Source organism: Methylobacterium longum, from assembly GCF_022179385.1.
Lineage (GTDB): Bacteria > Pseudomonadota > Alphaproteobacteria > Rhizobiales > Beijerinckiaceae > Methylobacterium > Methylobacterium longum.
On record NZ_BPQS01000031.1, the window covers coordinates 1 to 56,609 of the forward strand.

49 protein-coding genes and 9 pseudogenes (1 of these 58 running past the window's edge) are annotated in these 56,609 nt (G+C 66.0%); 36 read left to right on the forward strand and 22 right to left on the reverse strand.

Translation table 11 applies throughout. From position 1 onward, the window contains the following. Positions 1-433: 433 nt before the first annotated feature. A pseudogene (locus tag MFF58_RS32495) lies at positions 434-1,069 on the forward strand (DedA family protein); the annotation flags it as partial. A 463-nt stretch (positions 1,070-1,532) separates the two neighbouring features. Here MFF58_RS32495 and MFF58_RS21550 read toward each other — a convergent pair. Beyond that, positions 1,533-2,029: pseudogene (locus MFF58_RS21550) on the reverse strand (IS630 family transposase); the annotation flags it as partial. 59 nt (positions 2,030-2,088) lie between these two features. On the opposite strand from MFF58_RS21550, the gene MFF58_RS21555 reads away from it, so the two are divergent. Both MFF58_RS21555 and MFF58_RS21560 read left to right on the forward strand, forming a co-directional pair. Then, the gene (locus MFF58_RS21555; protein ID WP_238291017.1) at positions 2,089-3,309 is read left to right on the forward strand and encodes an IS256 family transposase; all 1,221 of its coding nucleotides are present in this window, start codon (positions 2,089-2,091) and stop codon (positions 3,307-3,309) included. A gap of 150 nt (positions 3,310-3,459) precedes the next feature. Next, positions 3,460-4,479, forward strand: coding sequence for an IS110 family RNA-guided transposase (locus MFF58_RS21560; RefSeq protein ID WP_238291077.1), 1,020 nt, complete (start codon positions 3,460-3,462; stop codon positions 4,477-4,479). A gap of 371 nt (positions 4,480-4,850) precedes the next feature. Here the strand turns inward: MFF58_RS21560 and MFF58_RS21565 are convergent, their stop codons facing one another. Both MFF58_RS21565 and MFF58_RS21570 read right to left on the reverse strand, forming a co-directional pair. Then, positions 4,851-5,879: an IS110 family RNA-guided transposase gene (locus MFF58_RS21565; protein WP_238291019.1), complete on the reverse strand. Its 1,029-nt coding sequence runs from the start codon at positions 5,877-5,879 to the stop codon at positions 4,851-4,853. Positions 5,880-6,102: 223 nt separating this feature from the next. Further along, positions 6,103-6,450, reverse strand: a pseudogene (locus MFF58_RS21570) (transposase); the annotation flags it as partial. A gap of 195 nt (positions 6,451-6,645) precedes the next feature. Here MFF58_RS21570 and MFF58_RS21575 point away from each other — a divergent pair. Continuing rightward, positions 6,646-6,852, forward strand: coding sequence for a hypothetical protein (locus MFF58_RS21575; protein ID WP_238291020.1), 207 nt, complete (start codon positions 6,646-6,648; stop codon positions 6,850-6,852). Positions 6,853-7,347: 495 nt separating this feature from the next. Here the strand turns inward: MFF58_RS21575 and MFF58_RS21580 are convergent, their stop codons facing one another. Further along, entirely contained in the window at positions 7,348-8,325 is a 978-nt protein-coding gene (locus MFF58_RS21580; RefSeq protein WP_238291021.1) for an aKG-HExxH-type peptide beta-hydroxylase, read from the reverse strand. Between the two features lie 292 nt (positions 8,326-8,617). On the opposite strand from MFF58_RS21580, the gene MFF58_RS21585 reads away from it, so the two are divergent. From MFF58_RS21585 to MFF58_RS21600, 4 genes are all read left to right on the forward strand, one after another. Continuing rightward, positions 8,618-9,124 (forward strand): toxin-activating lysine-acyltransferase, encoded by a 507-nt coding sequence (locus MFF58_RS21585; protein WP_494337836.1) that lies wholly within the window; start codon positions 8,618-8,620, stop codon positions 9,122-9,124. 18 nt (positions 9,125-9,142) lie between these two features. Next, positions 9,143-10,900 (forward strand): Hint domain-containing protein, encoded by a 1,758-nt coding sequence (locus MFF58_RS21590; RefSeq protein WP_238291023.1) that lies wholly within the window; start codon positions 9,143-9,145, stop codon positions 10,898-10,900. A 3-nt stretch (positions 10,901-10,903) separates the two neighbouring features. Next, on the forward strand, positions 10,904-11,266 hold the full coding sequence (locus MFF58_RS21595; RefSeq protein WP_238291024.1) for a hypothetical protein: 363 nt from the start codon (positions 10,904-10,906) through the stop codon (positions 11,264-11,266). Positions 11,267-11,383: 117 nt separating this feature from the next. Continuing rightward, on the forward strand, positions 11,384-11,965 hold the full coding sequence (locus MFF58_RS21600) for an FUSC family protein (protein ID WP_238291025.1): 582 nt from the start codon (positions 11,384-11,386) through the stop codon (positions 11,963-11,965). 32 nt (positions 11,966-11,997) lie between these two features. Here MFF58_RS21600 and MFF58_RS21605 read toward each other — a convergent pair whose 3' ends face one another. Then, positions 11,998-12,252, reverse strand: coding sequence for a hypothetical protein (locus tag MFF58_RS21605; RefSeq protein WP_238291026.1), 255 nt, complete (start codon positions 12,250-12,252; stop codon positions 11,998-12,000). A 330-nt stretch (positions 12,253-12,582) separates the two neighbouring features. Here MFF58_RS21605 and MFF58_RS21610 point away from each other — a divergent pair, with 330 nt between their 5' ends. Then, positions 12,583-12,984, forward strand: coding sequence for a transposase (locus tag MFF58_RS21610; protein ID WP_238291027.1), 402 nt, complete (start codon positions 12,583-12,585; stop codon positions 12,982-12,984). A gap of 212 nt (positions 12,985-13,196) precedes the next feature. Beyond that, positions 13,197-13,778, forward strand: coding sequence for a hypothetical protein (locus tag MFF58_RS21615; RefSeq protein WP_238291029.1), 582 nt, complete (start codon positions 13,197-13,199; stop codon positions 13,776-13,778). 203 nt (positions 13,779-13,981) lie between these two features. Here the strand turns inward: MFF58_RS21615 and MFF58_RS21620 are convergent. Together MFF58_RS21620 and MFF58_RS21625 are read right to left on the reverse strand one after the other, a co-directional pair. Continuing rightward, positions 13,982-14,736 (reverse strand): IS5 family transposase gene (locus MFF58_RS21620; protein ID WP_238291031.1). Its coding sequence is split into 2 segments (ribosomal slippage): positions 13,982-14,406 and positions 14,406-14,736, totalling 756 coding nucleotides; the frame shifts between segments, so codons are not numbered across the junction. Between the two features lie 76 nt (positions 14,737-14,812). After that, entirely contained in the window at positions 14,813-15,655 is an 843-nt protein-coding gene (locus MFF58_RS21625; protein ID WP_238291033.1) for a glycosyltransferase family 2 protein, read from the reverse strand. Positions 15,656-15,789: 134 nt separating this feature from the next. Between MFF58_RS21625 and MFF58_RS32625 the strand changes: the two genes are divergently transcribed. From MFF58_RS32625 to MFF58_RS21655, 7 genes and pseudogenes are all read left to right on the forward strand, one after another. Next, positions 15,790-15,969, forward strand: coding sequence for a transposase (locus MFF58_RS32625; protein WP_353959836.1), 180 nt, complete (start codon positions 15,790-15,792; stop codon positions 15,967-15,969). Between the two features lie 203 nt (positions 15,970-16,172). Continuing rightward, the gene (gene tnpB / locus MFF58_RS21630; protein ID WP_353959835.1) at positions 16,173-16,406 is read left to right on the forward strand and encodes an IS66 family insertion sequence element accessory protein TnpB; all 234 of its coding nucleotides are present in this window, start codon (positions 16,173-16,175) and stop codon (positions 16,404-16,406) included. A 171-nt stretch (positions 16,407-16,577) separates the two neighbouring features. After that, positions 16,578-18,135 (forward strand): IS66 family transposase gene (gene tnpC / locus MFF58_RS21635; RefSeq protein ID WP_238291035.1). Its coding sequence is split into 2 segments (ribosomal slippage): positions 16,578-17,921 and positions 17,923-18,135, totalling 1,557 coding nucleotides; the frame shifts between segments, so codons are not numbered across the junction. A 64-nt stretch (positions 18,136-18,199) separates the two neighbouring features. Then, the gene (locus tag MFF58_RS21640; RefSeq protein WP_238291037.1) at positions 18,200-19,624 is read left to right on the forward strand and encodes a class I SAM-dependent methyltransferase; all 1,425 of its coding nucleotides are present in this window, start codon (positions 18,200-18,202) and stop codon (positions 19,622-19,624) included. 99 nt (positions 19,625-19,723) lie between these two features. Further along, entirely contained in the window at positions 19,724-20,830 is a 1,107-nt protein-coding gene (locus MFF58_RS21645; RefSeq protein ID WP_238291039.1) for an IS630 family transposase, read from the forward strand. 87 nt (positions 20,831-20,917) lie between these two features. Then, the gene (locus MFF58_RS21650) at positions 20,918-21,814 is read left to right on the forward strand and encodes a class I SAM-dependent methyltransferase (RefSeq protein WP_353959837.1); all 897 of its coding nucleotides are present in this window, start codon (positions 20,918-20,920) and stop codon (positions 21,812-21,814) included. Positions 21,815-21,968: 154 nt separating this feature from the next. Next, positions 21,969-22,085: pseudogene (locus MFF58_RS21655) on the forward strand (IS5/IS1182 family transposase); the annotation flags it as partial. Here the strand turns inward: MFF58_RS21655 and MFF58_RS21660 are convergent. Further along, positions 22,083-23,072: pseudogene (locus MFF58_RS21660) on the reverse strand (IS481 family transposase); the annotation flags it as partial. The pseudogenes MFF58_RS21655 and MFF58_RS21660 overlap by 3 nt on opposite strands. Positions 23,073-23,584: 512 nt before the next feature. Between MFF58_RS21660 and MFF58_RS21665 the strand changes: the two are divergent. Then, positions 23,585-24,691, forward strand: coding sequence for a methyltransferase domain-containing protein (locus tag MFF58_RS21665; RefSeq protein ID WP_238291041.1), 1,107 nt, complete (start codon positions 23,585-23,587; stop codon positions 24,689-24,691). A 155-nt stretch (positions 24,692-24,846) separates the two neighbouring features. On the opposite strand, the gene MFF58_RS21670 is transcribed toward MFF58_RS21665, so the two are convergent. After that, positions 24,847-26,091, reverse strand: a complete 1,245-nt coding sequence (locus tag MFF58_RS21670) for a KpsE/RkpR family capsule polysaccharide export protein (protein ID WP_238291042.1) — start codon at positions 26,089-26,091, stop codon at positions 24,847-24,849. Between the two features lie 248 nt (positions 26,092-26,339). On the opposite strand from MFF58_RS21670, the gene MFF58_RS21675 reads away from it, so the two are divergent. From MFF58_RS21675 to MFF58_RS21685, 3 genes are all read left to right on the forward strand, one after another. Further along, entirely contained in the window at positions 26,340-26,993 is a 654-nt protein-coding gene (locus MFF58_RS21675; protein WP_238291043.1) for an ABC transporter ATP-binding protein, read from the forward strand. Between the two features lie 233 nt (positions 26,994-27,226). Beyond that, a complete protein-coding gene (locus MFF58_RS21680; protein ID WP_238291044.1) occupies positions 27,227-28,639 on the forward strand; it encodes a phosphomannomutase in 1,413 nt (470 codons plus the stop codon). Positions 28,640-28,944: 305 nt separating this feature from the next. Then, a complete protein-coding gene (locus MFF58_RS21685; protein ID WP_238291045.1) occupies positions 28,945-29,661 on the forward strand; it encodes an FkbM family methyltransferase in 717 nt (238 codons plus the stop codon). A 402-nt stretch (positions 29,662-30,063) separates the two neighbouring features. On the opposite strand, the gene MFF58_RS21690 is transcribed toward MFF58_RS21685, so the two are convergent. The 4 genes and pseudogenes from MFF58_RS21690 to MFF58_RS21715 form a co-directional block, all read right to left on the reverse strand. Beyond that, positions 30,064-31,536, reverse strand: coding sequence for a glycosyltransferase (locus MFF58_RS21690; protein ID WP_238291046.1), 1,473 nt, complete (start codon positions 31,534-31,536; stop codon positions 30,064-30,066). A 121-nt stretch (positions 31,537-31,657) separates the two neighbouring features. After that, positions 31,658-32,452, reverse strand: a complete 795-nt coding sequence (locus MFF58_RS21695; protein WP_238291047.1) for a glycosyltransferase — start codon at positions 32,450-32,452, stop codon at positions 31,658-31,660. Positions 32,453-33,495: 1,043 nt separating this feature from the next. Beyond that, positions 33,496-33,762 (reverse strand): hypothetical protein, encoded by a 267-nt coding sequence (locus MFF58_RS21705; protein WP_238291049.1) that lies wholly within the window; start codon positions 33,760-33,762, stop codon positions 33,496-33,498. 936 nt (positions 33,763-34,698) lie between these two features. Continuing rightward, positions 34,699-35,594, reverse strand: a pseudogene (locus MFF58_RS21715) (IS256 family transposase); the annotation flags it as partial. Between the two features lie 537 nt (positions 35,595-36,131). Between MFF58_RS21715 and MFF58_RS21720 the strand changes: the two are divergent. Continuing rightward, positions 36,132-36,494, forward strand: a pseudogene (locus tag MFF58_RS21720) (transposase domain-containing protein); the annotation flags it as partial. Positions 36,495-36,710: 216 nt separating this feature from the next. On the opposite strand, the pseudogene tnpA reads toward MFF58_RS21720, so the two are convergent. Continuing rightward, positions 36,711-37,121: pseudogene (gene tnpA, locus MFF58_RS21725) on the reverse strand (IS200/IS605 family transposase). A 36-nt stretch (positions 37,122-37,157) separates the two neighbouring features. On the opposite strand from tnpA, the gene MFF58_RS21730 reads away from it, so the two are divergent. Continuing rightward, on the forward strand, positions 37,158-38,387 hold the full coding sequence (locus MFF58_RS21730; protein ID WP_238291051.1) for an RNA-guided endonuclease InsQ/TnpB family protein: 1,230 nt from the start codon (positions 37,158-37,160) through the stop codon (positions 38,385-38,387). On the opposite strand, the pseudogene MFF58_RS21735 reads toward MFF58_RS21730, so the two are convergent. From MFF58_RS21735 to MFF58_RS21745, 3 genes and pseudogenes are all read right to left on the reverse strand, one after another. Then, positions 38,385-39,592: pseudogene (locus tag MFF58_RS21735) on the reverse strand (arsenic transporter); the annotation flags it as partial. The gene MFF58_RS21730 and the pseudogene MFF58_RS21735 sit on opposite strands and share 3 nt — an antisense overlap. 94 nt (positions 39,593-39,686) lie before the next feature. Next, entirely contained in the window at positions 39,687-40,124 is a 438-nt protein-coding gene (gene arsC / locus MFF58_RS21740) for an arsenate reductase (glutaredoxin) (RefSeq protein WP_238291053.1), read from the reverse strand. After that, positions 40,117-40,476, reverse strand: a complete 360-nt coding sequence (locus MFF58_RS21745; protein WP_238291054.1) for an ArsR/SmtB family transcription factor — start codon at positions 40,474-40,476, stop codon at positions 40,117-40,119. Before MFF58_RS21745 ends, arsC begins: the two co-directional genes overlap by 8 nt. Positions 40,477-40,526: 50 nt before the next feature. Here MFF58_RS21745 and arsH point away from each other — a divergent pair, with 50 nt between their 5' ends. From arsH to MFF58_RS21760, 3 genes are all read left to right on the forward strand, one after another. After that, on the forward strand, positions 40,527-41,273 hold the full coding sequence (gene arsH / locus MFF58_RS21750; protein WP_238291078.1) for an arsenical resistance protein ArsH: 747 nt from the start codon (positions 40,527-40,529) through the stop codon (positions 41,271-41,273). Between the two features lie 375 nt (positions 41,274-41,648). Next, a complete protein-coding gene (locus MFF58_RS21755; protein ID WP_238291081.1) occupies positions 41,649-41,924 on the forward strand; it encodes a hypothetical protein in 276 nt (91 codons plus the stop codon). Further along, a complete protein-coding gene (locus MFF58_RS21760) occupies positions 41,924-42,652 on the forward strand; it encodes an ABC transporter substrate-binding protein (RefSeq protein ID WP_238291079.1) in 729 nt (242 codons plus the stop codon). Before MFF58_RS21755 ends, MFF58_RS21760 begins: the two co-directional genes overlap by 1 nt. A gap of 423 nt (positions 42,653-43,075) precedes the next feature. Here the strand turns inward: MFF58_RS21760 and MFF58_RS21765 are convergent, their stop codons facing one another. Then, positions 43,076-43,444, reverse strand: coding sequence for a winged helix-turn-helix domain-containing protein (locus tag MFF58_RS21765; protein WP_238291055.1), 369 nt, complete (start codon positions 43,442-43,444; stop codon positions 43,076-43,078). A 144-nt stretch (positions 43,445-43,588) separates the two neighbouring features. Here MFF58_RS21765 and modA point away from each other — a divergent pair, with 144 nt between their 5' ends. Further along, the gene (modA, locus tag MFF58_RS21770; protein ID WP_238291056.1) at positions 43,589-44,368 is read left to right on the forward strand and encodes a molybdate ABC transporter substrate-binding protein; all 780 of its coding nucleotides are present in this window, start codon (positions 43,589-43,591) and stop codon (positions 44,366-44,368) included. A 551-nt stretch (positions 44,369-44,919) separates the two neighbouring features. After that, positions 44,920-45,726 carry an outer membrane protein gene (locus MFF58_RS21775; RefSeq protein ID WP_238291080.1) on the forward strand — a complete coding sequence of 269 codons (807 nt, stop codon included), beginning with the start codon at positions 44,920-44,922 and terminating at the stop codon, positions 45,724-45,726. A gap of 348 nt (positions 45,727-46,074) precedes the next feature. On the opposite strand, the gene MFF58_RS21780 is transcribed toward MFF58_RS21775, so the two are convergent. Next, a complete protein-coding gene (locus MFF58_RS21780; protein ID WP_238291057.1) occupies positions 46,075-47,169 on the reverse strand; it encodes an aldo/keto reductase in 1,095 nt (364 codons plus the stop codon). A 95-nt stretch (positions 47,170-47,264) separates the two neighbouring features. Here MFF58_RS21780 and MFF58_RS21785 point away from each other — a divergent pair, with 95 nt between their 5' ends. Next, the gene (locus MFF58_RS21785; RefSeq protein WP_238291058.1) at positions 47,265-48,194 is read left to right on the forward strand and encodes a LysR family transcriptional regulator; all 930 of its coding nucleotides are present in this window, start codon (positions 47,265-47,267) and stop codon (positions 48,192-48,194) included. Positions 48,195-48,633: 439 nt separating this feature from the next. On the opposite strand, the gene MFF58_RS21790 is transcribed toward MFF58_RS21785, so the two are convergent. Both MFF58_RS21790 and MFF58_RS21795 read right to left on the reverse strand, forming a co-directional pair. Further along, on the reverse strand, positions 48,634-48,837 hold the full coding sequence (locus tag MFF58_RS21790; protein ID WP_238291059.1) for a CsbD family protein: 204 nt from the start codon (positions 48,835-48,837) through the stop codon (positions 48,634-48,636). Between the two features lie 157 nt (positions 48,838-48,994). Further along, a complete protein-coding gene (locus MFF58_RS21795) occupies positions 48,995-49,216 on the reverse strand; it encodes a DUF1289 domain-containing protein (RefSeq protein WP_238291060.1) in 222 nt (73 codons plus the stop codon). A gap of 89 nt (positions 49,217-49,305) precedes the next feature. On the opposite strand from MFF58_RS21795, the gene MFF58_RS21800 reads away from it, so the two are divergent. The 3 genes from MFF58_RS21800 (at position 49,306) to MFF58_RS21810 (ending at position 50,977) form a co-directional block, all read left to right on the forward strand. After that, positions 49,306-49,584, forward strand: coding sequence for a metal/formaldehyde-sensitive transcriptional repressor (locus MFF58_RS21800; protein WP_238291062.1), 279 nt, complete (start codon positions 49,306-49,308; stop codon positions 49,582-49,584). A 9-nt stretch (positions 49,585-49,593) separates the two neighbouring features. Next, the gene (locus MFF58_RS21805; protein ID WP_238291064.1) at positions 49,594-50,712 is read left to right on the forward strand and encodes a nickel/cobalt efflux transporter; all 1,119 of its coding nucleotides are present in this window, start codon (positions 49,594-49,596) and stop codon (positions 50,710-50,712) included. Positions 50,713-50,839: 127 nt separating this feature from the next. Then, positions 50,840-50,977, forward strand: coding sequence for a hypothetical protein (locus tag MFF58_RS21810; RefSeq protein WP_238291065.1), 138 nt, complete (start codon positions 50,840-50,842; stop codon positions 50,975-50,977). A gap of 315 nt (positions 50,978-51,292) precedes the next feature. Here the strand turns inward: MFF58_RS21810 and chrA are convergent, their stop codons facing one another. Continuing rightward, positions 51,293-52,537 carry a chromate efflux transporter gene (gene chrA / locus MFF58_RS21815; protein ID WP_238291066.1) on the reverse strand — a complete coding sequence of 415 codons (1,245 nt, stop codon included), beginning with the start codon at positions 52,535-52,537 and terminating at the stop codon, positions 51,293-51,295. A 235-nt stretch (positions 52,538-52,772) separates the two neighbouring features. Between chrA and MFF58_RS21820 the strand changes: the two genes are divergently transcribed. The 4 genes from MFF58_RS21820 to MFF58_RS21835 all read left to right on the forward strand — a co-directional run. Then, positions 52,773-54,182 (forward strand): multicopper oxidase family protein, encoded by a 1,410-nt coding sequence (locus tag MFF58_RS21820; protein ID WP_238291067.1) that lies wholly within the window; start codon positions 52,773-52,775, stop codon positions 54,180-54,182. Between the two features lie 169 nt (positions 54,183-54,351). Beyond that, the gene (locus MFF58_RS21825; protein WP_238291068.1) at positions 54,352-54,564 is read left to right on the forward strand and encodes a heavy-metal-associated domain-containing protein; all 213 of its coding nucleotides are present in this window, start codon (positions 54,352-54,354) and stop codon (positions 54,562-54,564) included. 91 nt (positions 54,565-54,655) lie between these two features. After that, the gene (locus MFF58_RS21830) at positions 54,656-55,099 is read left to right on the forward strand and encodes a hypothetical protein (RefSeq protein ID WP_238291069.1); all 444 of its coding nucleotides are present in this window, start codon (positions 54,656-54,658) and stop codon (positions 55,097-55,099) included. Positions 55,100-55,185: 86 nt separating this feature from the next. Next, positions 55,186-56,609 carry the 5' portion of an efflux RND transporter periplasmic adaptor subunit gene (locus MFF58_RS21835; RefSeq protein ID WP_238291070.1) on the forward strand. 337 nt of this gene lie beyond the right edge of the window, so the window shows 1,424 of its 1,761 coding nt (coding positions 1-1,424); its start codon is at positions 55,186-55,188; its stop codon lies off the right edge, out of view.

Genomic DNA, 56,609 nt, shown 5'->3' on the forward strand with positions numbered 1-56,609 from the left:
TTGCGCGACGGACCGCCTCCGTCGTGCGGGCGCTGCCGTGGAGAACTTGGCCCATAGCGCATCCCTCGCAGCATGGTGGTCAACCGTATCACCACACCGCGGGATCAAACACCTAGGAGCCTTGTCTGATTGGGGTTGGTGAGGCAAGCGTCTCCTGATCGCTGTGTTCGGGGTTCGGCCGTGTTGCCCCCGCGAGTAGCGCGCTTCTCTTCGCGGTTGGCGCGAGGCGGTGGGCGCGACCGGTGTTGGTCGCCCGCACATCGCGGCGCTCGATCCTGACGACAGGTCGGTGACGATGCGGCAGGAGTAGCCGCTACACCTATCACGATCCGCCAGCGGTACTTCTCTCAAGAATGCCGATGACGCTCAGCGCCTCGGTCCGGCCACGTTCTGAAAGCTAACCCTTCGCGCTGACTGAACCGGAGGACGCCGGATGGCCTTTTTGCACGACCTGCCGATCGCCGACCTGATCGCGCATTATGGCTACCTCGCCATCTTCATCATCATCACGCTGGAGAGCGCCGGGCTGCCTCTCCCGGGCGAGACGGTCCTGCTGACCTCGGCGGCCTATGCCGGCAGCACCGGCAACATCAACATCGCCGTCGTCGTGGCGATCGCGGCGACCGCCGCGGTGCTGGGCGACAACGCCGGCTACTGGGTCGGCCGACGCTGGGGCCTGCCGCTGCTCCTGCGCAAAGGCCATCTGGTCGGCCTTGATCACGGCCGGCTCAAACTCGGCCAGTACCTGTTCCGCCAGCACGGCGGGAAGATCGTGTTCTTCGGCCGGTTCACCGCGATGCTGCGCGCCTATGCGGCCGTGCTCGCCGGCGTGAACAAGCTCGATGCACGTCGCTTCTTCGCCTTCAACGCCCTCGGCGGTGTGACCTGGGCCTCGATGATGGGCTTCGGCGCCTACCTGTGCGGCCGCTCGATCGAGAACGTGATGGGGCCCGTCGGCCTCGGACTGCTGGCTTTTGTCCTGCTGGGCGCCGTCGCGCTGTGGCTGTTCATGCGCCGACATGAGGCACGGCTGATGGTCGCCGCGGAAGCTGCCATCCCTGGACCTCTGGTTGCTGGGCTGAATACAGCCCCTCCGTCGCGACCAGCTGAGCAGCTTGAGGCGGTGGTTGTCGAGGTAGATCAAAGCAGCTCGACCCAGCGAGAGTTTCAGGCTCAGATCGAGGAGCTTCTAGCGAAGCAGCCTGCCACACAGGCTCGCACTGGTACTCGACCGATTGAGCGCCGGCAGGCCGAGCCGTTGCCCTGGTGGTTCAAGGTGCCAGCGCTTCTCCTAGTAGCGGCCGTCGGCATGACGTTCGCGTCCTGGGACGACAGCGTGACAGGTGGCTTTTTTGGACGCCTCGTCGGTCAAATTAGCATCGTCGGTGTTGGGCTGATCCTCTTGGGACCCACCATCATCCTCATCCTTGTCGGTCTGCGCCTGAGATACCCATCGCAACTGATCTCCTCAAGTGAAGAGATCGGAAGGGCCAACCGACTGCCGGCATGACTCCACTCGTGTTGATGAGGTTGAACTCCCCGTTCAGGTGACGCTGCATGCAGCGGCCGAGCACGGTGCCTGCCAGGGCGTCGAGGGCGGCAAACAGCGTCGTGGTGCCGTGACGGGTATAGTCGTGGGTCTGGGCGGCGTGATAGCCGGAGGCGAGCAGACGGTCAGGGCGCGTGCGTTCCAGCGCCTGGATCTGGCTCTTCTCGTCAAGGGACAGCACCACCGGTGGGCGGGTGGGTCCATGTAGAGACCGACCACGTCCTCGACCCTGGCGGCGAAGGCGGGATCGCGCGAGCGCTTGAACGTGCGCAGCCGATGCGGCTGGAGGCGGTGAGCTTCCCAGATCCGCTGCACGGCGCGCAGCGAGATTCCGACAGCACAGGCCACGGCACGTCCGGTCCAGTGAGTGACCTCCGCCGGCGGCTCCGAGCAGGTCAGCGCCAGCACCTCGGCCACCGTCTCAGTCGGGTGGCGTGCCGTGCCGGGTGGACGTGTCTTGTCGCGCAGCAGACCTTCGACGCGGGACTGTCAGGAATTTCGTGTGGGGGCGGCCATAGTGGACCCGAAGGAGGTTCCCGATGGCACGACCCAAAGCACCCCGTATCCCTGATGCGCTCCTGGATCAGCTCCTGGCCGGGGCTGATCCGAAGACGGCGTTCGAGGCCGATGGCCTGCTGGACGAGTTGAAGAAGGCCCTGGCCGAGCGGGCGCTCAACGCCGAGATGGACCACCATCTGGCGGGCGAGGAGGCCGGTAACACGCGCAACGGCTACGGTCGCAAGACAGTCACGACCGAGACGGGCCGGATCGAGCTGGCGATCCCGCGGGACCGGCAGGCGACGTTCGACCCGCAACTGATCGCCCGCTATCAGCGCCGTTTTCCCGGCTTCGACGACAAGATCGTGTCGATGTACGCGCGCGGCATGAGCACCCGAGAGATCGTCGGGCACCTGCGCGAGCTCTACGGCATCGAGGTCTCCCCCGACCTGATCAGCGCGGTGACCGACGCGGTGCTGGGGGAGGTCGCCGCCTGGCAAGCCCGGCCGCTGGAGCCGGTCTACCCGATCGTGTTCTTCGACGCCCTGCGGATCAAGGTGCGCGACGAGGGCGTCGTCCGCAACAAGGCCGTCCACATCGCGCTGGGCGTGCGCGCCGACGGCTCCAAGGAGATCCTCGGCCTGTGGCTGGAGCAGAACGAGGGCGCCAAGTTCTGGTTGCGGGTCATGAACGAGCTGAGGAACCGCGGCGTCGAGGACGTGCTGCTGGCCGTGGTCGATGGCTTGAAAGGCTTCCCCGACGCGATCCGGGCGGTGTTCCCCAAGGCGCTGGTCCAAACCTGCATCGTTCACCTGCTGCGCCACAGCCTCGACTTCGTCTCCTACAAGGACCGCAAGGCCGTGGCGGGGGCGCTGAAGGACATCTACCGCGCGCTCGATGCCGCGGCTGGCGAGGCAGCTTTGGCGGCCTTCGAGGCCAGCGAATGGGGCCGGCGCTACCCAGCCATCGCCCAGAGCTGGCGGCGGGCCTGGGGCGAGGTGATCCCGTTCTACGGCTTCCCTGGCGAGGTGCGCCGGATCCTGTACACCACGAACGCCATAGAGGCTCTGAACGCCACGCTGCGCCGGGCTGTGCGCGCCCGCGGGCACTTCCCGAGCGACGAGGCCGCGCTGAAGCTGCTCTACCTGGTCTTGAACCGCTCCGAGAAGGCGTGGAAGATGGGCCCGCGTGAATGGGTCATGGCCAAAGCGCAGTTCGCCGTCATCTTCGGCGAGCGCTCCACCCGGGCCATGGCGGCCTGATGTTCAATCCGCCGCCCGCACACGGAATTCCTGACAGTCCCCCCAGACGCGGTCATGCTTATGGGATGGCCCGCCCCTCACTGAACCGTCGTGGCATTCTTCTGCCACGGACACGTGGAGGGATCTGGAATGGCAAAGAGCTCGATCGCCGTGCTGGGTATCGACCTTGGGAAGAACAGCTGCAGCCTTGTCGGTTTCGATGCGGCTGGAGTTGTCGTCCTGCGCCGCCGCGCGCGGCGTGAGACGGTCGTCGGACTGACGGCCAAGCTACCGGCTTGTGTAGTCGCTATGGAGGCCTGCTGCGGCGCCCATCATCTCGGCCAGTTGCTCGTAGCACAGGGGCACACCGTCCGTCTGATGTCGCCGGAGTATGTTCGACCCTACGTCAAAGCGCAGAAGAACGACGATCGTGATGCCGAGGCGATCGCAGAGGCAGCCACGCGCCCGACCATGCGCTTCGTGCCCCTGAAGGCGCAGGACCAGCTCGATATGCAGAGCCTGCATCGGGTCCGGTCGCGGCTGGTCGGAATGCGCACCATGCTCATGAACCAGCTCCGCGCGATCCTGCTGGAGCGTGGTCTCACCTTCCCGCAGGGCCGGCGCAAGTTCGAGATGGCAATTGGAGCTCTGATGCATGACCCTGAGGCGCAGATCGGACCACGCATCCGATCCCTCATCGGAGAGGTCCGCGACGAATGGACGGACCTCGATCGCCGCATAGCGGCGCTCGATCGCGAGTTCGTCGAGCATGCTCGTGCCGACGAGGCGGCGCGCCGCCTGGTGTCGATCCCGGGCATCGGAACAATGACGGCCACGGCTCTGCGCGCTGCCGTCGATGACGGCAGCACCTTCACGCGTGCCCGCGATCTCGCGGCTTGGCTCGGCCTTGTACCACGCCAGCACACGACGGGCGGCAAGCCGAAGCTGCTCGGCATCAGCAAGCGGGGGAACTCCTACCTGCGCGGGCTCTTCATCCACGGGGCGAGAGCGGCGCTGCCCTCGATGGCTAAAGCTGAGGACGCGACCGGCCAATGGCTGCGAGGTCTGCTGGCGCGGGCGCACTACAACGCCGTGGTCGTCGCGCTCGCCGCCAAGCTCGCTCGAATCGCCTGGGCAACGCTGCGGAAGGGCGTGACCTTCGAGCGGCAGCCGGAGCCGGCTCACGCCTGAGACATCGCAAAAGCTTGACCTTGACCGGAGCACGAGCGACCGGCGCGGGTCCATGAGGTCTGCGGGAGGACAGTGAAGATGGCCTGACGGTCGAGCGGCGTTCCGGAAGCCTGGCAAAAACGTATGGCCCGCCCCGTCCGCAAGTGGCACTGGATCCGCTGGTCTGAGCAGTCTGCATAAACGTATCCGGCCTTCCGGCGAGCCGTTGGCCAAGATGGAGATCCGCGCGTCCTGAGCCTCATAAAAGGGTCGGCGTCGAGCGCCATTTTTGCCGGGAGGCTTGCAGAACACCGGTCGACTGTCAGGCCATCTTCCTCTCACCGCCCGCAGACATCGGAAGGCCGGCGCGTGCCGCGCGGGCCGAACTCAGATCAGGCGGTCACAACCGCCGGCTCATAGTCACGCCCGTGGCGCAGCAGCGCCCAGACGATGCGCGCCATCTTCGCCGCCAGCGCCACCACCGCCGTGTTGGCATGCGCCCGAGCCAGCAGACCGCGCAGCCACTGCCCGAGCCGCGTATCACCCTGCCGGAGTGTCGGCATTGCGGCCCGGGCGCCCTGGATGAGCGTCTTGCGCAGGTACTTGCTGCCGCGCTTGGTGATGCCGACGAGCCGGGGCTTCCCTCCGGTCGTCATCTGCCGCGGTACGAGGCCGAGCCAGGCTGCCAGGTCGCGCCCGCGGGCGAAGGTCGCCACGTCGCCGATGGCCGCAACCAGGGCAGTGGCGTTGAGCGCGCCGATGCCCGGGATAGTCGTCAGCCGGCGCGCGTTCTCGTCCGTGCGGGCCTGCTCGGCGAACTCGGCATCCAGCGCGGCGATGCGTTGGTCGAGGAACTGCCAGCGCTCGCGCACTTCCGCCACGAGCCTGCGCATGCGCGGTGTGAGCGTCGAGCCCGCCTCCGTGTCGAGTAACGCGGTCAGACAGGCGGCCAGCTTGGCTCGCCCTTGCGCGACGACATAGCCGCGCTCCAGAAGGATGGCGCGGATTTGGTTCATCAGCGCCGTGCGCTCGCCCACGAGCTGGTCGCGGACCCGGTGCAGGGTCTGCACGTCGAGTTGTGCCTCGGACTTGAGCGCCACGAACCGCATCGTCGGGCGGGTGGCCGCCTCGGCGATGGCTTCAGCGTCGCGGTCGTCGTTCTTCTGCGCCTTGACGTACGGGCGCACGTATTCCGGCGACATCAGTCGGACCGTGTGTCCCTGCTCCACGAGGGCGCGGCCCATGTGATGCGCACCGCAGCACGCCTCCATCGCTACGATGCACCCCGGCAGCTTCGAGCCGAAGGCGATCACCGTCTCGCGCCGCATGCGTCGGCGCAGCACGACCCGTCCGCTCGCATCCAGCCCAACGAGGCTGCAGCTGTTCTTACCCAGATCGATCCCCAGCACCGCGATCGACATCGTTTCGCTCCATCCCTCATCTCGGCTACCCTGCAAGCCTAGCAGCGCAGCCCGGTGAGGGGCGGGCCATCCATAAAAGCGGCTCTTCGAGGCCGACGTGCTTATGAGGCCCGGGGCGTGCGGCTCTCCATCTTGGCGGCGGCCACTGCGCCGACATGCCGGATACGTTTGTGCAGACCGCACACAGGCACCTTCACCGACCACCATGCAGACGGGGCGGGCCATACGTTTTTTTGAGCAGGCGGTTTTCCAGGACGAGATCGGCCACGACCTCCTTCAGCGCACTTGCCTCGCGGCGCAGCTCCTTGACCTCATCAGCCGTGGCGGCCCGTGCCGTGTCGCCGGCCAGCCGCTTCTTGCCGGCTTCCAGGAACTCCTTGGACCAGCCGTAGTACATCGAGCTGGCGATACCCTCGCGGCGGCACAACTCGGCGATGCTGTCCTCGCCGCGCAGCCCTTCCAGCACGATGCGGATCTTCTCCTCGGCCGAGAACTGCCAGCGCGTGACCCGGCGGATGTCCTTGATCACGGCTTCTGCCGGCTTCCGAGCCGGGCCGGACGTCTGTTTCATCTTCGCTCCTGGGGGCTACGATGAACCAGACATCCTCCGTTCGTGAAGACCCTCAATCTGTCTCAGGGGTGCTGATGGCCGACAAGTGACGAGGAAGCGACGACCGTCTTTGCCTATGCCCAGGCTTGGGGGCCGCGGTGCCAGCGGAGCGTAACAGCCTATGACGCCTCCGACTTCAACGACGCCGGCAAGCTGGTGCAGTGGATCGGCGACGCGCTGACCGACGTGGAAAGCGCGGTCAACAAAGAGGTGCGACGGCGCCGGCCGACATCCCCCGTCGACCGCGAGACCCAACTGGAAATGCTGACCCCGCCGGTAATCCAGAACGGCGACCCTGACGAGGCCGAAGCCTTCGCCCGCGAGCTGCTGGCCCACGCCGAGGCCAAGCGGGCAGGGCGCTGACGTGCGCCCTCCTGCCCCTGTTGCAGTGTGTACCGCCCCGGCCGGATCCGTCGGACCTTCCCCCTTCATCGTGACCCGAGACCTGACACCATGGGCGATGTGCTCACCTTCACCCCGCGTCCGAAGCCGGCCGCTCCGGAGATTCTGGAGCCGCTGGCGGGCGCTGCACTGCGCGCCAGCCTAGAGGAGGCGGCACAGACCGCCCTCGACGCGGCGGACCGCATCATCGCGGTGCTGGACCGCATGGACGGGGATGCCGACCACAAGGATGGCGGGGACGCCAAGCCGTCCTTGGCCGCTCCCGAGAACACCGCCGGCAGTCAGGTCACATGGCTGCGCGGGAACGACCAAGACCGCGAGGCCGAGGCGGCCGAGACCGTGCTGCCTGAAGTGGCGGTGGTGATTGAGGTGGAACCGTCGAGTTGGGGCGGGCGTGGGAACGTCGTAGCGGCCGCTGGGGTGGCGCTGCTGGAAATGGTGGTCAGTGACAGATGCTCAGATCGCCATGGCCTCCCGGCAGGCGTCGAAGATGGCTTCACCGTCCGGCGTGAAGCGCCCGTGTGCCAGCACCACGCCGAGGCCAGCCTCGTAGCTCGCACGGTTGTGGGCGAGCTTGTTGGCGATCAGCACCCGCTCACGGTCATCGAGGCTTTTGGCTCCACGTAGCGCCATAAGCGCATGGTTCATCCGAGCAAGAACGTAGGTGGCGTGCACGATGCCTTCGATAGGCCGCGGATCCCGCCTCAAGGGCGAAGCATAACGCTCTATTGGATCGTTCGTGGTGAGGTCCGCCCCCAACGTCATGCCGAACAGCAGCGCGTGGGCTGTCTCGTGTGCGAGCCCCTCGACCAGTGTTACGCGGTCCGGCACCCGAGCCGGGTTCAGTACCACGGCCCCCCAGAGGAAGACCGTGGCCGCCCCGCCGAAACCGCCGCTGGCATTGGTAGCGAGCACGATCTGGTGGCCGAGCGTGTCGATCTCGTCGAGGAGCGTGAGGTCGGCTTCCGTCAGCAGCCCGCGCGCTTCAGCGACCAGACCTCGGATGCGGTGTACCTCGGCCGGCTCGACGGGTCGTAGGCCGAGTGGTTGCTCCACATCACTGTCGATGACGGCGCGATAGCGGGCTACGTCGATGGCTCCGAGATCACCCTCAGCGATCGTCAGAACCGTTCCTGGTCGGCCCGGGCGGTCCGGACGTCGAGCGACGAGTTCGGAAGCCAGCCTCATCACAGCCTCGGCGTCACCGCGCAGGATGGCCTGAACGAGATCGTGGTAGCAGGCCCAGAGCTGCGGTGGTGCTCGCCGTGTCGCCAGCAATGCTCGGCTCCACTCCAGTGGAACGCTGTCATGCACGAAGCCGTGTCGCATCGCCTCGTTGATCACACGAGTGGCGCTATCGCTAAGCGCACGTCGGATCCCGAGATCGATCGCGGCAGTACGTGCCGGGATAGGTTGAAAGGCGAAAAAACTCACTGCGCAGTATCCCATAGGCCTCGCGACGGCGGTTTAGCTTCGGGCATCGCCATTTAATGATGGCTGATTTTCAAGCAAGATAAAAAATTACTTTGCGATCGATTTCGATACTCATGCACGTATCAGGCTATAACTTACTAAGATTGTGGAAATAGGATTTTATTGTGCGCTCCAGCACTATCTACTTGCTTGCGTCATAATTGTCACTTAATCGCGAAAAATCGGACCTATATTTAGTATGTGCATTTTTTCGATTTGACCACGGCACCAAGTTCAGTCTTCAAGTAAATTTATGGTAGGGGATCTTACTTCATCAGCTCTGAAGCTGACCCAGCTTCCCGATGCAAACGCAGCGGTAGGCTTGGCTGTTCGCTTCATGGTCGGGCACCCAGCATACGCTGATCTGCCATTCGGAAGCTGGAGTGCGGCGCTCTGCAATCAGGTTGGTCGCGGCCATTACGCCTTCGTCGTCGATAGCAACAACGAGGTTGTTGGATACGCTGGTTGGGCCATGGCGCCAGAGGCAAAAGCCGAGGCGTGGGCAGAGGGGCAGCTGGAACTCAGCGACGAGGAGTGTCGCGTCGGCGACTGCCTGATCATGAATGCGTGGATCGCCAACACCAACGCAGTGAACCGGTTTCTCGTCGACGCTGTGCGCGCAGGCGCCCAGGACAAGAAGACAATCTACTTCCGTCGCCTCTACCCGGACGGCCGTCGCCGGATCGTGCGCCTGTCCGTCAATGAATTTGCCGCCAGCCATCTCGCCCGCAATGCGGCCGCGTGTGGTCCCAACATCTAAAGCCGAAAGAGCTTAGCTGTGAACGAAAACTCCGCTTCGGACGTCTCTGGAGTCGCATTTCAACAGCTGCGCGCTGCGTTGGCCGGAGATACGCTCCTTGGCTTCGGCGATCTGTCTGAGTCGAATGGCCTATCGCCCCGCGCCAAGGCTGCCTTCGTCGGCGTGGCGACATCGAACACGCCGTACACCGTGACGAATACGGCGGACAGCGGTGCCGGTTCGCTACGGGAAGGCCTCAATACCGGTGCCGATGGGAGGATCATCACTTTTGCCCCCTCGATCGCCGGACAGACGATTACGACGAGCGGCCTGAATATTACCCAAAGCATTACAATTGATGGAGGCTCATCGGGCGTCAAAGTCAGCGGCGGAAACAATAATACAGTTTTTACTGTCAATGCAGACGCGAGCGATAACGTATCGATTAAAGGAGTTGGCATAATAAATGGCAATGGGGTGGGGCAAAGCGGTCCACAAGTAAATTTTAGTAGCTTTCCTCCTACGTTTTCTCAGAATGGGGAAAACGCTGCAGGCGGAATTCACAGTGTGCGCGGCAATCTAAATTTGTCCAACGACACTTTCGCCAACAATACCGCGACGGGCGGGATGGGTGCCGATGCTTCTGCTAGTCAAAACAAGGCTGCAGGCGCAGGCGGCAATGCGGCCGGTGCGGTTTACGTGGAGCCAACTTCGACAGTCACAGCCAGCAATCTGATCTTTTCCAACAACACCGCTACTGCTGGGGCAGGGGGGGCCGCCGCCACGGGGTACCCCGTGGGCAGCAACGGCACAGCTGATTTAATCTCGAACAGCGCTTCTGTTCGGAACGCCGCTATTCAACCCACTCCGCCAGCCAACAATGCGCCGTGCTACTGCACTGGTACGGGCATTCTAATCTGGCGCGATGGCGTCGAGATCGAGGTTGCTGTCGAGACACTCGCGATTGGCGATTTGGTCGTTACCGCTGCCGGCACGCACCGCCCCATCCGCTGGATCGGCAGCCGGAGCTACCCCGGGCTGTCTGCTCCGCAGCACGACTGCCCCGTGCGCATCAAGGCCGGCGCGTTTGCCGACGGCGTACCTGCCCGCGATCTGCTCGTCTCGCCTGACCACGCTCTGATAATCGACGGTCTGTTCGTTGCTGCCGGTCACCTCGTCAACGGTATTTCGATCACCCGCGGTGAGGCGGTGGCGGATCTCACCTACTGGCACGTGGAGTTGGACAGCCACGACCTGCTGATGGCCGAGAACACCCCGGCCGAGAGCTTCCTGGCAGCGCCCGGCGTGCGCTGTGGCTTCGACGGCGTGCAAGCCCTCGATGCGGGCGCCGCGCCTATCCCCTACGCGCCGCGCACCGAACTCGGCCGTGAGCTTGCCGCGCTGCGCGGGCGCTTGGCCCACCGCGCCGTCTCCTCAGACGAGGCCGCCGATCTGGGCCCCATCCGGGCCTGGCTGGACCGATGCTTAGTCGGAGCCGACGGCCTGTTGCACGTAGGCGGCTGGGCTCAGGACACCGCACAGCCCGACGCCCCGGTGTGCTTGGACGTGATGGTCGACGGAGCGGTGGTCGCGTTCGCCGTCGCGAGCGAGTACCGCGCCGACCTCGCCGCTGCCGGCGTTGGGGACGGCCGGGTCGGTTTCGACCTCGGGTTGGACGTGCGGCTGGCTTCAGGCGTGTCACACGTCATCGAGGTTCGCCGCTCGGCTGACGGGGCTCTGGTATGCGCCAAGCAGATCGACTCAGTAGGCGTGTGGACAGCGTTGCTGGCAGCATAATCCATGGGTGGCGCTGCTCAGCTTCTACGATGGCTGGAGCGCGTCGACTCGGGCACACATCGGCGCATCAAGGGCCTGCGGCTGGTCACCGCCTACGCCATCGCTGCACTGCTCGGCGCGGTGTTGGAGCCGCATCATGCCGGAAACGGCCGCACGCTGAGTTCCCTCGCCGGTGGTTTCGCGCTCTGGGCCAGCGTTTCGGAAGGTCAAGCGACCCGTGGTGTGTCCAGCCGTGACCTCCTGATCCTGTGCGCCGCGGCCATGATGGGCGCGCTCAGCATGGTTGGCTTGGCTGCGTTCCTCGGCCCGCGAACATGGCCTGGACCGGAGGCGATCCTGATCACAGGCGCCTTCTTGGTCGGATAGTTCAAACGGTACGGGACGCTCGGGGCCGGCGTTGGGTCACAGGTCTATATCGGGCAGTTGCTGGCCTACGGTGCATCCCTGCACCTCGCTGATAGCGGGACGGCAGTCCTCGCCGGCATGGTCGCAGCGGTCGCCGCCATCATCCCGCAGGTGCTCAGCGGACCTGCTGAGCGGCCGGTGTCGCCCCCTATCGGTGGGCCACTCGAACCGGTCGGCCCCGCTCAGCGCGCTCGCGAGCTGCGTATGGGGCTGCATGCGGCGCTCGCAGCGCTGGTTATCGTAATGCTGGCTGACGCGTTCCATCTTGAACAATCAACATGGGCTATCACGGCGTGCACATACGTCATCGCGGCATCGACCGCCGGAACGCTTGACCGCGTCCGACGTCGGATCCTGGGCCCGCTCGTCGGTGTCCCGCTCGGGTTGATGCTTCTGCCCGTGGCCTCACATGCGCCACTCGTTCTTTGGCTTGCAGCGGCGCTCGCCATGATCATCTACGCCATGGCGCTCCCCGAACGCTACGATGTCGCTTGCGGAGCTTATGCGTTCACGCTGATGGTGACGTTGGCTGCCACCGGTGAGCGCTCGACCCTGCTTCTCGCCGCGCGAGCCTGGGAAACGCTGATCGGTGGTGCGATCGGCCTCGCGACCGCGCTGATCGTCCTACCTCTGCAACCGCAGCGAAACATCGGATCCTGAGAACGTCATCGTACCGTATGCCCGGTAGTGGGCTACTCCCGCGTGGGCTTCGGCTCAGGCTTGGTGGATCTCATCAGGCCCTGGATCGCTCGCGGCGGTGGACCTGCCTTCTGGGCGATCTCCGCCTCCTGCTGCTCGATAAGCTGACGGGCCGGCTCGTCGCCGTCGAGACCGCCCAGGATCTCCATCGGCACGCGCCGGTTTGAGGCGCGGCTGCCATCCTCGAACACGACGTCGAACAGGACGGAGCCTCGATCCTGAGGCTGTTGCTTCACGCGCTTGGCCATGCAGCCCGATAGGCCGGTAAGCTCGGCAGTTCTAGATCGCTCGGCGGCCGAGGTGTTGGCCTAGCCGCTGCCTATAGCGGACATCCTACCTCGAAGCGGCCACGGCAACGTCCTGACGGCAGCCGGCACGATGCTCCTCGACCTGTTGGAGCGCGCCTGAAGCCTACGGCGCTCCCGTACCGCGCCCCTCAGGTCCGGCGCCTATCCTGGCTCGAGACCGTGCGCTTCAACTTAGCTCGACTTTGGCCAATCGGACGGGTGATCGAGGGTGTGAGGTGACGAAGCGGGATGACGGATAGGCTGGTGGCGTCCCCGCCAAGAGACACCGCCATGCTCCCCCTGCCCACCCGCTTCGCCGAGATCATACTGGCGTTCGCGCCGCTGTTCGTCCACCGCTCGTGGCGACACGCCCAGAACCTGCTGGTCGGCGCGATCCTCACGCCGGGGCAGCGCACGGTGACAAGCGTCCTGCGCATCATCGGCCGCGCGCAGAAGCGGCGGTTTGTGAACGTCCACCGCTTCCTCAGCCGGGCGGCGTGGTACCCGCGCTCTGGCAGCCGTATCCTGCTCGGGCTCCTCGTCGATGCGTTTGCGCAACGTGGCCTCGTCGTCCTGGGACTGGACGATACGATAGAGCGCCGTCGCGGCAAGCGGATCGCGGCCAAGGGCATCTACCGTGATCCGGTTCGCTCCTCCGACAGCCACTTCGTCAAGGCGAGCGGGCAGCGTTGATGAGCCTGATGGTGCTCGCCCCGATCCCCTGGGCGGGGCGTGTCTGGGCGTCGCCGTTTCTGACCCCGCTGGTGCCGTCAGAGCGCGCCTGTCGCGAACGGGGCCGTCGGCACAAGCCGTTGCTCGATGTTGGACGCTAACTCGCCCTCCAGGCGCGCCTCTGGCTGCGCGCACGCGACCTCATAGTGGTGGGCGACAGCGGCTTCTAGGCCTTGCTGTTCCTCGACGCGATGCGCCGCGCTCGCATCACGGCGATCACTCGCCTGCGGCTAGATGCCGCTCCCTACGATCCCGCCCCGCCGCGCCCGCCCGGCACGATCGGGCGCCCGCAGACCAAAGGCGCGCGGCTGCCGACGCTCGCTGCGATCCTCGCGGCCAAGGAAACGCGCTGGCACGCGGTCGTGGTGCCCGGCTGGTATGGGGCAGGCGAGCGCACGATCGAGATCGCCTCGGACACCGCGGTGTGGCGGCACGGTGGCCTGCCCGTCGTACCGATGCGTTGGGTCCTCATCCGCGATCCCGAGGCGCGCTTCCCATCCCAGGCCCTGCTCTGCACTGATCCGACGCGCGAGCCCGCGCAGATCGTAGGGTGGTTCGTGCGGCGTTGGACCATCGAGGTCACTTTCCAGGAAGCGCGTGCCCATCCCGGGTCGAGACGCAGCGGCAGTGGTCCGATATGGCGATTGCCCGCACCACACCCTGCCTGCTCGCTCTATTCTCGATCGTCACGCTGCTGGCTGCACGGCTCCCGGCCCGCCAACGGCAACAGATCGCGGCCGCCGGGTGGTACCTAAAACCGCGCCCGACCTTCGCCGATGCTCTGGCCGCCGTGCGCTATGCGATCTAGCGCGAGCGGACTTTGGCAACATCACCGCGCCGACGCCCCCGAACAAAACCCCGCTTCCGTTTGCCAGCGCCCTGGGCCTATGCGCTCTGCCACGCCGCATGAATGGCCAAAGTCGAACTTAGTCGTCAGATAGAGAACTACTGTCCGGACTCATAACCAGTAGCTGACGGTGGCCGCGAGGCAGACGGCGGCGAGATAGTTGGTCGCCAAACGGTCGTAGCGGGTGGCGATGCGGCGGAAGTCCTTGAGACGGCCGAACACGCGTTCGATGGCGTTGCGTCCGCGATAGAGCACGGGGGAGAAGCACGGCTTCCAGCGGCGGTTGATCTTAGGTGGGATGTTGGGCGCGGCCCCGGCCGCCTCGATCTGTCGCCGAATGGCGTCGCTGTCATAGCCTTTATCTGCCAGCACGATGCGGCAGGCGGGTAGGCGTTCGAGCAGCAGCGCGCCGGCCTTGCAGTCGGCGGCCTGCCCGCCGGTCAGCAGGAAGGCGAGCGGGCGGCAAAAGCGGTCGGTGAGGGCGTGGATCTTGGTCGTGCGCCCGCTCCGCGAGCGACCGATGGCCTGGCTCTGCTCCCACCTTTGCCCCCCGCGGCGCAGCGGTGAGCCTTCACGGCGGTGGAGTCGATCAGCACCTGAGAGGGCGGCCCGCCAGCTTGGGCGAGGGTCTCGAACAGCCCGACCCAGACCCCCTTGGCCGCCCAGCGCACGAAGCGGTTGTAGAGGGTCTTCTTCGGCCCGTAGAGATCGCGCGGCGCGTCCGTCCAGCGCCCGCCGGACTTCAGGACATGAACGATGTCGCTGATCACGCGCCGGTCGTCCACGCGCTCCTTGCCCCGCGTGTCATTCGGCAGAAGCGGTGCGATCTTCGCAAACTGCTCGTCCGTCAGCCAGAACTGATCCATCGGCTCTGATCAGCTCCTCCCGTAGGAGCCGTGAATCACACCCCAGCCATCCGCGCCACCGTTATGGGTCCCGACGCTAAAACAAACCGATAAATCGTTCCGGCAGACGCCACAAGTCAGGAGCTTGTGACCAATCTTTTCGTTCAATTGCATCCGCAAAATTTCTTTTGGTTGCCTCGAAGTGAATTTCTCCGTTTCGCATCTGAACGGATCGTTTTGTGAGGTTAGCGCCCTCCTGTCTCATAAAAGCAACAAAATCCTGAGGATCTATTTCATGATGGCTGTTCGGTACGCCAACAGGTGCGGACGCATTGCGCTTTTTCTGCCGATCATACATAATATTATTATCGAAATGCGCAAGATGAAATAAGTACAAACCATTGAAGCTGGGCCGATGATCTCTAATCAAACAGTGAAAGCCTATATGCCAATCGACGCGCTCAGAGATTAATGTGGGCTTGCACAAACTAGATATCGGACGTGAGTATTTTCTCTGCTGTGAAATTGGCTTACTGAGATCAATGTCAGGCTCACCTTCAACGTGTCTGATGTCTGTACCAAATAGATCAACGACCGGTGGGTGCTCACGGGATATCATAAAATCTGCTAATGTGGCCGCTATGTCTGGGTCTGGAAACACTATCTCATCAGCATCGACATAAAGAACGTACTCGAAAGAAATAAACAGCGACGAACAAAAATCCCTAACTGTGTTACTACGGGCCCATTCATTCAGAGGTGCTCTTGGTAGCCGTATCAAATTTGCCTTGATATTAGACGTTGAGCCGTCGTCGGACCCATGGTCTATTATGTAGCAGTTTTCGGACCCTATCTGACGATCATAGTGTCTCAACCACAGCGGCAAAAGCACTGCTTCATTGTACGCCATGGTCACGACCGCGAGTGGGCTTTTTTTCACCGACCCTGCTCCTCAGAAAACCGTTTCAAGATACGAACCAAACGTTCGTCGCGTAAGCGCTCGTTGGCAGGCGCCTTGCGGGATATGATCCTGGACCTGGATACAGTGCTTTCGCGAAGGCTTGTATCCGCCCTATGTCTGGACTTACGATCTCGCCCCATATCGTCGTAGCCGGCACGCGTCGCTCGTGGACGCGTGAGGAAAAGCGAGCGATCCTCGATGAGGCGGAGAGCACCACCGCGTCGATCTGGTCCGTGGCACGCCGCCATGGCCTGACGCCATCGCTGCTCTTTCGCTGGCGACGCGAGGCCTAGGATGAGGAGCGGGCGGCGGCCCTGCCGGTTCCGCCTCCCTTCGTTCCGCTCGCATTTTCGGCGCCGGTGGGGCTGCCGACGCGTGACCAGGGTGCGCCGGGTGGCGCCATCGAGGTGGAACTGGTCGGCGGGCATCGGCTCCGTGCCCAGGCCGGGGCCGATCCAGCCCTCGTGCGAGATCTTCTTGCGGCGCTGCTGGATCAATGATCCCCGTTCCCTCGGGCTTACGCGTGTGGCTGGCCACCGGCCACACGGACATGAGGAAGAGCTTCGACGGGCTCGCCGCGCTGGTGCAGGACCACCTGCACCATGATCCGTTCTCCGGTCAGGCCTTCGTCTTCCGCGGCCGTGTGGGGCGACTGATCAAGGTCCTGTGGTGGGACGGCCAGGGGCTGTGCCTGTTCTCGAAGCGGCTGGAGAGAGGCCGTTTCGTCTAGCCGGGGACTGCAGGGGCCACGGCGGCGCTTACGCCAGCTCAGCTCGCGATGCTGCTGGAGGGGATCGACTGGCGGGCGCCCGAGCGCACGGACCGGCCGCGCATCGCGGGCTGAGGGACGCCGCGCCCGAAGGGGCTGGCGGAGCCGTCGTGGGCAAACTAAGCTATTGGTATGGCTCTCGATCCTGCCTCGCTGCCGGATGACGTGGATGCGCTCAAACGCATGATCGTCGGCATGGCGAGGGACGCCGTTCATGCCAACACGCTGATCGAGAAGCTCCGCGGCGAACTCGCAAGGTTGAAGCGGGTGCAGTTCGGCGTCTCGTCCGAGAAGCTGCAAGCCCGCGTCGAGCAGCTCGAACTCGCCATTGAGGCCCTGGAGGTCGACGAGGCCGAGCGTCTTGCAGCGGCTCCGGTCGTCGCCGAGGCGGTCGAGGCGGCAAGCCGAGGGCCGGGGCGCCGCCCCTTGCCCGATCAACTGCCGCGCGAGACCGTCGCTCATCCCGGCCCCTGCGCCTGCCCGGCCTGCGGCGGTCGCCTGCGCCGGATCGGCGAGGACGTGACGGAGAGCCTCGACTACGTGCCGGGCCGCTTCAAGGTGGTGCGGCACCTGCGCGAGGCCTTCTCCTGTCGATCCTGCGAGACCGTGGTGCAGGCTCCCGCGCCCTACCACGCCATCGCCCGCGGCCGTGCCGGCCCCGGGTTGCTCGCGCATATCGCCGTGGCGAAGTTCGACGATCACCTACCTCTGTATCGTCAGGCCGAGATCTATGCTCGGGACGGCGTCACGTTGCAGACCTCGACCCTGTCCGGCTGGATGGGCGCCACGGCCGCCGCGCTGGCTCCGCTGGTCGATCTCCTGCGGACGGAGGTGATCGCCGGGTCGGACGTCCTGCACGGTGACGATACGACGGTGCCGATCCTGGCGCCCGGGGCGGGGAAGACTAGAACTGGCCGGCTCTGGGCGTATGTGCGCGACGAGCGCCCCCACGGTGGGGTGCGTCCGCCGGCGGCCGTGTTCTTCGCCTCGCCGGACCGAAAGGGCGAGCGTCCGCTCACGGATCTGGCGGCGTTCTCTGGCGTATTGCAGGCGGATGGCTATGCCGGCTTCAACGGGCTCTACGCGGGTCGTCGACCAGGCGGCGCGCTGATGGAGGCCACCTGTTGGGCGCACACCCGTCGCAAGTTCTTCGATGTTCATGCCAGGACCGGCTCGGCGGTCGCCTTCGAGGCCTCGGACCGGATCGGCGTGATCTACGAGGTCGAGCGCTCCGTCAGCGGCAAGCCTCCCGACGAGCGCCTGCGGCAGCGCCAGGCCCGATCACGACCGCTCGCAGCGGCCCTGAAGGCCTGGGCGGAGGCGATCCTGCCGCAGCTCTCCGGCGGCTCCGATCTTGCCAAAGCGTTCCGCTACATGCTGGTGCGCTGGACGGCGCTGACCCGCGTCTTCGACGACGGGCGGATCGCGCTCGACAACAACCCAGCCGAGCGGGCGCTGCGGTCCGTCGCGATCGGCCCGCAAGAACTATCTGTTCGCCGGCTCGGAGCGGGGCGCCGAGCGAGCCGCGGCGTTCTACACGCTGATCGAGACGGCCAAGCTCAACGGGCTCGACTCGGAGGCCTACCTGCGCGATGTGCTCACCCGCCTCGCCGATCATCCAGCCAAACGCCTGGCCGAACTCCTGCCATGGAACTGGTCGCCGGTCGCCATTGGTGCCCAGGCCGCCTGATCAACCGGGCAGCTCGCCGAGCACTTACTTCGTCGCCACATGTTTATCAGGAGCTAAGGTGCATATGGACCGCGTGCAACAACTTCTGCGATCCCTGACTAAGAAGGACCGTATAATCGAAGTAGGCCCGAGCTTCAGGCCTATCGCTCCCAAGCGTGACGGTTGGAACACTTTCGTCATTGATCACGCTTCGCGCGACGATCTCCTAAAGAAGTATCATGACCAGACAGTCGAGCAGATCGAGGAGGTCGATTTTGTATGGACTGGTGGATCACTCGCAGATGCCGTGCCCGAAGATCAGCACGGAACATTCGACGCTTTCATCGCCAGTCATGTTATTGAGCACACCACCGACATTGTCACCTTCCTGCGTGCCGCAGAAACTCTACTCCGGCCGGACGGGATCATAATCCTGGCGGTTCCTGATAAGCGCAAGTGCTTCGACTTCTTCCGGTATCCGTCCGCGACTGCCGAAGCGATCACAGCTTTCCTAGAGCGACGCGACCGACACACGGTTCGTACGCATATCGACTATGCGTTGAATATGGCATTGAAGTCGGGAACCGAGGGGGCTTGGGCCGGTGACGATCTCCGGCGCGCCGAGTTAGTGTGCTCTCCCGCTGCGGAGCCTCATTGGCGGGCTACAGCGCAGCTGCCCGGCTACACTGATGCGCACGCCTGGGTGTTCGTACCGGCGAGTTTCAGTCTGATGATCCTAGAATTGACGTTGCTTGGTTATCTCAATCTACGGATCGAGGACATGCTGGAGATGTATGCTACGGAGTTCTTCGTCTGGCTCCGAAAAGGCGCGTTGTCTTTGACTGCCGAAGAAGTTCGGTCCGAACGCACCAATCTTATGGAACGTATAATCGTCGAACTGGCCGAGCAGTCACGTCAGCTACCGGATAGCCCACTGAGCAAGTCCGTTTCCGAAAACACCCTGCGAAATCAACTCTTGACGGCTTCTTATCAGGCTGAGGCAATTCGGACGGTTCTCTCCGCGGTGCGAGCTAGCACCGGCCGTTTTGGACTTAACCGAACCAAATTTCGGCGCCAGATCGCTCAGGCCAGCCGGAAAGTGCCGGACAACGCCTTCGCGGCCGTTCAGCACCAATCTCTACTGATCGAGTCGAGGAAGGTCTTGGAGCGGCGAAGTGAGTCGATGACCACTCCCAACGAGAGCGCGATCGTCGAAGTCGGAAGGAGCGATGCACTCCTTGTCGTGCCGTTGAGCGCCGCTCAGTTCGGGTTTCCGCTCTTCGCCACTGAACTCGCGCGGGAGAAGCAGCGCTCTCGCGCACTGCAGACTGTGCTGCACGCCGTTCTCGCAAGCCTTCGATCACGAGCTCTGAACAAGAAAAAGTTCAAATCGATCATAACAGAGGCGGCACAGAATACGTCGAGCGTCGGCCCTGAAGCTGCACAGCACCTCGTGCTCTTGGCAGAAACACAGAAGGTACTCGGTATTGCTTGGGACACTTCCGCTTGAGGGACGTAGTGCCAACCGGAATTCAAACTGAGTTCAAACCCTAGTGCAGTGACGCGGACGAAGGATTCACGGTCGGGATGAGGTGTGCGAGCCTGGGGAATGGCTCAGACCGTCTGCGTGCTTCCGAATGCAGCCGACACGACCCGGCTCTCTGCGATCGCCGAGAATCGATCGCGCCCGCTCAAGCACATCCAGCGCGCCCGCATCGTTCTGCTCTCGGCCGAGCGCTTGAGCGTTCAGGATGTGGCCCGGCGGGTGGGTGTCAGCCGACCCGCCGTGTGGCGCCGGCAGCGGCGCTACGCCGAAGCGGGCGTCGAAGGTCTGCTGCGTGATAAGACGCGCCCGCCTGGGACACCGCCCCATTCGACCGAGACGGTGGCTGAGGTGCTGGCGCTAACCTGCTCGGAGCCGCCGGGCGAGGTCACCCACTGGACCGGCCGTGCCGTAGCCCGTGCTGTGGGGATCTCGTTACGCGCCGTGCAGCGGATTTGGGACGCTCACCGCCTCCAGCCGCACCGGCTGCGCACGTTCAAGCGTTCGTGCGATCCGGCCTTCGCCGCCAAAGTCGAGAACGGGCACCCATCGAACCCGTTCGATGAGTGCCCCGCGTGGTTGGCCACAACAAAAGACCCGCCCGCCCACGCGGTCGTGCTGTCCATCGATGAGAAGAGCCAGATCCAGGCGCTGGAGCGCACCCGCCCCGACCGTCCGCTCGCCTCCGGCCATCCCGCCGCCCCGACCCACGACTATACCCGTCACGGCACCACGACGCTGTTTGCAGCCCTCGACGTCTTGGCGGGCACGGTGCTCGGCCGCTGCATGCAGCGTCACCGGAATGGCGAATTCATCCGGTTCCTCAACGCCGTCGAGGCCGCCGTCCCGTCCGACAAGGCGATCCACGCGATCCTCGACAATGTCGCCACCCACAAGCACCCGAAGGTGTGCACTTGGCTCGCCCGCCACCCGCGCTGGACGTTCCACTTCACCCCGACCTCGGCCTCGTGGCTCAACGCAGTCGAGGGCTTTTTCTCAGCGCTGACCCGTCGTCGGTTGCGGCGCGGCTCCTTCACCGGCGTCGGCGATCTGCAGGCGGCGATCAAACGCTACATCACCGAGCACAATCGGCACGCCAAGCCCTTCGTCTGGACCAAGCCCGCAACCAACATCCTCGCCGCAGTCAGCCGATCCCCTGAACCATCCGTCTGAGTCAGTGCACTAGCAGCTTGAATTTGCGTCGTGTACGTCCTGTCATGGTGCCGGAATGGTCTGTTGGGGAGTATTGTCGCTGTGAATATGGAACCGAAATACGAAGAGCCGTGGCATGACGCCCTCAACAGTCGAAGCTATTGGTATCACACGATGAAGTTTCCTGACGGCGAAGTCGTCAATGGAAGCTGGACGATAGATGATTTCTTACAATACATCGGCGGATATGATTTGAAGGGCAAGACAGTTCTTGACGTTGGAACAGCATCCGGATACCTCGCGTTCAACGCTGAGAAAGCTGGAGCTACTGTTACTGGACTAGATGCTGCTTCAACACACGAGTTTCGGCACGTACCGTTTGCCGACAGTCTGTCTTATAATAATATTGGGCAATATCGGGAGATTTGGACGCGCGAAAATCTTATCCCGATCAAAAATTCATGGTGGCACGCCTGGCATAAGTACAACAGTCAAGCAAAGTGCGTCTACGCGCCCATCCCTGAACTCTATGAGTGGCCGGAGAAGTCCTTCGACGTTGTTATGGCTGGCGCGATTGTCGAGCACCTTTCAGAGCCGGTATTTGCGATCGGAGCATGGGCACGCCTCGCCCGGGAGGCTGTCTTGATCCCATTCACGGACGTCATCCCCGTGGATGATCTGATGATGCGCCCAATAACGCCGCTCAATGACAGCCGCATCAATTACGTTTGGTGGCATATTTCACGAGGTCTCTACAACAAAATATTTAGTAATCTAGGTTTCGACGTGTATTACACGACTGCCTACGCTCAGCACAATGACGCGGATAGCGGCTCTGAGGTCGCGACTCGCCCATCCATCATCGCGATCAGGCGGGGTACGGAGGCCGCCCGTGCCTTCGTGCCACCGGTTGCCCTTGTAGCGCAAGCGCCCGAGCCGCCGGTCCCTGAGCGGAGGCGAAAGCGGGGCTTGCTGGCTCGGCTAAGCCCCCGTCGGGTTAAATAAACTCGGATCTTGAAGGACGCGCTTTGAGGATCGCACACTCTCCAACAGGGTGTCGATCTCGCGCTCGGCCTTCTTGAACTTGGTCATGTCGCTCCCCAACGTTGACTTAGAGCGCCTAACAGAACGGGCACGGATCGGGCGGGCGTTGGTCTTGATGGCTCGTCCGCTTCTGCCCGATGATCTCTGGACCGAGATTGCGCCGCTTCTGCCGCCGCCCCGCCCACGTCCAAAAGGTGGCAGACGGCCGATCGAGAACCGAGCTGCGTTGACTGTTTGGTCCCAGGATTTGGTGGTGCGGGTTCTGAGTGAACCTAGAGGGCTCGTCCACCCAGGCTTTGCAGATAGCTTCGTAGGGTGTGAGGCCGCGTAGCGTCTTGAGGCGGCGGCCGAAGTTGTAGGCGGCCACGAAGTCCGCGAGGTGCTGCCGGAGCTGATCGTGGCTGTCGTAGTGGAAGCGTTTGACCGTGGCGTCCTTAATCGTGCGGTTCATCCGCTCAACTTGACCGTTCGTCCAGGGTTGGCGCGGCTTCGTGAGACGGTGCTCGATGTCGAGGTCGGCGCAGGCACCCTCGAAGGAGTGGCAGCGGAACGGTACCTTCTCGGCGCGCATCGCTCTGATCTCCTCCGGCGTCCACGTGTTGCCGGACGGCTCGGTGAAATGCGTGCCGTTATCGGTGAGCACGGTGTGGATCTTGTAGGGAACGACGGCAGCAAGGACCCGCAGGAAATTGCCGGCGACCCGGCGCGTGACCTTCTCGTGCAACTCGGCGAAGGCGAACTTGGAGGTCCGATCGATCGCCACGAGCAGGTAAAGCCGGCCTTCTTCGGTGTGCACCTCGGCGATATCAATGTGGAAGTAGCCGATCGGGTACCGCTTGAACTTTGCACGGAGCGGCTTGTCGCCCCCCACCTCAGGGAGCCGCGAGATGCCATGGCGCTGCAGGCAACGGTGCAGGCTTGAGCGCGTGAGGTGCGGGATCGTTGGCTGCAGAGCGTAGAGGCAGTCGTCGAGTGGCAGGAGGGTATGCCGGCGGAAGGCGACGATCACCGCCTCGTTCTCCGCCGACAGCACCGTGGATCGGGGTTCTGTGGGGCCGGTCTTCCGGTCAGCCACCGAGGACCGCTTCTTCCACTTCGCGACGGTCTTTGGGTCGACGCCGTAACGGGCCGCCAGCGCCCTCAGGCTCGCTTGACTATGCTGTATCGCTCGACGGACTGCCGCTGTCGTCGTGGCGCTCCCGTGCTGAACCTGGCCCATAGCGCGTCCTTCCACTCGCGTGAGAAAACTGCACCATCAAACCCTGGGATCAAACATCTAGATACTCGTCTGAGAGCAGGACGCTGTGAGCACGCTGGATGTGTTTGGGTGGGTGCGATTGATCCTCGGCGATCGCAGCGAGCTGGGTCACGTCGGCTGCATCGGGACGCACGCAGACAGTCTGAGCCATCGCCCAGACTCGCACACCTCATCCCGCCCGTGAGGCCTCGATCCGCGTCACCGCACTAGCCACTGCCTAGCAATTGGCAAAACGAACCCAATGACCGTCTCATTTGCGTCTCTCCGCGGAGCGGGCCGAAAGGTACTTCCTCTGCCATGCGGACCGAAGCGCCGCGCCCACCATCTGCAAGTTGGCCATCATATCTTGCTCATGTGCCGGCTTGCTCCCGTGGCAGCTCAGCTGCAGCACGCGCAATCGAGCCATTCTCAGGATCACGTGACCTGCACGGTCTCTTTGTGTACCTCCCACTATAGCTAGGAGGGGAGAGCGTATGGATCGGACACAGCGCCTTCTGCGATCACTGACGAAGGATGCCCGTCTCGTCGAGGTGGGACCGAGCTTCAATCCGCTCGCGCCGAAGCGGGACGGCTGGAACACCTTCGTCATTGATCACGCGTCCCGCGACGATCTCGTGGCCAAGTACAAGGCCCACGAGGGCGTCGACACAACGCGGATCGAGGAGGTGGATTTCGTCTGGCAGGGCGGCTCCCTCGCGGATGCGGTGCCGGCCGATCAGCACGGCACGTTCGACGCCTTCATCGCCAGCCACGTCATCGAGCACACCACCGACGTGGTGACCTTCCTCAAGGCTGCCGAGACCCTGATCCGCCCGGATGGGGTCATCATCCTCGCCGTTCCCGACAAGCGGAAGTGCTTCGACTTCTATCGCCATCCCTCGACGACCGGCGATGCCCTGGCGGCCTTCCTGGAGAAGCGTAGCCGCCACGACACGCGCACGCATTTCGAGTTCATCATGCGCACGGTTCACAAGGGCGGCGCGCCGGGCTGGCACGCCGACGACACCCGGGAAGGCATTATCGCCATCCCGTTCGAGAAAGCGCATGAGCAACTCGGCCTCGCCGCGTTGCCGGAATACGTCGATGCCCATAACTGGATCTTCGTGCCGTCGAGCTTCCGCCTGATGCTTCTGGAACTGACGGCGATGGGCTACCTCGACCTGCGCGTCGAGGAGATCGCCGAGGCGGAGGCGACGGAGTTCTACGCGTGGCTGCGCAGGGGCCGGGAGGCGATGACCCCGACCGAGCTTCAGGCAGCTCGGCGGCACCTCATGGATCTGACGATCGTTGAGCTGTCGCAGCAGCTACGACAGTTGCCGGTATCGCTCCTCGGCGAGGACAGTGCCGAGGCCAAGGTCCTGGATCGAATCCGCGAGGCCGACTTCCGCGCCGAAGCGACGCAGATCGTACTGGCCGCCGTGCTGGCCAGCACCGGCTGGCGCGGCCTGGATCGCCGCAAGTTTCAGACCCTAATTGCCGAAGCGAGCCGGTCGATCCCGGTGAGCGGTCCCGCCGCGGTCCAGCACCTCGTCCTCCTAGAGGGCGCCCGGAAGGTTCTGGGACTGGCTTCCGGGGCGTAGGTCCAGAAATCAATGACGTAGAGCGCGCCTATGGCTTCACCCATGCGGTGCGCCTAATCCTCATCGGTTGCTGGCGATCGGCCACGTCGCATGCCGGGCCGATCGCCGCGCAGACGCAACTGATTACTGCCGACGCAATCTCAAATTGGCTTGTCTCAGCTCACCATCAGCTTCCGGGCGAACAGCGCCGCCGCAAACAGCACGGCGGCGCCCGCGGTGATCAGGCTGATCATCAGGACCCTGCGCGGCTCGGTAGAGGATTCCGGCTTCACCGGCGCGACGACCGGGCTGAGGAACTGGACCTGACGCGCGGCGATGATGCGCGCGCGCTCGTTGGCCTTGCGCGCCGACTCCGCATACCGCTCCGCGCCCTTCCGCTCGTTCTCGAGCGCCTCAAACTGCGTGAGCGCACTCGAGAGCTGGCGCTTCTGTTCGGGCGCCTCCCCAGCGCTCTCCCGCTGCAGGCGAGCTATGTTGGTGTCCAGATCGGCGATCTGCTGTTTAATGTCGATGATGTTCCGGGCTGCCGGACCGAGATCGCGCTGCCCGACGGAGAGCTGAACCGCGAGGTTGACCCGCGCGGTGCGCAGGTCCGAAATCGTCTTCAGGGTGGCTTCGTTCGACCTCACGGCGTCGAGCACGCCGGCCCGGTTACGCAGGTCGGTCAGAGCCGTGTTGATCTTTTGGACTCGCTCCTCGGCGCGTTTCAGCTCGCGCGCGCTCTCGACGACGGCATCCTCACGCGCCCGGGCGCTCAGGCCGTTCACCATCTCATCCGTCGCCTTCAGGATAGCCTGAGTGATGGCCAGCGACTCCCCCGGCTCGAACGCTTCGACCGATAGTGACATGACCCCGGAGACCGAGTCGACATCCGCCGCCACCCGGCGCTTCCAGTAGCGCAAGCGCTTCTCGATCGGCTTGTCGGGATCCAGGCGGGAGAAATAATCGATGCTGTCGCGGCTAAACCACTCGCGGACGGGCAGCTGTGCCTCGATCGTCTCGAGCATGGCCCGGCTGTAGATGTATCCCAGCGTGATCAGGCTGTCCTGCGCGACCGTCGAGTTCACGGTGCCGGAATTGGTGCCCACCTCGTCCGGTGCAGCCTTCTCGGCCGAGCCGACCGCCGGACGGATCGCGAACTGCGTCTCGGTGACGTACCGATCCGAGACGATCAGGCCGTAGTACAGGCCCCCGATCGCGACCGGCAGGACGAAGCAGAGCGCGAACAGGATCGGGATCCAGGGATCATCCTTGACGTGGCTCTCATAGGACCGAACGCCCTTCTTGCGGTCGATGACGCTCGAGAGCCGTGTGAATTGCTGTAGCGCCTCAGCGATCGCCCGCTGCCGGTCCAAGACCTTGAGCGGCTTACCCGCGGCCCGCTGGATCTCCATGTTCATCGTCTGCTTCCCGGCTTCAGCGGCTTCGGACGTGTCTCGAGCCCGGATGGCCCTCGGCCACGACGGAGCCGATGCCTTGAACAGCCCTTCACACCGACAGACGGCAAAAGCATGTCAGCCGGAACCCCGCGGTTCCAGCGCCGCATCCCCAAACCCTCTCCAAGTTTGGCCACCTTCGCGCGTTAGCGCAGCCGGCACGGCCATCGACGGCTGATGAAGGCCTGCCGTCTGTCGGGAGAGCGGTCCCCGTGATCCGTTTCGAAAAAGTCACCAAGATCTACCGGACCAACGGTCACCCGCGGATCATCCTCGACCAAGCGTCCTTCACCCTGAAGCCGGGCATCTCCTACGGCATCCTCGGCATCAACGGCGCCGGCAAATCGACGACGATGCGCCTCATCGCCGGGACCGAGGACGCGTCGAAGGGCAAGATCCGCCGCGACCGGCGCGTCTCCTGGCCGCTCGGCTTCGCGGGCGGCTTCCACCCGAAGATGACGGGCCGCGACAACGTCATGTTCGTCGCCCGGATCTACGGGGAGGACCCGCGCAAGGTGCTCGATTTCGTCGAGGATTTCTCCGAACTCGGCAGCTACCTCGAAGCCCCGATCTACACCTACTCTTCGGGCATGGGCGCGCGGCTCGCCTTCGGCATGAGCATGGCGATCCCGTTCGACTGCTACCTGATCGACGAGATCACCTCGGTGGGCGACGCGCGCTTCTCCAAGCGCTGCGACGAGGTGTTCGCCGAGCGCTGCAAGAGCGCCGACATCATCATGATCTCGCACTCGATGGAGACGATCCGCAAGTGGTGCACCCACGGCCTCGTGCTGCTCAACGGGCGCGCGATCGTCTACGAGGATGTCGATGACGCGATCGAGGTCTACAAGCGCCTCAACGCCTGACGGCGCCCACCGCGCGATCACCGCTGAGGCCACCGCTCGCCGCGCCACGGCGGCGACCGGCGGATCCCGCCGAGCCCCGGTAAGCCGGAGGCCGCTGGACTCAAAGGCGCGCGCGGGCGCCGATTCTCCTCATCCGAGGTCCTTCGCCGCTGGTTCGGGCGTTGTGGTGATGTGCGTTTCGCGGCATCACACGCGCGGGCGCATCGCAGCGCCGGGAGGCCGACAGGAACGCCGTGAGCAGTCTGAAATTCGGTACGAGCGGCCTGCGCGGCCTCGTGACGGACCTGGTGGGCCGGCCGAGCTACCGCTACGCCTGTGCGTTCTTCCGGTCCGTCCCCACGGGGGAGGGCGGCCGCGCCGTGGTGATCGGACGCGACCTGCGCGACAGTTCTCCGGGCATCGCCGCCACGGTGGCGGCGGCCGCGGCGGCGTGCGGATTTGAGGCGGTCGACTGCGGCGCCCTGCCGACGCCGGCCCTCGCCCTCGAAGCGACGCGGCGCGGCGCCCCCGCCGTCATGGTCACCGGCAGCCACATCCCCGAGGACCGCAACGGCCTGAAGTTCTATCGGCCCGACGGCGAGATCACCAAGGCCGACGAGGCCGCGATCCTGGCCGCCCTCGCGGAGGTCGCCGATGCCGACGCGGCACCGGCATCGCCCATTCCTGCCACGCAGGAGCCCGGCGCCATCGAGCGCTACCGTCGCCGCTACGGCGAGACCTTCGCGCCCGAGATCCTGAAGGGTCTGCGCGTCGCGGTCTACCAGCAGAGTTCGGTCGCCCGCGATCTCCTGACGGACCTGCTCGGACAGTTCGGCGCCCAGGTGACCCCGATCGGCCGGTCGCAAACCTTCGTGCCGATCGACACCGAGGCTCATCGGCCCGAGGACATCGCCTTCATCCGCGAGGCCACGGCCGCGGGCGCGTTCGACGCGCTCGTGACAACCGACGGTGACGCCGACCGACCCCTGATCGCGGACGGCGCCGGGCGGATCGTGCGGGGCGACGTGCTCGGCCTGATCACCGCCCGGTTCCTCGGCGCCGACACGGTCGTTGTGCCGGTGACCGCGGGCTCGGCGCTCGAACACTCCGGCGGCTTCACGCGGGTGGTGCGCACCAAGGTCGGCTCCCCCTTCGTCATCGCCGGGATGGAGCAGGCGATCGGCGCCGGCGCGCGCTCCGTCGTCGGCTTCGAGGCTAATGGCGGCTTCCTGCTCGGATCGGACGTCGCCATCGGCGGCAAGGTCCTGCCCGCCCTGCCCACGCGGGACGCCATGCTGCCCATCCTGGCCACGCTGGCCGCCGTGCAGGCGGCCGGCACCTCCCTGGCCGAACTCGTCCTGTCCCTCGATGCGGGGGAGATGGCCAGCGACCGCCTCCCGAACACGCCGTCGGAGCGGAGCAGCGCGTTTCTCGACCGGCTTCGCGACCAGGCTTTCCGAACCGAATTCCTGCGGTCGATCGGTTCGGTGCGGTCGGTCGATCAGCAGGACGGCATCAGAGTCGAGCTTGACAGCGGATGCACCATCCATTTCCGTGCCTCGGGCAATGCCCCCGAGTTACGGTGCTACGCGGAAGCCAAATCGGCCCAGGCGGCGCAAGATCTCGTGCAGTGGGGACTCACCGCGGCGGCGGCGGCCATGTCGTGATCGACCGATCACGGCGGGTTTCCGCCGTGAACCTGTCTTTCATACCCCTGTCTGAACCTGTCGTCGCAAGTTGATCACCACAGGATCGACGAGGGCGATCATCGCCGCCACGCCCACGACGTCATCCGACCACGAGGCCGCAATTCGATCGTGCGACCTCGTCATTGGCATTTTCCGCCAAGCCGCACGCTGAACGATACTGTCAGCCGGTACGAAGACCATAATGAAGGGGTTCACTCATGCCCACGCTCGAATATAACATTTCAGAAGCCGTCATTGATCACAAACACTCGACTAGGATGAGTGTGGCCCACATCCTGGGCCAGCTGGCGCCGCACGATTGCGCAGGCATGAGAAAATCCCGCTACGGGCGATTGTTCGACGGCGGCTATGTCATGGCCGACGACTTCGACGGCGTGACGGCCGCCTACTCCCTCGGGATCAGCCATGACGTCTCGTGGGACCTCGACATCGCCAACAAGGGCATAAAGATCTTTCAATACGACCACACGATAAACCAACTGCCGGCCCATCATCCGCATTTCACCTGGGAGAAGACCGGAATCGGGGCAGACCATTCCGAGCCCGGGTTCAAAACATTGCCCGATATCGTCGCGGAAAATTCGCAACCCGGCGATCGGGACCTGATTCTGAAATGTGACGTCGAAGGGTTCGAGTGGCCCATCCTGGCCAATTGCAGCACCGCGCTGCTCGCCCGCTTCCGTCAGATCGTCATCGAAGTCCACGCCATCAATGCCCTGGCCGATCCCCGACATGCCGACCTGATTGGACGGGCCGTCACCAATCTTTCAGCCAATCATCATGTCATTCACGTTCATGCGAACAATTATGGTGCGTGGGCGATATTAGGCAGCATCCCCGTTCCAACCGTACTGGAACTTACCTTATTGCGGAAAGATCGCGGCAGCTTCCAGCCCACCTCGAGCGAGTATCCCACACCGCTGGACATGCCGAACAATCCGGAACGCGCCGACTTTCCCCTCGGCAAGTTTCGATTTTAGCGCAGACTATCGCTATCCCGTCACTGCGCACTCATCCCGAGACCGGGCCCGGCATCGACGTCCGCGCCTGTCCCGCAGCCGCTCAGCGCGGCTCGGCGGGGATGACGGGCCCTTCCGGGACGGTCCGCCGACGCCGCGACGGCGCCAGAACCCGCTCACGGCCCAGCACACGACGAATCACCGCCAGGAAGTCGAGGACAGCTGGCTGCGATGTGGCGTACGCCGCCGGGACACGGGCAGGGCAGGGCAGGGCAGGGTAGGGTAGGGCAGGGCGCAAGGAACCCGGAGCAGAGGTCATCGGGAAGACGCGAATGGGCCACGAGGATTGACGGGCGCGCCCCTGCGCTCGTTCTGCTCCGCCCCCCCCCGATCACGCGGATCACCACACGCGTGACGATGTCGTTACAGGGCCACCCGAAACGTCCGGATGATTTCCTTCGGAAGCTCGGCCTGACAGATCAGCCGTACATTCAAGCTGTAGGGAGCCTGATCGAGTTCGACACCGCGGCCCTGCCCCGTACGCCAGTCGAAGCGGATCTCGTGACTCGCCGGCTTGTCAGGGTTCACCGGTCCGAGCACCTCTCGGGGATACCCTTCGGTCACGTAGACGTTCTGACACGAGGACAACTTGCCGGTTATTCTCTGGATTTCAGAGTTCGAAAGATGCTGGAGCACTTGGCGGACCAGATAGACGTCCCCCCTCGGCAGCTCGTCCGCGACAGCATCCAGGACCTTGAAGGAGACGCGATCACTGCTGTACCGGGATGCATTATACTCAATCAGCTCAGGCACAAGATCGCACCCGATGTACTGATCGGGCAGCGCCTGCATGAGTTTCTGGCCGATGGCAAAATCCCCGCAGCCGATGTCGACGATGACGAGGGGACGCCCGATCTTCAGTCGCAGGTGACTGAGCTCGGCGAGCATGGCCTGTATGTAGATGTCGGCGACGTCGCCCCGGGACCCGATACCGGAGAAGAAACGGGATTGCCCGTCATTGCCCCAGCGATTTTGCGCGTAGGTCTGCTGAAAGATGGAGGTCCGAAGGTGATGCTCCGTACCGGAACGCTCGGACGGCGCGGCACCGAAATCGTCCGGTAGGTGCGCGACGTAGGGCTTCGCCCAGCGGGCGAAATTGGTGTCCATCGATCGCACCTGACCCGGCGTCAGGTCCTTGATCAGGGACCATGATTTCGACTCCCACAGATGCGTTGCGAAGCTCTGCGTGGTGTCGATCGGATTGTTCGACCTGAAAATCCAGTCGATGTGCGGCTCAACCCAGAGGGGCCAATAGAAAGCCAGATGGTTCAAGATGGTGATTTCATCGGGAAACAGACGGCTCATGAAGAACGGGAGCTGAACCGAATGCTCGCTCCAGAATAGCTCCGTATGATCCCGGCCACCCCGGAACCACTTATACTGCTCCAACCAGCGCGCAATGAATGTCGAACCGGGCTCGGCCAGTATCACCGCATTGGCCGTACCGAACTGCCCGTCGGGCCCCTCCTCGCCGAGGACCGTCGGATAGCCGAGGAGGGGATCGAAGTCGCGATGCACGAAAACGTCGGCATCGAGATAGATGCCACCGTGCTTGATGAGGGCGAGAAGCCGCACGATGTCGGCCCGATGAGCGGCGCTGTGCAGCGGGCGGCCGAAGATTTCCCTGGGCGCCTCGATCCTGACTTCGGTGACGAACGGCTTCGTCAGCGACCACCATTCGTTACGCGGTTCATGCTCGTAGAAGAACATGACGGTCTCGGGATTGATCTTTTCGATGGCGCTACGCAAGCAGACGTAGTGCATCAGGCTCCAAGGCTTCCCGCCAAAATCTTCGGCCATGCCAAAACAATAATGAAGTATTTTAGGCACGCGCATCGCGATTCTCGATTAGTATGGGATGGCGGGATGCGCGGATCGATCCGCATCCTGACGCGAGCGGGCATCTAGGACAGAGTATTACGAACTGTCAAGATTTCGGCGGTCGTCGATCGGCGAATCAAATGCGGCCGAAGATAATTCTTCGTTTCTCGGAGTCGGGAAGTTTTTGCCAATGCGCCTCCGAGTTCCGAACGATTGTCAGGTCGACGGAACCGAGGGGCGGGAATTCTTGTCGCCCAGCGTAGTGCACCGCCCATTTCGTCTTGTAATTCATCGTGGGCTTCGACGTTCGCGCGATCGCGAACCCCCTGTTATTGACTGCAGCCCAAACAAACTGATCCCCGGCTCCGCTCAGCTCGACGGGCAATGTGGTCCAGAGCACCGCGATCTCGAGGGCTCTCCGGCTGAGCATCACCGTGCCGGTGTCGGCGAATCGATAGCCGTCGCTCTCCGGATCCATCGGATCGAGCACGCTTCCGTCGAGCCGCCTCAACGTCCGACGGCTCACCGCGATATCGGAGCGCTCCCGGATCAGGGCGTCGTGAAGGGTCGACACGTGGTTCGGCTCGAGCCAATTGTCCGCATCGAGGAAACAGACGCACTCGGCACCGCTCTGAAACGCGTGGAGCGCACCGACGCCGCGCGCAAAATTTCCCGCGTCGTGATGGGCCGAAGGCAGCACGATGTGCTGGCAGCCCCAGGCATTGATGGCGGCGTTGGGATAGCCGTCCGCGACCATGATGTGGGTCACCTCCGCGTCCTGGGCCACGACACTGCGATGCGCCGTCGCCAGTTCATGGAGGTCTTCACGATAATAGGGCGTCACGACGGCGAGCTTTGTCATCCCGGCGCGCGGTCCTGGCCGCGGCGCGTCCGCCCTTACAAAGGTCTCGAGGTTCTGCGTGGCAAACATGCTCGATCTCTCTTCATGATCGGCCCAAGCGTGCCGCGCGCGCCAAACCACTTAACCCATATCTGCTGCGACCGCCGCGGCGTGCCTTGAAGACTGTAGGTATGTCATCAGGGTCTTCGCATCGTGGAATCACGTTTTATGCGATCTTGGTTAATCATTTATCACGGGCCCGCCAGACCCGGGGCGGCGACGGCGGCGCGGCTTCAGGGAGTCGCCGACGCGCCGCGGCACATGATGTGCGCTTCGCGGCTCGCCGGGACATCGATGAAGGCCCCGCGTGCGCTGCGGTCCTGCTCGCCCGGGATGCGCGAGGAGCACGGTCGCCGGCCGCTCCTCCAGGAACGGGGCGGTGCCGCGGCCGGAGCCCGCCCGCAGGGATTGCTCCGTGCGAAGCGGCCCACGATTGAACCGGGACCGGCTGATGCGCACGTGGCGGCCAGTCGTCTACCTCCACGACGCACGGGCGAGGCGTGTTCGCCAGCGCCAGCCACTGGATCGTCCGCAACAGCGTGGTGGCGCTGGACGACATGGCCAGGTGCAGGAGCAGCCGTACGGCGGACAGCGCGCCCGGCCGCGAGGCCGGCCTGAGTTTGCGACCTGGCGAGGCGGCGTGTGGGCTGGGCATGGTAGGCGAGCAGCTTCGAGCAGTGCTCGGCGAAGGTGCGGCGCGCGCAAGCCGGCTCGCGGCAGTAGAAGCGATCGACCGACGATGGCAGCCAGGCCGCCTTGCCGCTCGCCGGCACGTCGGCAGAGGGCGTGATCGTGCCGTGCGCGGGGAGGAGGGTGAGAGCGGTGGGGCTGTCTCGCGTGATGCGGACGAGATGGCAGCCGGGTAGGGAGCAGAGCAGGGTCATGCCCTGATCTGCGTACTGACACGATCCCAGCTACGTGCCAGCCATCACACAGCCCTTTCCACTAAATTCGGCGATGAACCACCTGTTGGAGGCTGATCACTCGACGCCGGGCGGATCACAGGCAGCAACCCCTTTGATTTCATCCTCGAAACTATCGTTGACTGTCTCTAGAGTAATATATTTGACTCCTTACCATATCAAATCGCCCCATGTTAAACCTGAACCTGAGTCCGATTCGTCAATTAATAGACTCAGCCGCTCGTCCTCTCGTTCATCAAGACGTTCAATTCTTTCTACTAGTTTATTATGTAAGCTGGCTTCTTTATTTCGTGCTTTTTCAAGATTTGCCGCCCTGTGCAGAGTTTTTCTGTGCGTACTAAATGTCTCCCTAATAAAATAGGCGCCCTCATTGCGCGTGTCTTCCACGATTTCTAGCTCGAATTCGTAGCTTTTCATAGTAAGAAATTTCCTATCGTACATATTTTGAGCGTTGTTGCAAGTATAACGTTGCTCACATCTCATTTTATCGAAAAATCTACTCAGACTCTTAGCATTATACCCCGGCAGTCCTCGCGTTGACCTACCGAGCACCGCAGGCCCGCGCTCCGACCCAGCCGCCTATCGACCTTGATTTGCCACCTGCGATCTTAGCTGCATCCAATTATATCCTCGGATAAATCAGTAATGTCAAATCATTTTTTCGTTATATGTAAGTTGTTTTTAGCTTATTTGATAGCCATCCGGGAATTTTATCTGTTTTTTATAAACTACGGATTAGACCGGTCTTTTCTATTTTGATATCATGGCGGAATATATTAATATATCAGAAAATTACCAGAAGTAAGAATTCAGGTGTTTTTTGGGATTTGTAGGGGTAATTAAATTCGATGGTTCCGCAGAATGCAAATAAAGTAAGAGAAGATGAAATTTATATTGGAATGCGCGGGAGTCTTCCAAAGCGCATGCGATGCGGTAGGTACATAACCCTGACGCTGGCGCATCGGGTTTGCGCGCTCAATACGATGTCAACTAGTGCACTGGCCGAGACGTGTGGTGCTGCCTGGCTGTTGAGGATGGCGGCTGCGGGCTTGGTCCAGACAGGTTTGCACTGCTGGTTGTGCTCGGCGATGTAACATATGATCGCCGCTCATAGGTCGACGATCCCGGTGAACGTCCCGCGGCCGCGGTCGCGGCCGCCAACGTGCTGACGCGGAGAACAAGCCCTCAAAGGCGGTGAGCCAAGTGGCTGAGGTTGGGGTGAAGAGGAACACCCAGCGCGGGTTTCGCGACAGCCAAGCCCGCACCTTCGCGTGAGCGTGGGTGCGATAATCGTCGAGCACGACGTGAACCACCTTGCCGGCTGAGACCGCAGGCTCGACGGCATTGGGGAGGCTTCATCGCGGGCTCGTCGGTCAGAAAATGACCGCGAGCGCGCACAGCCCGGCGCATTGTGGCGTTCACGGCCTCGATGGTGTTCGTGGTGTACAGGATCCGGCGAAACTCGCCGAGGAAGCCCTAGTACGGGACGCACTCACTCCAAGCCCGCCGCCAGCTCTGGGCGATGACCGGGTACTTCCGGCCCCACTCGCCTGCCTCGAAGGCCGCCAGGGCCGCCTCGCCAGCCACGGCATCGAGCGCGCGGTAGATGTCCTTTAGCGCCCCAGCCACGGTTCTGCGGTCCTTGCAGGAAACGAAGTCGAGGCTGTGGCAGATGAGGTAGACGACGCAGGTCTGGACGAGCGCTTCAGGGAACACCGCCCGGATCGCGTCGGAGAAGCCCTTCAGGCCATCGACCACGGCAAGCAGCACGTCTTCGACGCCGCGGTTCCTCAGCTCGTCCATGACCCGCAGCCAGAACTTGGCGCCCTCGTTCTGCTCCAGCCAGAAGCCGAAATCTTCTTGGATCCGTCGTCGCGCACGCCGAGTGCGATGTGGACGGCCTTGTTCCGGACGACGCCCGCGTCACGCACCTTGACCTGCAGGGCGCCGAAGAACATGACTGGATAGACTGGCTCCAGCGGCCGGGCCTGCCAGGCAGCGACCTCCTCCAGCGCCGCGTTGGTCACCGCGGTGATCAAGTCGGGTGAGACCTCGATGCCATAGAACTCGCGCAGGTGCGCGACGATCTCCCGGGCGCTCATGCCGCGGGCGTACATCGACACGATCTTGTCGTCGAAGCCCGGGAAGCGGCGCTGGTACCGAGCGATCAGTTGCGGATCGAACGTCGCCTGCCGATAGCGCGGGATCGCCAACTCGACCCGGCCGGTCTCGGTGATTACGGTCTTGCGGCCGGTTAGGTGGCGTCCACCCCAACGCCTTGGCGGCGCCTCCGAGTTTGCAACGAAATTAGCAGTTCGCAGATATCCTCCACGCCCTTTAAAATTAGCGAAGCTAATACACGCAGGACGCTGCTTCAGAAACGATGATATGCTAGGGCCAGTCAGCCGCCCCCTTAACATACATAACCCACTGAGCTTTCGATTTACGGCAGATTTATGCAGAACAAATAAAATTTTCTTGAATTTTATTCAGTTCGACGCGATGCAGAAAGAACTATTTATCTCTGTGGCTTTAGCTGTGCAGTCTCGCGGTATGGTGGCATCAGTTTAGCTGAGGCCGCTCCATACTGGGAGGCATTATGCGGAGGCCCTTCACGGCTGCGACACGACAACGCACGCGGTTAGAGCAGCGCTACAGCGATCGAAAGCTTCGCTCAAAGATCTTGCCGCCCAGCATGGAATGAACCCCATTCGACAGACTTCGGCACCTCGCCCAAGGCGGGCATCGCGACGCTACTGACTTGGCGTCAGGCCGGCTCATGCCAAGAACATGCCCTGCACGAGCGCCATCCCTCCGCAAGCGGCAGCCTCGTCTGCCATTCCGACCACGGGCCGCAGGACGTGAACCCCCGCTAGACCGAGCACCTCGACGCTGCGGATATCGAGCCCTCCGTCGGCAGCGTCGGGGATTCCCGCGCCAGGCTCGCGCCGAGACGATCATGGGCCTGTTCAAGGCCAAGGCGATCCACCGGCGCGGGCCGCGGGCTCGTTCGGGCCGGTCGAGGTCGGCACGCTCGAATGGGCCGACCGGTTGAATCACCGCAGGCTGCTCGAACCGGTGAGCAACGTGCCTCCCGCCGAGGTGGACGCCGTTGCCATGCCCAGGCCGAGGTCCAGGCCTTGGGCGCCCGACCTAAGATAAATGGTCTGCGGGACGCCCAGCGCGGTCCAAGGATCTGCACCACGCCCGGGGCTGAGACTACTCTTCGGCGTTGGCCCTCCGGTCAGGGCCTGCGGTGCCGCGAGCAACGGCAGCCAGGCCGCCAGCGCCAGCATCGTCGCGAGCAGCACCGGCGGCGTGATGACGATGCGGACCTTCATCGGAAGAAATTAAAACCTCGGCCTTCAGGCCGGCGGGAAAGCGCGGGTCTGCGCGCTGTGAACGTGCTCGGCCACGACGAACAACGGAGCACCACCGCAGAAAGTGACGAATCATAAGGGCGTCCAGAGCACGCCTTGGTGGTAGCGGCCGGTGATCCCTGGGCGCATGTCCCGGAGCTTCCGACTGGACACACCCGTAAGGCTGTTGATGAGCTTCGACAGACTGACCTTCGGCGGGCAAGTGACGAGCAAATGAACATCGTCTTCGCTAGAGCATTCGACAAGCTCCGCCTCAAAATCCCGACATACCATAGCAAAGATCACGGTCAGCTCGCGGATCGCCATCGAGGAGAGCACGTCGCGGCGAAATTAAGGGATGAAGACTAGGCGCGCATGAAGCGCCGAAACGATGTGTCGTCCTCTGCGGATTTCCATGTTGCGGCTCCGGAGACCAATTTGTAGGCTCTCAGGATGATCACCCGTGGCTTCCGCTACAAGCTGGAACCGCTGCCCGAGCAGGAGGCCCTGTTCCGCCAGTTCGCGGGCGTGTGCCGCCTCGTCTACAATCTCGGCTTGGAGCAGAAGGCGACTTGGGGGCGCAAGCATAACTTAGGGTACGTCGCTCAGGCCGCCGATCTGACGAAACTCCGCGCTGAGTTCGATTGGGTGCGCGCCGTCTACGTTTCGTGTCAACAACAGGCCCTACGCGACCTCGATCGCGCGTTCCAGAACTTCTTCGCGGGCCGGACTTCGTTCCCTCGCCCGCGCTGTCGCGGCGTAGACGATAGCTTCCGCTTCCCCGGCCGCGAGGTCGCGGTAAAGCGCCTAAACTGCAAGTGGAGCACAGTGCGCCTTCCAAAGATCGGCTGGGTGAAGTTCCGCGACACGCGTCCGATACGCGGTAAACTGAAGAATGTGACGGTCATCCTCGACGCTTTTGGCTGGCACATTGCGTTCACCTGCGAGATCGCGCACGATACGCCCGCACCATGCTCGGAGATCGTCGGCATCGACCGCGGCGTTACGACAACTCTGTCGCTGTCCACGGGTGAGATGCTGAGCCTGCCCGAAAGGCTCGCGCACATCGAGGCTCAGAAGCGGAAGCTCCAGCGCGTCGTCTCGCGGCGCAAGCGGAGCTCGAACCGCAGGCGCAGAGTCCAAGCTCGAGTCGCCCGACTTCAGGCGCGTCAGGCTCGCATCCGGCGGGATTTTCACCACCGCGCCGCACTCGGCATCGCCAAGCGCTTCGGTGTCGCGGTGCTTGAAGACCTGAACACGCGCAGCATGACGGCCAGCGCAAAGGGTACGCTTGCCGAGCCCGGTAGCAACGTTCGCCAAAAGGCCGGTCTTAACCGGGTGATCTTGAACGCGAGTTGGCATCAGTTTGCGACGATTTTGACCTACAAGATGGAGGAAAAGGGCGGACAGGTTGTGGCCGTGCCCGCCCGGTTTACGTCGCAGACTTGTGCGGCCTGCGGTGTGGTCGATTCGAGAAGCCGCGAGAGCCAAGCGCGCTTCATCTGTATCAGCTGTGGCCATACCGACCACGCCGACCGGAACGCAGCGATAATCATCCGACGGCGCTGGAACACAGCGTTACTGGACGTGGAGGGTGTGCACCAGCAGCCCCTTGAAGCGTCAACTGGACGAGATCTCACGATCTCCGAAAATCCCCGTCCTTCAGGTCGGGGAAGATGTTAAGTACTGCCCCCAGGTGATCGTCGGCCCTTCGTCGCCAGGACGTGCAGCCAGAGCAGGGTCGCGAGGCTGCCGATCGGGGTGAACTTCGGCCCGAGATCGCAGCCGATGACGTTGGCGTAGACCATGAGTTCGCGGGTCAGCGGCGTGAGGCCCGAAGCCTGCTGGATCGAGAGCGCCCCGATGAGGACGCTCGGCATGTTGTTCATCGCCGACGACAGGATCGCGGCGGCAAAGCCTGTCCCGATGGTGGCGACCCACGGACCGTGCCCGGCCAGCCAGACGAGGCCCCTGGCGAGTTCCTCGGTGAGGCCGGCGTTCCGCAGCCCGTAGACCACGAGGTACATGCCCAGGCTGAACAGCACGATCTGCCACGGCGCGCCGGTCAGCACCTTGCGGAGCGGGATGACGCCGCCGCGGTTCGCGAGCAGCAGGAGGAGGGTCGCGCCGGCACAGGTGACGACGGAGACCGGGACGCCGAACGGTGCGGTGACGAAGTAGGCGACGAGCAGGACGCCGAGCAGGGGGAAGGCCGCCCGGAACACGGTCCGATCCCGGATCGCCTCGGCCGGAGGCTCGAGTGCCTGGATCGGGTAGGATGTCGGCACGGACCGCCGGAAGTAGGCCCAGAGCACGACGAGAGTCGCGACCAGCGAGACGAGGTCCACCGGCACCATCACGGCGGCGTACCGGCCGAAGGTGACGTCGAAGTAGTTGGCCGAGACGATGTTCACGAGGTTCGAGATCACCAGCGGCAGGCTGGTGCTGTCGGCCACGAACCCGCAGGCGACGATGAAGGCGAGCGCCGCCGCTGGCGGGAAGTCCAGGCGCAGCAGGATCGCCAGCACGATCGGGGTCAGCAGCAGCGCCGCACCGTCGTTGGCGAACACGGCGGCGATGGCCGCGCCGAGCAGGATCACGAGCGGGAACAGCAGGCGGCCGCGCCCGCCACCCCAGCGCGCGACGTGCAGGGCCGCCCAGTGGAAGAACCCGGCCTCGTCGAGCGGGAGCGAGATGATGATCAGCGCCACGAACGTGAACGTCGCGTCCCAGACGATGTGCCAGACCACCGGGATGTCGCCGGGCTGGATGACGCCGGAGGCGAGCGCCACGGCCGCACCGGCGAGGGCGCTCCAGCCGATGCCGAGCCCCTTCGGCTGCCAGATGACGAGGACGAGGGTGACGAGGAAGATGGCGAGCGCGAGCATCGCGGCCGGATCCTGATGGCTGAGGGAGTAGGCGCGCGCCGATGCCGGCGGCCTGCCGGCAGGCCGCCCGGCTCGCGATCTCGTTCGAGGTGGATCAGGCGGTGGCGACGCGGCGACCGTGCTCGTCGACGACGCGCTCGCCGTCCTCCTTGACGAATTCGCCCTGCTGCACCGGCACGAGGTCGAGCACGGCCTCGGACGGCCGGCACAGACAAACGCCCTTGGGGCTGACGACCACGGGGCGGTTCAGGAGGATCGGATGCGCCTCGATCGCGTCGAGCAACTGCTCGTCGGTGAGCGCCGGATCGCCGAGGTTCAACGCGGCATAGGGCGTGCCCTTCTCGCGCAGGAACGCCCGCACCGTGGTCCCGGCGCGCCGCACGAGTTGGCGCACCATGGCCCGCGTCGGCGGCGTCTTCAGGTACTCGACCACGTGCGGTTCGACCCCGGCGTTGCGGATCATCGCCAGGGTGTTGCGGGAGGTGCCGCAATCCGGGTTGTGGTAGATGACGACGTCGAACGCTTCAGGCATGGGCGATCTCTCCGGTCGCGCAATCGCAGGTGGACAGGGCGGCGACCACGGGCGCGCACACGGCCGGGTGACCTTGGCAGCAATCGCGCATCAGGAAGGCGATCAGGTCCGACAGCGCCGGGTAAGCGGCGCTGTAGAGGATCGATCGCCCTTCGCGCCGCGAGGCGACGAGGCCCGCATGGCTGAGTTCCTTCAGGTGATGCGACACCGTCGCGGCCGAGACACCGACCGCATCGGCGAGGACACCCGAGGCCAAGCCCGCAGGACCGGCGGTCACGAGCGCGCGGACGAGGCGCAGGCGGTGCTCCTGCGCGAGGGCCGCGAACGCCGCGAGGGCTTGCCGTTCGTCCATGCGTGCTACAACATTCAAATGACAATTTGATTGTACAAGACAGGCCGATGGTGGACAAGCCCGAGCAACCCTTCCGGGACGGTATGCCGAACGTGAGCGCGGCGCATTTCGCGGTGCCGAACCGCGAGAGCGTTGCGACGACGACGCGGTTCACGCACCCGCCGCGGTTCCTGATCCTCTACGGATCGCTGCGCGAGCGCTCGTTCAGCCGCTTCCTCGCCTACGAGGCCGCGCGCTTGCTGGAGGCCATGGGCGGGGAGGTGCGGATCTACGACGCGGACGGTCTGCCGCTGCCGGACGACACGACCGCCGATCACCCGAAGGTGCAGGAACTCCGCAACCTCTCGATCTGGTCCGAAGGCCAGGTCTGGATATCACCGGAGCGGCACGGCAACCTGACCGGCGTGATGAAGAGCCAGATCGACTGGCTACCCCTGAGCGAGGGTTCGGTCCGACCGACGCAGGGGCGCACGCTGGCGGTCCTGCAGGTCTCAGGCGGCTCGCAGAGCTTCAACGCGGTCAACAGCCTGCGGATGCTGGGCCGCTGGATGCGGATGATCACCATCCCGAACCAGTCCTCGGTGCCGATGGCCTACAAGGAGTTCGACGAGGCCGGCCGGATGAAGCCGGGCCCGCTCTACGATCGCGTGGTCGACGTCTGCGAGGAACTGATGAAGTTCACGCTGCTCACCCGCGAGCGGGCCGATTATCTGGTCGACCGCTACAGCGAGCGGAAGGAGCGGGAGCCGGACCGGCTCAGGGCCGTGGCCGCCGACATCGGCTTCGTGAAGCGCTGACGCGGCGATTCACTGAGCATGCCGGCCTGGCTCAGGGCGGTCGCCGGACTCCGTCGGAGGTCCGGTTTCCCGCATCGTCTGCCGGAAGCCGTCGTGAGAGCGTCCGGCCGGAACCGATCGGCTCCGAAATGCAGCGGCCGTCTCCCGACCGGCCTGCAGCTCCTGCGATGCATCTGCGCAGATCTGGCTTGATGCTCGTACATCCGAAACCAGTCACTGCCCGTGTCTACCTTCGGGACCGCCTTGACGCACGCGGCGCCGTCCGCGAGCATTGAAGTCGCATCGAACCGCGGCAGAGCCCGCTGTCCCGACCGCTCCCACCGACGAGGTAAGGGGATGCCTCGATTGCAGATCCGGGCTCGGGATCGCGGCCGCGTGAGCAGCCGTCGTGTCGTCCTGGCTCTGCTTTGCATGACGCCGCTCGTCGGATCTCCAGCGCTTGCTCAGCGGCAGCGTGCTCCCAAGATCGGCGTTCTCTGGCACGCGGCCACTCCTCAGGACGAGGCGATCTATGCGGAACCCCTCAGGAAGGGTTTCCAGGATCTTGGTTATGTCGAAAACCGCGACTACAATCTGATAGAAACCTACGCAGCGGAGAAGCCTACGCAGCGGAGAAGTATGAGAACTTCGTTGCCAATGCTGATCAGCTGATCAAGGCGAAGGTCGACATCATCATAGCCGTGACGGGGCCTGCGACGGCGGCGGCCCAGCGCGCCACATCGACGACGCCCGTCGTCTTTTTAGTTGTGCCCGATCCCGTTGGCCGCGGATTCGCGAAAAGCCTCTCGCGACCGGGCGGAAATCTGACCGGCCTCTCAACAGCGGCTGTGGAACTGAGTTCGAAGCGCCTCGAACAATTGAGAGCTGCGATACCGGGCTTGAAGCGGGTCGGTTTGTTCGTGAACGCGAAGGACTCGTCCATGAGTCGCGCCGTCGAGGAGCGAACGCGATCGACTGCGACGAATCTCGACGTCCTCGTCGATGTGACCCAGATCGATGCACCCCAGGAACTGAGCGGCGCCTTTGCGGGACTGAGCAGCCGCTCCATCCCGGCCGTGGTGTTCATGCAAGACCCGCTGTTCTTCAACGAGCGTCGACAAATCGCAAACCTCGGTCTGTCCAACCGTATCGCCACGATGGTGGCGAACGGCCTCATGGTCAGAGACGGGTGCCTGATCTCCTACGGCCCCAACTTTCCCGCGCAGTTTCGACGGACCGCATCCTTCGTCGACAAGATCCTCAAGGGTCACAGTCCGGCCGAGATACCGATCGAGGAGCCTGCACGACTGGAGCTTGTCCTTAACCTGAAGACGGCCGAAGCACTCGGCCTCGAGATTCCGGCCGCTCTCCTCGCGCAGGCCGATGAGGTGATCGAGTAGGTTCACGCCGGGCTTTGCGGGTGGGCGCCTCGGGCACAAAGCTGGATGGCGGCTTGGAGGCAGCAACCCGACGAGAGCGTCTCGCCTCGAGCCGACCTTGCAGGCCGGCCGAAGAAGGCAGCGTCCGGGAAGCACCGCCGGCTGCCGGTACGGCAGGCATGGATCGGGGACGGGATGGCGGCCCTGGGGCGGATTCCCGACCGTCGGGTTCCGAGCGGCGTCGCGGTGAAGCGGGCGTCACCGCGACGCCGGCTCACGACCCATGGCGGAAGCCGGGAACGTCTGCGTGCGGGCCGCTCGGCGTTGCCGTGATCCGCGACGGAGGCGGGCGAATGGACGGTGGACCGCTTCCGGGCGCGATCCGAGGGGAGCAGACGCCGTATCCAACCGGATACAGCCGCCTGTCCGATCAAACGCGTCCGCTCAGGAGGCGCCGGTCGGCGGCACGGCGTCCCTGCCCGGCGCGGAAGCGGCGATCCGATCGAGAAAGGGCGCGGCAGCGCGGTCGGCAGCCCGCTCGATCGCGCGGTAATGGGCGATAAGGTCGGCGCCGAAGGGCGACAGGCGCGCACCTCCACCCGCCTTGCCGCCGATCTGCGCCTCCACCACAGGTCGCCCAAAGCCGGTGTTCATCGCCTCGATCAACAGCCATGCCCGGCGATAGGACATCCCGAGCGCCCGCCCGGCGGCTGAAATCGAACCCTGCTCGGCGATCATCTCCAGGAGTTGCACCTTGCCTGGGCCGATACGGTTGCCGGGGCCGACATCGATCCTGATGCTCAGGCTTGCCACCTAGCGATCCCCCCTCGCGCCATGCTGTGGGCTACCGCGCCGCACCCTCCGGGGTCCAGGGGCGTCGCGATCACCTCTTCCCCGCGGCATATTTCGCTCGCTATAGCGGGGCCGACACATCCGTCGCCGGGGACCGCGTCACGCATGCGCAGCCTGATCCGTACCGGCCTCGTCGCCGCCCTGCTCCTCGCCGCTGGAGTGGCGCAGGCGGCCGACACCGTAACGGTGTTCGCCGCGGCCAGCCTCAAGAACGCCCTGGACAATGCGGGCAAGGCTTTTACCTCGCAGACCGGCGTGGAACTCAGGGCGAGCTACGCGGCATCCTCGGCCCTCGCCCGCCAGATCGAGAGCGGCGCACCCGCGGACCTCTTCGCCTCGGCCGATCTGGACTGGATGGACTACCTCGCCAAGACGAATCTCATTCGCCCTGACACCCGGGTGAACCTGCTCGGCAACCGCCTCGTTCTGATCGCGCCGAGCGACGCGAAGGAGAGCGCCGTGGCCTTCACTCCGGAAGCGTTCGCGGCGGCGCTGGGGCCGGACGGTCGGCTCGCCACCGGCGAGGTCAACTCGGTGCCGATCGGCAAATACGCGAAGGTTGCGTTCGAGAAGCTCGGCCTGTGGGGCAGCATCCAGCCTCGTCTGGCTCAGAGCGACAACGTACGGGCGGCCCTGATGCTGGTCTCGCGCGGCGAGGCGCCGCTCGGCGTCGTCTACGAGAGCGACGCGAAGTCGGATCCGACCGTGAAGGTCGTGGGCGTGTTCCCGGCGGACAGCCACCCCCCCGTGGTGTACCCGTTCGCCGTCACCGCGGACGCCAGGGGCGCGGGTGCGAAGCGGTTCCTGGAGTACCTCCGGAGCCCGGCGGCCAAGCCCTTTTTCGAGGCCGAGGGTTTCCGCGTCATCGACGGCGGCAAGGACTAACCGGCTCCGAGCGCCCGAGGACGACGGATATCGGGACGATCGGTGCGCGCGCCGATCGTCCCGGACCCCGTGGCCGCGATCGGGAAGGGCGCCCCTACGGCGCAGGCCAAGATCGAGACCATGCCGGGGCGGGTCGTCACCGCAGCCGTCGCCGACGAGGCGGTCGACAGTCTGACGCTCGTCGTCGGTCCGGGCCACGCCGGGATCAGGGCGTCCGACGCCATGCCGCGCCCGAGAACCCCGCTGAGCCGTCGCTCATCGGCCAGCGGGACGACGGCCAGCACCACGAGAGAGCCATCGGAAATGTATCGCGTGGACGGGGGATTAAAAGAGCGTCCGATCCGTTCATCTTGCCCCGGCGGATACATGACACTGTCATCGCCTCCGCGAACCCAGCATCGCGCGATACCGTCTCCGAATAGATTTGATCTCAGCCACATCCACACCGAGGTGTGACTTTGCGGATACATGAGTTCGGAGCGTTCTCGTCTAATCATCGTCGCGATTCGGGACACAGACGGGGGACGACCGTGATCAGAAATCTGCTCGGCATGTTCGTGGCGTGCACTGCGTTGACCGGTGCCGCATCCGCGGCCGACCTGCCGCGCCGCGCCGCTCCGCCGCCGGTGTTCACCCCCGTCTCGGTGTTCACCTGGACCGGCGCCTACTTCGGTATCAACGCCGGCTACGCCTACACCGAGGCGGACACGATCCGGACCGTCGGCATCGGCGCGCTGCAGAACAACGTGAACAACCTGCTGCGCAGCCCGGCCGTCCGCCTGTCGCAGGACGGCTTCTCCGCCGGCGGCCAGGTCGGCTACAACTACCAGTTCACCGCGGGCTCCGGCATCGTCGTCGGCGTCGAGGCTGATGCCCAGTACATGGATCTGCAGCGCACCGGCGTGCAGTCGATCTTCCGCCCCGCCTTCAACCCGAACGTCCTGACCAACACCTACCGGACGGATCTGAGCTTCCTCGGTACCGTGCGCGGACGCGTGGGCTACGCCTTCGACCGCGTCTTCGTGTACGGCACCGGCGGCTTCGCCTACGGCGACGTGACCCAGCGGGTCGGCTTCCAGACGGCGGCGCCGCTGACCTACTTCGGCAGCCGCTCGCGGATGGACACCGGCTACGCCTACGGCGGCGGCATCGAGTACGCCCTGCCCACGGACTCGTTCCTGAACTTCTTCCGGTCGAATGCCGTGACGATCAAGGCCGAGTACCTGCGCTACGACCTCGGCAGCCACAACCTGCTGGTCGGATCCGTCGGCGGCCCGGGTGTCGGCTACATCTCCCGCTTCCGGACCGAGGGCGGCATCGCCCGCGCCGGCCTGAACTTCAAGTTCGGCTCGTACTGAGATCGGTCGCGCTTCGCCCGGCCCTGTGCCGCGGACGTGGCGGCGGGCGAGGCGCGTCGGTCCTGTCCTTCGCCCCGTGACGGACGACGGGGCGCACTGGTCGACCTTGGCATCCCCCGCCCGGTCGACCTGGCCGTGCGGGTGTCGACGCCCCGGACGCACCTGCGCCTGGGGCGTTCTTCCATGGCTCGGCGGCCCCGCAACCTGCAGATCGTCGCCCCGCAGAGCGGGCCGGGCCTCGACGCCGACCCGACCGCCGGGTTCCGTCCGACCCCGGCAGCCGGTTTCGGTTCGGTGCGCGGATCGCGTCCGCCGGCCGGTGTCGCCGCCGCCGAGGAGGCGATGGATCTACCAGGCCTGGACGGCCTGACCGCCGAAGATGGTCGGCGTCGGCAGGTCGAAGATGAAGTAGGGGTTGAGGCTTGGCGGCTTGCCGGCCGCGTCCAGCCGTTCCTGCTGGTCGGCGCTCAACGCCACCTCGAGGGCGGCGACGTTCTGCTCCAGCTGCTCGGGTCGGCTCGCGCCGACGAGCACCGACGAGACGCCGGGCCGCCGGGCGACCCAAGCCAACGCGACCTGCGCCATGGGCCTTCCGACCTCCGCCGCGACCGCCCGCAGCACGTCCACCACCGCGAAATTGGCCTCCGTGAACAGCAGGCCGCCGAACGGGTTGTCGCCGTTCAGCCGCCCGTCGCTGCCGCCCTGAGGCGTCTCGCCGGTCCGATCCGGGAGCGAACCCGCCCCGCCGGACTTGGCCAGCATCCCGCGCCCGTACTTGCCCGTCAGCAGGCCCGCGGCCAGGGGGCTCCACGGCACCAAGCCCATCCCGAGCGCCTTGCCGGCGGGGAGGACGTCGAGCTCCACGCCCCGGTCGACCAGGGAGTAGGCGTATTGCAGCCCGACCGGCTCCGGCAGGCCGTGCGCCCGCGCCAACGTGGCGATCTGCGCCGCGTACCACGCCGGGGCGTTCGAGAAGCCGTAATAGAGGATGTCGCCGCGGGCGACGGCGTCGGTCAGGGCGCGCAGCACCTCCTCGGGCGGCGTGGTCCGGTCCCAGACGTGGGTCCAGTACAGGTCGATCCAGTCGGTGCGGAGCCGCCGCAGGGAGCCCTCCAGGCCGGCGCGGATGTTGCGGGCGCTGTTGCCGCCCGCGAGCGGCGTGCCCTGCGCGCGGGAAAAGCCGGACTTCGTCGCGATGACCAGACGGTCGCGCAGCCCGCGCTCCGCGACCCGCGCGCCGAGCATCGTCTCGCTCTCGCCGCCGGAATAGACATCCGCGGTGTCGATGAAGTTGCCGCCGGCCTCGACGTAGCAGTCGAGGATCGCCGCCGAGACCGCCGCGTCGCTGCCCCAGCGGCCCGCGCCGAAGGTCATGGTGCCGAGCGCCAGCGGGCTCACCGCCAGGCCCGAGCGCCCCAGGGTTCGATAATGCGTCAGGTCCATCGCCGCGCCTCTCTGTTGAGGCTCTAGGGGTAATCCGCCACAGGCGCCGCGATTAGCCGCTATGATCGGCATGGGTTTTTGAGTTCGGCTCAGGAATGCGGCGCAGCACCCTCGATGACCTGGCGGCCTTCGCGGCGGTGGCACGCCATCGCAGTTTCACGCGGGCGGCGGCCGAGATCGGCGTGTCGGCCTCCGCCCTCAGCCACACCATGCGGGGGTTGGAGGAACGGTACGGCGTGCGCCTCCTGGCTCGCACCACCCGCAGCGTCGCCCCGACCCCGGCCGGCGAGCGGCTGCTCAGGTCCCTGGGGCCTGCCCTCGACGAGGTCGCACGGGGCCTCGACGCCCTGGCCGATTGGCGCGGCGTGCCCTCGGGCCGCTTGCGCCTGACGACGTTCGCCTACGCCGCACGCACCGTCCTCGAACCGCGGCTGCCCCGATTCCTGATCGACCACCCCGCGGTCTCGGTGGAGGTGGTCGTCGACGACCGACTGACCGACATCGTCGCGGCGGGGTTCGATGCCGGCATCCGCTTCGGCGAGACGGTCGAGCGGGACATGGTCGCGGTCCGGGTCGGACCGGACCTGCGTACGGTGGTCGTCGGCACGCCCGCGTATTTCGCCCGCTATCCTCGCCCCGCAACGCCCGCCGACCTGGAGGCGCATCGCTGCGTGAATTACCGCCTCGTCGGCGGGGGCGGCCTGCTGCCCTGGGAGTTCGCCCGCGACGGGCGCGAGATCCGGGTCCGCGCGGGCGGGCAGTTAATCGCTAACGATGGGGGCCTCGCTGCGGCAGCCGTGCGGGCCGGGGCGGGGCTCGGCTACCTGCTGGAGGACGAGGTCGCCGACGACCTCTCGGCCGGGCGGCTCGTCCAGGTGCTGGACCCCTGGTGTCCCCTGTTCCCGGGCTGCCACCTGTACTACCCCGACCGGCAGGTCACCCCGGCCCTCCGAAGCCTGATCGAAGTCCTGCGCTGGAGGGATCCGGCGGCACGGGTTGGCGCCGCGCCGCCGGATCCCGCCTGAGGCGCGCCCCGCTACAGGCGGAGCCAGACCCGCGCGACCGCGGCAGCGCAATCGCGATGGCTGCGTGGCCCGCGACCGGGCGGGCCGGCCACGTGCTCCACCTCGGCCACGCCACGGGGCCGTCCGCCTGGTCGCGGCGCAACATCACCTTCAGGTCGCAGGCGCGCCCCGGGAGGGAATGGATCGGCTCGCGCTCACAGGACGCGAGGTCCGGTCCCCGGCACCGGTTAAGGGGCGTTCAGCCGGCCCACCGGCCCGCGACGCCGTTCGCGGGCGACGGTCCGGCCACGGATCGGACATCGTCCCGACCGACGAGCCCGGCGGGGCGGGCGGTCCGCGTGAGGACAGCCTGTGCCGGGGCTCGCGGCGTCCCCCGGCGATGCCGTGGCGGTGACATCGGGATGCCCGGGGCGCGCGGTGCCGCCCCGGGGCCGACGGATCACGCCTTGCCGGTGACCTTGTCGGCGACGTGCTTGGCGCCGTCCTTGACGTCGCCGGTCGCCTTCTGGGCGTCGCCCTTGAGTTCCTGAGCCTTGCCTTCGGCCTTGAGCTTGTCGTTGTCGGTGGCGCTGCCGACGCCCTGCTTCACGGTGCCGACGGCCTCGTTGGCCAGGCCCTTGATCTTGTCGGTCGTGCTGCTCATGGCGGTTCTCCTTCGCGACTTGGCGCGACCTGGGCGGCCCCGCGATCAGGAACGGCGTCTGCCCGGGCCTCGTTCCCCGCGCCCGGTCCCGGGAGACGGGGCCGAGGCGTGGCGAGGCCGGCCGGTCGACGACCGCACCGGCATCCCGCGGAGGGCCCTAGCGCCGGCCACGCGCGGGCGGAGACGTTGGCGCCGGCGCAGGCGGGGTCCTGTCCTGCTGCACCAACCGGCGCGGGAGTTCCCGGAGGAGGCCCGTGCGTCGGTAGGGCGACATCTTCCGCCATGCCCGGATCTCCGGGACCGTACGGCCACACCCCACGCACCATCCGTTTCGGCCGTCGAACCGGCAGACGGAGATGCAAGGGTCGTCCTTCGCCATGTTACGGGCTCTCTGACGGGCGCGCGTTTTCGCCTCGACACACGATAGGGTACCCCCCTATATATCATTCCGGAAGCGGAAGCCGCCCCATGGCTCACACGATCAAGGAAAAGACCAAGCTCCTGGCGCGGGTGCGCCGGATCAAGGGTCAGGCGGAAGCCGTCGAGCGGGCCCTGGAGGCCGAGCTCGGGTGCAGCGACGTCCTGATGCTGGTCGCCTCGATGCGTGGAGCCATCAACGGGCTGACCGCCGAGCTGATGGAAGACCACATCCGCCACCACGTCGTGAACCCGGACGCCGAGCCCGACGCCGAGCGCGCCCGTGGCGCGGCCGAGCTGATCGAGGTGGTGCGGACCTACCTGAAATGACGGGCGCCGATGACCTCCTTGCCTGACCTGCTTCAGCAGGGGACCGCACATGCCTGGCTGTTCGTGCCGAGCGCGATCCTGCTCGGCGCCCTGCACGGCCTGGAGCCGGGCCACTCGAAGACGATGATGGCCGCCTTCATCATCGCGGTCCGGGGCACGGTCACGCAGGCGGTGCTGCTGGGGCTCGCCGCCACGCTCTCGCACACCGCTGTCGTGTGGCTCATCGCGCTGGGCGGGCAGTATCTCGGCCAGGAATGGGGCGGCGCGGCGAGCGAGCCGTACTTCCAGCTCGCCTCCGCGGTCGTCATCGTCGGCATCGCGCTCTGGATGGCGTGGCGCACATGGCGCGCGCAGCACCACGACCATCACCACCGTCACGACGCGGCGAGGCGCGTCGCGACCGAAGCCGGGATCCTGACGCTGGAGCTGTTCGAGGACGGCGTGCCGCCGCGCTGGCGGGTGCGGGCGGAGGGGGGCGCGCTGCCGGCCGCCGGGGCGACGACCCTCGAGACGGTCCGGCCCGATGGCGGTCGGCAGACATTCGCCTTCGCGACCGGGGACGACCTCCTGGAAAGCCTGGAGACCGTCCCGGAGCCGCACGCCTTCACGGCGCGTCTACACCTGGAGGGGCCGGCCGGAGCCGAGACCCATGAGCTTGCCTTCGAAGAGCACGACCACGACCATGGACACATGAACCTGGGCGACGAGGACGACGCCCATGCCAGGGCGCATGCCGAGGACATCCGCCGCCGCTTCACGGGCCGGCCGGTGACGACCGCTCAGATCGTGCTGTTCGGCCTGACCGGCGGCCTGATCCCGTGCCCGGCGGCCATCACGGTCCTGCTCCTCTGCATCCAGCTCAAGCAGTTCAGCCTGGGCTTCGCACTCGTCGTCTGCTTCAGCATCGGCTTGGCGCTCACGATGGTCTCGGCCGGCGTGATCGCGGCGCTCAGCGTCAAGCACGTCGCCGCGCGATGGTCCGGTTTCGGCGGCTTCGCCCGCCAGGCGCCCTACGCCTCGGCCGCCCTGATCGTCTTGGTCGGCCTCTACACGGGCTGGCTCGGCTGGGAAGGCCTCCACCATCCTGCGGCCACGCAGGCGGACAGGGCGTCGAGCTTGGCGGGTTGAGCGATCGTTCTCCTCGACGGCTGGGTCCCCGGCATCGCCCCTCCGACGCACGGCCGAGAGCCGGTCGAACCCGGTGCGCACGACCTGTTCCCCGTGATTGCGGCGGGCCATCCGCGAGCTTGACCACATGGAACACCAGGATCTCCTGGCTGGCTCCGTCCGGCGGCACATCCTCCACCACGCGGCCGCGGGCGATCTCTACGGCCAGCGGATGATCGAGGAACCGGGTCGCCGCGGCTACAAGCCCGGCGCCGGGGGGACCTGACCTCACGGACGGAACGGACCGGCCGCAGCCAGTCGCGGATCGACCGCGCGACGCCGTCGGGCGGCGATGCCCGCGCCCTGGCGCGCGAAGGGATGCGCGGGCCGTTCCACGAGGTGCCGCCGCGCGAGGGACCCGACCGCCACGGCACCGCGCGTCGGCGACAAGGGCCGTCCCTCACGACGGGGCAGGCCGCGTCCCTCGCCCCGCCCGAGAGGCTGAGGTGGCCGGCATCCACCCGAGGTGAAGCCGGCCTGAACGGCGGCCGGGGCCGCCGGCGCGGCGCGACCGCCGGCCGTAATGGGTGACCTTCTCCGGTCAGAGCAGGGTCAGGGCGACGCCGCCCAGGGCCGTGAGCGCGACGACGATCCACGGCGGGACCCGACCGACCGTGAGCAGCACGAAGGCCAGCACGGCCACCGCGAAATCGCGGGGGGTGCCGACCGCGCTGGTCCAGACGGGATCGTAGAGCGCGGACCCGAGGATGCCGACCACCGCCGCGTTGGTGCCGCGCATCCCCGCCTGAGCCAGCGGACGCGTCCGGAACGCGTCCCAGTAGGGCAGCATGCCGTAGACCAGCAGCAACCCCGGGAGGAAGATCGCCACGAGCGCGATGGCCGAGCCCACCACCCCGTGGGGCGCCGGCCCGGCGACGGCCCCGAGATAGGCCGCGAAGGTGAACAGCGGGCCGGGCACGGCCTGGGTCGCGCCGTAGCCGGCGAGGAAGGTGCCGGAGCCGACCCAGCCCGGGGCGACCACCTCGGCCTGCAGCAGCGGCAGCACCACGTGGCCGCCGCCGAACACCAGGGCGCCGGAGCGATAGAAGGCGTCGAACAGTGCCGGGGCCTGGGCGTGCAGGCCGGCGACGAGCATGTGAGGCACGACGAGGAGCAGGGCGAAGGCGATCAGCGCCGCAGCCCCTGCCCGACGGGACACCGGGAACGCGAGGTGTCCGGCTTGACCCGGCGGCGCCGCGCGGCAGAGGGCGAGGCCGGCGACGGCGCCGAGGACGATGGCGGCGAGCTGCCCGACCGAGCCGGCCACGAACACGGTGAGGAACAACGCCGCCACCGCGATGCCGGCGCGCGGCCGGTCCGGCGCCAGGGATCGGGCCATGCCCCACACCGCCTGCGCGACCACGGCGACGGCGACGAGCTTCAATCCGTGGATCGCGCCGTCGGCGACAGGGCCGGACAGCGCGGCGGCGCCGTACGCGAAGGCGAGCAGCAGCAGGGCCGACGGGAGGGTGAACCCGGCCCAGGCGGCGAGGCCGCCGGGAAGCCCGCCAGCACGGAAGACGCCCAGCGAGAACCCGACCTGGCTGGAGGCCGGCCCGGGCAGGAACTGGCAGAGCGCCACCAGGTCGGCATAGCCGCGCTCGTCGAGCCATCGGCGTCGGGTGACCAGCTCGTCGCGGAAGTAGCCGAGATGCGCGATCGGGCCGCCGAACGCGGTCAGGCCGAGCTTGAGGAAGGCCAGGAACACTTCGCCGGCGGAGCCGGGAGGGCCTGCGGAGGCCTCGCCGGCAGGCCTCGCCTCAGCGGTCGGGGGAGCATCGGCCATGGTCCGTCTCGGTCCGTCGTGGCAGGCGGAGGTGGGGTCGCGAGCGTCCAGGGTTCGGCGTCCCTCGCAGGACGGCCTCCCCCGGCGCCCCATCGAGCGCCGGTCCGGCCTTGCTGTCGCAGCCGCCTGGATCGGTGAGCCTTCCTGCGGTATCGGGTTTCGATATCGAGGACGAGGGGCCGGGACAAGGCGCCCTCGCAGGCCCGTCCCGCCCCGTCGCGACAAGGACGCCACGATGCCCGTCCGCAGGCCTCACCCGGACCGTCGCGAGGTCCTTGGCCAGCTCCTTGGCGCTAGCGGAGCCGCGGCGCTCGGCCTCGCGATCCCGCCGGTTTCCGGCCGCGCCGCGGAGGCGCGCGCGGACCACATCCTCCGGATCGCGCCGGTCTCGCACGAGATCGCCCCCGGCAAGGTCATCCGCACGACCGCCTACAACGGCGCCGTCCCGGGGCCCGTCCTGCGCCTGAAGGAGGGTGAGCCGGTCCGCATCAACGTCGTCAACGACAGCGGCTATCCCAACCTCGTCCACTGGCACGGGTTGCACCTCCCGCCCGAGCAGGACAGCGCGAGCGAGGAAGGCTCGCCCATCATCGCGCCGGGCGGGTCGCTGGTCTACGCGTTCACGCCGAAACCCTCCGGTACGCGCTGGTACCACAGCCACGCCATGGCCATGGAGGACCTGACCCGGAGCACCTACTCGGGCGAGTTCGGCTTCCTGATCGTGGAGCCGGCGGCGGGCGACCCCGGCCGCTACGACCGCGAGGTTCTCCTGGCGTCCCACACCTGGGAAGGCCACTGGGTCAGCATGCAGGACCTGCAGAAGGGGCCGCCGCCGGACAACGGCCTGGAGGCGATGTACCGCTCGGCGACGCTGGGCGACCGGATGCTCGGCCACGGCGAGCCCGTCCGGGTCCGCGAGGGCGAGCGGGTGCTGTTCCGCATCCTCAACGCCAACGCGAGCATGGGCATCTCGCTCGCCCTGCCTGGTCACCGATTCCAGGTGGTCGCGCTCGACGGCAACCCGGTGCCGGTCCAGGCCGCCGTCGAGGTGCTCAAGCTCGACGCGGCGGAGCGCGCCGACGTCATTATCGAGATGAACAACCCCGGCGTCTGGGTGCTCGGCTCGACCAAGGACGACGAGCGCGGCATGGGCATGGGCATGGGCGTGGTCGTCGAGTACGCGAACCGGCGGGGCGAACCGCAATGGGTCCAGCCGCAGCGGGACGACTGGCGCTATGCCGCCTTCGCCCGGGCCGGGGCGGCGGCCGCGCCGGACGAGACCATCGCCCTGCGGTTCGAGAAGATCCCCGGGGGCCGCGGCGGCTACAACCGCTGGACGATCAACGGCAAGTCCTGGCCCGACACCGATCCGCTGTTCACGGTGCAGCGGGGCAAGCGCTACCGCCTGGTCATGGACAACCACAGCGGCGACGAGCACCCGGTGCACATCCACCGCCACACGTTCGAGGTCACGAAGGTCGGCGACCAGCCCATGTCGGGGCTGATGAAGGACACGATCAGCCTGCCGCGCTTCTCGAAGGCGGAGATCGACCTCGTCGCCGACGACCCCGGCGCGACCTTCTTCCACTGCCACCATCAGGACCACATGGACCAGGGCTTCGCGGGGCTGATCCGCTACGTGTGAGCCCGGCGAACCTGGGCGCGGCGCCGCCCCCGGACGGGACGCCCCGGCGACGCGACGGCGCCGGAGAACGCGGCGGCCCAGATCCTTGAGGCTCCACGGATCCGGGGGTCTTGACCTTCCAGCGGTGGGAAGCCCCATCGCGTCGGGACGGTATCCGCAGGAGAGCGTCATGGTCCGCGTCAAGGTCGACAAGATGGGGTGCGGAGGCTGCGCCAGAGCCGTGACCGAGGCCGTTCAGGCCATCGAACCCGGCGCCCGGGTGCAGGTCGACCTGGGGACCAAGCTCGTGACCGTGTCGGGCGCCGCCGGACCGGCCGGGAGGATCGCCCACGCCATCGCGGAGGCGGGCTACCCGGCGGAGCCACTGCCCGCCGCCGCCTGAAGCCGCGGAGCGGAAACCGAACCGGCCTTCCCGGATGCACGTCCGATCCGCGGACATGGTCCTGCCCCCCGAACCGGTGTAGACCCTCCCCATGAACCTCGACCGGCAGACCCTGCGCCTGATGGCGGCCGTGATCCTCGCGATCATCGCCTACGTCGCGCCGTCCGCCGTCCAGGCCCACGAGGGCCATGGGCATCACGGCCATCACGTGATGGCGGCGCGGCCGAAGGTGGTCCCCCCCACGGCCGTGCCGGCCAAGCCGGCGGTCACCGCCGGGGCGCCCGCGTGGTCCAGGGTCGCGCTCGCCACCGTCGAGGCGGCGCGCATCGAGCCGACCGAGGACGGTTGCTGCCGTCCGGGCTGCAGGACCCGCTGCTGCGGGACGATGACCTGCTGCGCCACCGGCGTCCTCGCCGGGCCCTACGCCCTGTCGCCGTCCCTGTTCCGGGCCGTCACGCTGATCCCGCGCGTCGTCGTCGGCCGCGCCGGCAGCGGCCCCGAGGCCCTGCCCGAGCCCCCACGAACCCGCGCGTGAGATGAGGCGCGCCTGAGGCGCGCGACGCCCGAGGTGCGCCCGTCCGTGGCCGCGCCCGGCATCCCCACCGCGAGGATACCGTTCCCATGTCGATCCGTCCTGCCGCCGCCCTCGGCGCGGTGGCGCTGCTGGCCGCCGTGCTGGCCGGGCCCGCGCGCGCCCACGAGGGCCACGACCACGGCGCCGGCCAGCCGCCCGTCTCGAAGACCATCGCCCCGCGCGGCGAGGCCCTCACCGAGGCCTTCGAGCTCGTCGCCGTCCCGCGCGACGGCATCCTGACCCTGTTCCTCGACCGCTTCCGGACGAACGAACCGGTGACCGGCGCGACGGTCGAGGTCGAGACGCCCGAGGGTCCGAGGACAGCGACCGCCACGCCCGAGGGCGGCTACGCGCTGCCGGCCCCGTGGCTGTCGAAGCCCGGGCGGCACGCGTTTACCGCCACCGTCACGGCGGGCGAGGACGTCGACATCCTCGCAGTCGCGGTCACCGTCCCGGGCGGAAAGGCGACGGCGTCTACCGACCCGACGGCTTCCTCGGCAGCGTCGATGCAGGCCGTGACGTCGCGCGTCTCGACGATCGCCCGCGGCATCCGCGAGCGCCTCGGCGAGAAGGACCCGGCCCTCTTCGGCGCGGTCGCCGTCGCCTTCCTGCTCGGCATGCTCACGACCGGGCTCGCCCGGGGCCGCCGCAGCGTCCCGGCGGTGGCGCTCGCTGCCATCGGCATCACCCTCGTGCTGGGCACCGCCGCCTTCGCGCACGGCGCCGAGGATCATGGCGCCGAGCATCATGGCGCCCCCGTGCAGGGGGCCGCGCTGGCCGAGCCGCGGCCGGGCGCGCCCGCGGCGTCGGACCTCGCGCAGCGCCTGCCCGACGGTTCGGTGTTCGTGCCGAAGCCGACGCAGCGCCTGCTGGTCCTGCGCACCACCGTGACCGAGGCGGGCATCTTCCACCGCTCGGTCGCGCTGCCCGGCCGCATCATCCCGGACCCGAACGCCAGCGGCGTCGTGCAATCCTCGGTCGGTGGTCGGCTGGCGCCGCCGCCGCCGGGCCCGTTCCCCCGCCTCGGCACGCGGGTGCGCAAGGGCGAGGTCCTGGCGACCGTCACGCCGCCGATCCAGGCGGTCGACGCCTCGGACATGCGGCAGACCCAAGGCGACCTCGACCAGCAGATCTCCATCGTCGAGCGCCGGGTCGACCGCTACAAGCGCCTCGCCACGACCGCCGCGGTGCCCCAGAGCCAGCTTGAGGACGCGGTCGCCGAACTGAAGGGCCTGCAGGACCGCCGCGCGGCCCTCGACAAGATCCGGCAACAGCCCGAGCCCCTGGTGGCGCCGGTCGACGGCGTCGTCGCGCAGGCTGCGGCGGTGGCCGGGCAGATGGCCAGCCCCGGGCAGATGGTGTTCCAGGTCGTCGACCCGAATCGCCTCTGGGTCGAGGCGCTGAGCTTCGACGCCCTGACGCCCGCGCAGGACGCCACGGCGCGGCTCGCCGACGGCCGCACCCTCAAGCT

What these genes read in the sequence shown, in the direction of transcription:
- MFF58_RS21555 (WP_238291017.1), top strand. Translation starts at nt 2,089, where the DNA reads ATGGCACGACCCAAAGCACCCCGTATCCCTGATGCGCTCCTGGATCAG.
- MFF58_RS21565 (WP_238291019.1), bottom strand. Translation starts at nt 5,879, where the DNA reads ATGTCGATCGCGGTGCTGGGGATCGATCTGGGTAAGAACAGCTGCAGC.
- MFF58_RS21585 (WP_494337836.1), top strand. Translation starts at nt 8,618, where the DNA reads ATGGTAGGGGATCTTACTTCATCAGCTCTGAAGCTGACCCAGCTTCCC.
- MFF58_RS21595 (WP_238291024.1), top strand. Translation starts at nt 10,904, where the DNA reads ATGGGTGGCGCTGCTCAGCTTCTACGATGGCTGGAGCGCGTCGACTCG.
- MFF58_RS21600 (WP_238291025.1), top strand. Translation starts at nt 11,384, where the DNA reads ATGGTCGCAGCGGTCGCCGCCATCATCCCGCAGGTGCTCAGCGGACCT.
- MFF58_RS21605 (WP_238291026.1), bottom strand. Translation starts at nt 12,252, where the DNA reads ATGGCCAAGCGCGTGAAGCAACAGCCTCAGGATCGAGGCTCCGTCCTG.
- MFF58_RS21610 (WP_238291027.1), top strand. Translation starts at nt 12,583, where the DNA reads ATGCTCCCCCTGCCCACCCGCTTCGCCGAGATCATACTGGCGTTCGCG.
- MFF58_RS32625 (WP_353959836.1), top strand. Translation starts at nt 15,790, where the DNA reads ATGTCTGGACTTACGATCTCGCCCCATATCGTCGTAGCCGGCACGCGT.
- tnpB (WP_353959835.1), top strand. Translation starts at nt 16,173, where the DNA reads ATGATCCCCGTTCCCTCGGGCTTACGCGTGTGGCTGGCCACCGGCCAC.
- MFF58_RS21640 (WP_238291037.1), top strand. Translation starts at nt 18,200, where the DNA reads ATGGACCGCGTGCAACAACTTCTGCGATCCCTGACTAAGAAGGACCGT.
- MFF58_RS21645 (WP_238291039.1), top strand. Translation starts at nt 19,724, where the DNA reads ATGGCTCAGACCGTCTGCGTGCTTCCGAATGCAGCCGACACGACCCGG.
- MFF58_RS21650 (WP_353959837.1), top strand. Translation starts at nt 20,918, where the DNA reads ATGGAACCGAAATACGAAGAGCCGTGGCATGACGCCCTCAACAGTCGA.
- MFF58_RS21665 (WP_238291041.1), top strand. Translation starts at nt 23,585, where the DNA reads ATGGATCGGACACAGCGCCTTCTGCGATCACTGACGAAGGATGCCCGT.
- MFF58_RS21670 (WP_238291042.1), bottom strand. Translation starts at nt 26,091, where the DNA reads ATGAACATGGAGATCCAGCGGGCCGCGGGTAAGCCGCTCAAGGTCTTG.
- MFF58_RS21690 (WP_238291046.1), bottom strand. Translation starts at nt 31,536, where the DNA reads ATGCGCGTGCCTAAAATACTTCATTATTGTTTTGGCATGGCCGAAGAT.
- MFF58_RS21695 (WP_238291047.1), bottom strand. Translation starts at nt 32,452, where the DNA reads ATGTTTGCCACGCAGAACCTCGAGACCTTTGTAAGGGCGGACGCGCCG.
- MFF58_RS21705 (WP_238291049.1), bottom strand. Translation starts at nt 33,762, where the DNA reads ATGAAAAGCTACGAATTCGAGCTAGAAATCGTGGAAGACACGCGCAAT.
- MFF58_RS21730 (WP_238291051.1), top strand. Translation starts at nt 37,158, where the DNA reads ATGATCACCCGTGGCTTCCGCTACAAGCTGGAACCGCTGCCCGAGCAG.
- arsC (WP_238291053.1), bottom strand. Translation starts at nt 40,124, where the DNA reads ATGCCTGAAGCGTTCGACGTCGTCATCTACCACAACCCGGATTGCGGC.
- MFF58_RS21745 (WP_238291054.1), bottom strand. Translation starts at nt 40,476, where the DNA reads ATGGACGAACGGCAAGCCCTCGCGGCGTTCGCGGCCCTCGCGCAGGAG.
- modA (WP_238291056.1), top strand. Translation starts at nt 43,589, where the DNA reads ATGCGCAGCCTGATCCGTACCGGCCTCGTCGCCGCCCTGCTCCTCGCC.
- MFF58_RS21775 (WP_238291080.1), top strand. Translation starts at nt 44,920, where the DNA reads ATGTTCGTGGCGTGCACTGCGTTGACCGGTGCCGCATCCGCGGCCGAC.
- MFF58_RS21780 (WP_238291057.1), bottom strand. Translation starts at nt 47,169, where the DNA reads ATGGACCTGACGCATTATCGAACCCTGGGGCGCTCGGGCCTGGCGGTG.
- MFF58_RS21785 (WP_238291058.1), top strand. Translation starts at nt 47,265, where the DNA reads ATGCGGCGCAGCACCCTCGATGACCTGGCGGCCTTCGCGGCGGTGGCA.
- MFF58_RS21790 (WP_238291059.1), bottom strand. Translation starts at nt 48,837, where the DNA reads ATGAGCAGCACGACCGACAAGATCAAGGGCCTGGCCAACGAGGCCGTC.
- MFF58_RS21795 (WP_238291060.1), bottom strand. Translation starts at nt 49,216, where the DNA reads ATGGCGAAGGACGACCCTTGCATCTCCGTCTGCCGGTTCGACGGCCGA.
- MFF58_RS21800 (WP_238291062.1), top strand. Translation starts at nt 49,306, where the DNA reads ATGGCTCACACGATCAAGGAAAAGACCAAGCTCCTGGCGCGGGTGCGC.
- MFF58_RS21805 (WP_238291064.1), top strand. Translation starts at nt 49,594, where the DNA reads ATGACCTCCTTGCCTGACCTGCTTCAGCAGGGGACCGCACATGCCTGG.
- MFF58_RS21810 (WP_238291065.1), top strand. Translation starts at nt 50,840, where the DNA reads ATGGAACACCAGGATCTCCTGGCTGGCTCCGTCCGGCGGCACATCCTC.
- chrA (WP_238291066.1), bottom strand. Translation starts at nt 52,537, where the DNA reads ATGGCCGATGCTCCCCCGACCGCTGAGGCGAGGCCTGCCGGCGAGGCC.
- MFF58_RS21820 (WP_238291067.1), top strand. Translation starts at nt 52,773, where the DNA reads ATGCCCGTCCGCAGGCCTCACCCGGACCGTCGCGAGGTCCTTGGCCAG.
- MFF58_RS21825 (WP_238291068.1), top strand. Translation starts at nt 54,352, where the DNA reads ATGGTCCGCGTCAAGGTCGACAAGATGGGGTGCGGAGGCTGCGCCAGA.
- MFF58_RS21830 (WP_238291069.1), top strand. Translation starts at nt 54,656, where the DNA reads ATGAACCTCGACCGGCAGACCCTGCGCCTGATGGCGGCCGTGATCCTC.